Genomic DNA, 57,671 nt, shown 5'->3' on the forward strand with positions numbered 1-57,671 from the left:
GTGGTCATCGAAATTCCCCAGAACGCAGATCCTATTAAGTACGAAGTGGATAAAGACACAGGCGCGCTGTTTGTGGACCGTTTCATGTCTACGCCTATGTTCTACCCGTGCAACTACGGCTACGTGAATAGCACCTTGTCTTTAGACGGTGATCCGGTTGATGTGTTGGTGCACACCCCGTATCCGTTAGAAGCCGGTTCAGTGATCCGCTGCCGTCCAGTGGGCGTGCTTAACATGACCGACGAGTCTGGCGTTGATGCTAAGATTATCGCCGTACCACACAGCAAGCTGAGCAAAGAATACGAGCACATTCAGGACATCAATGATGTATCTGAGCTGCTGAAAGCCCAGATCCAGCACTTCTTCGAGCACTACAAAGAATTAGAAGTGGGTAAGTGGGTGAAGTTAGACGGCTGGGGCGATAAAGCCGCCGCCGAAGCAGAAATCTTAGACTCTGCCGAGCGCTTTAATAAAGCCTAAGTAGCAAAAGCTAAGCTGCATTAAAAAGCCCCCAATTAACTCTGGGGGCTTTTTTTATCCGTGTCACGATAGGCTCCTGCTCTGTTGAGCTGGGCACTTAGTGTTATCTCTATCTCCTCTCGCCTCACGCTTTACCCCTCACCGCCCTACAGTAATTTGACAATTGATTAACATCACTTAGGCTGATTGAGTTAACCCTGATCAAGGAGTTATTTGATGCCGATGAGAATTGGAATGTTACTGGCCTGTTTACCCCTCGCTTACCTGCCGATGGGGGTCTGGGCTCATAATCTGCAACTCAATCAAGCCGCACCAGCGGTGACGGTAACCAATCAAGGCGAATTGATACTTAATAATGAGCAATTGAGTGCGCGTAATTGGCAGTTAAGCAAGGGCGCTGGCAAGGTACGCTTGGTACAACACATTGCAGGGCGTTCCAGCGCTAAGGAGCTAAATGCGCCCTTAGTTCGTGCCATTACCGCGGCCAAGCTGCCACGGGACCGTTATCAAACGGTGACCATTATTAACGTCAAGGATGCAATATTTGGTACGTCGGCTTTTGTACGCAGCAGTGCCGAGAGCAGTAAGCGAGAATTTCCTTGGTCATCGATAGTGGTAGATGAAAATGGAGTCGTGGCACAGACATGGCAATTAAAAGCGAAAAGTTCGAGCGTTGTGCTGCTTGATCAGAAGGGAGTAGTGCTTTTTGCTAAGGAGGGGGCATTAACCAGTGAGCAAATAATGGAGGTCATGATGTTAGTGCGCGGCGCACTTAAAAATTAAAAAGATAAGCCTCATCAAGATCTTACGTTTTGATTAGGCTTATTCTATGATGGCGATAATAGTCGCTAAAATACCCAGACTGGATAAATAGCCCACCACTAACAGTATCTTGGCCACACTGTGTTTGGCCTTTGGATGTTCTTGCATATACATACGCCACTCCATTTATAATTCAGGCGCGAATTTTAACATAGAAACAACATAGTTAACAATAGAAACTGATGACGCGAAAAGCCGCAACACTGGATAATAAACTAAAGAATCGTAAGGCTCTTTTACAGCAGCTCGCCGAGCAAAGAGGCATTGCTGGATTACTGCATGGCGACACCAAAATCAGCTTTGGTGAGCGTTTTAAAATTCGTCATCAGCTCGATGAAGCGGCGCGGCAAAAAAATCTAGAAACCATAGTGGAACTAGCCAGTCTGCAAGATAATGATGAAGTCGGCAATGAGCCAGACCCAGACTGGATCAGTCATTTCCTTGAATTAGCAGAAAATATTCGCCATCCCACCATGCAGCAATTTTGGGCCAATATTCTCTCGCAAGAAGTCCTCAACCCGGGGCATTGTTCGATTCAGGCCTTGAGTCGCTTACAATTGATGACCCAAAAAGATGCGCTGCTATTACAAAGAGCCAGCGCCCTCGCCTGCCACTTTGGCGATGAAAATTTAAGGTTACTGTTTGGTTATCAATATCGCACCTTGTTACAAGGCCAGCGCCAGCAGCGGCTTAATTTAGGCCGTTATCGCCTGCCTTATGCGGGTCTGATGCAATTATTTGAGCTGGGTTTGTTACATCAAGCAGAATTAGAATCCGGCGAGTTATCGCAGACTTCGCCGCTGCGCGTAATATTGAACAATCAGCCCATGACCTTGCAGCCACAGCGCAAAGGCATACGGCTGCTGTACTACCGCTTTACTACCGTCGGTAACGAGTTAGCCGCCTTGATCACAGAAACCACCCCTGCTGATTATCGTAACGAACTACAAGATCTATTAGCCCCGCTGGGACAGTTGAGCCTCAAGATATAGCGCCCAGCACCAAGGGCCTAGCTAAAACCAACCTCCGCTTATGATGATTTGGTGCTCCATCCGACATCACATCATTATCTGATAGATTCCACTTCTTAAGTTAAGCCAACAAAACCTAGGCAAAAAAATACCGGAACAAGTCCGGTATAAAGGTGGTTTACAAATAAGGGGTTATCTTGAGATTTGTTCTCGTTCTAGCTGGGCGCAGGGCGCAGGGCGCTTGATGCTCGGCGCTATGATTTAAGCATATTGCTCTTGAGCTTCGGCCTGTACCGCCTGTGCTTCCGCTTGGGGCTTAAACCAAGCCAGTGAATCTGCTAATGCGGCCACTTCGCCAATTACCATCAAAGATGGGCTGACTACCTGTTCAGCCAGCAACCCTAACTCACTTAAGGTGCCGCGCACTACGCGCTGCTGAGGTGTGGTACCGCGCTCGATTAAGGCCACCGGTGTGCTGGAGGCTAAGCCATTTTCGATTAAGCGCTGTTGAATATGTGCCGAGCGCATTAGCCCCATGTAAATCACCAAGGTCTGGCGGCTTTGCGCCAGTGATGCCCAGTTCGGCTCTTTACCATCTTGTTTGCTGTGGCCGGTAATAAACACCGCACTTTGCGCATGATCGCGATGGGTCAAGGGAATGCCCGCATAGGCGGTGGCACCCGCCGCCGCAGTAATGCCCGGTACCACTTGATAAGGAATACCGGCTTCTTTTAATGTTTCTAATTCTTCTGCACCGCGACCAAACATAAAGGGGTCGCCACCTTTAAGCCGTACCACGCGCTTACCGGTTAATGCCTGATCGACCAATAGCTGATTAATTTGGTCTTGGGGTACGCTGTGATGACCGGCTTTTTTACCCACAGCAATCAGCTCGGCTTCTGGGCGAATTAAGGCCATAATTTCCGGCGATACTAGTTGGTCGTACAACACCACTTCGGCCTTTTGTAATTCATTTAAGGCTTTAATAGTGAGCAGCTCAGGGTCACCTGGGCCTGCGCCCACCAAGATCACTTCACCGGTTTGCGGCTGATTGATCGCCTGCTCTAACCAGCGCTCGGCACTCGCCAACTCACCTTGTTGTAATAGCGTATTAAGCTGGGCGTCATCTTCGGCGCGCGCCCAAAAGCGACGGCGTTCATCGCTGGTGGCAAAGGCCGCCTGCACCTTAGTGCGCAGCTTACCGGCAACGCGGCTCAGCTCACCCCAGTGTTTAGGTAACAGTGCATCTAGGCGAGCACGCAATAAACGCGCCAGCCAAGGGGCGTCACCGCCGGTGCTAAAAGCCACTTGCAGCGGAAAACGCTCTACAATCGAGGGAAAGATCACCGCTGAGCGCTTGCTATCATCAGCCTTATTGACCAATAAACCACGCAAGTTCGCCGCCTGATAGACGTGGGCGTTCACTTCCTTGTTATCGGTGGCCGCCACCACTAAGAATTGCTCATCAAGATAGTGCTCTTCGAACACATCGTTTTGCCAAATAAACTGCGACTGCAGCGCAATCAGTTCAGGGCACAATAATGGTGCCACTATGGTTAAGCGGGCACCGCGCGCCAGCAAGACCCGCGCTTTACGAGCGGCCACTTTGCCTCCCCCCACTACCAAGCAAGGGCGGTGTTTAATTTTAATAAATAGGGGTAGGTGTTCCATGGCAATGTCCACTCATACAATAAAGTAGAAGCATTGTAAGGCAGAGCAAGTAGATCTCAAAAGAATGGATAATGATTTTTTATTCCAAAAAGGAATAAGTGAGAGGCAACGCCGAGCGCCCAGCACCAAGCGCCTAGCTGAAAACCAACCCAACAGAGAAAGATACGGTCGCGAGTCCGATGACAGCAGAGAGCAGAGGGTAGTTTTGTTCTTCTTTAGCTGGGCGCCGGGCGCTCGGCGCTGCTTTTATTTAATCATCTGGCGTAATAAGTCTTTCCACGACACCAAGCCGATTAGCTTTTCTTGCTCAACCACCGGCAAGCAGCCGATGTTGTGTTCAAGCATAATACGGGCGGCACTTTGCAAGGTAGCAGCACCGGTAATGGTGATGACATCTCGGCTCATCACTTGGTGAACGCGCCTTTGTAAGGTGTCTCGATCCCGCTCTACTTCTGCATCTGTGCCCAAATAGGGGCTGAGCGCGCGGCTCATGTCTGCATGGCTAATAATGCCACACAGCTGCTCTTGACCATTCAACACCAATAAATGGCGAAAGGCAGACTGAGTAAAAATATCTTGCACAAACGCCAGTCGATCGTCTTGATGGACAGTGGCAATCCGTCGGGTCATTATTTCCTGAACTCGCATGCGCTCTCCTTATAAAGGTCTATTGACCGGAGAAAGCATACGGTTTAGATACCGCTACCGTCAGCTTCCTGCGAGTCATGAAGACCACATTCACGCTTCATACCAAAGAAGCGCGTATCTGCCTCAGACATGCCCGGTTCCCATTTCGCCGTGGTGTGCACATCGCCCACTGAAACGTAACCTTGCTCCCACAGCGGATGATAAGGCAAATCAAACTGTTGCAGGTAATAATGCACGTCTTTGTTGCTCCAGTCGATGATCGGCAAGAACTTGAAACGTCCGCCTTGTACGCCCAGCACTTCTAACTTATCGCGGCTCTCAGACTGGCTGCGGCGCAAACCAGAAAACCAAGTGCTGGCCTCTAATTCACGCAGCGCCCGCTGCATCGGCTCAACTTTATTCAGCTGGTTGTAACGGCTCAGGCCTTCAGCGCCCTGCTCCCACAAGTTGCCGTAACAGGCTTCTTGCCATGCAGCCGAGCGACTGGCCTGATAAATCTTTAGGTTTAAGCCTAAACGCTCGGTTAATTCGTCGATAAAGCGATAGGTTTCCGGAAATAAATAACCGGTGTCGGTCAAAATCACCGGCACATCGGCTTTTTCTTTGGTGACCAAGTGCAGCATCACCGCCGCCTGAATACCAAAGCTTGAGGACAACACCGGAGCACCCGGTAGGTGCTCCAATGCCCAGCGCACCCGCTCAGGCGCGCTCATGGCCGCTAGCTCTTGATTGAGCGGGGCCAAGGCCGCCGCTCGTTCAACAGCACTCAGGTTAGTCAGCTCAGATAAGCTAAGTAACACACTAGACTGCGGCATAAAAATCCCTCGCCGAGTCGATAACAGGGGCGATGATGCCGGCACGAATAACAAAGTCACCAAAGCCTTCACCGCTGTTGCGTTCCGCGGACCAACGGCCAATCAGCTCATCCAGCTCCGCCATAATTTGGCGGTCGGTGATGTTTTCTTTGTACATACGCGGAATACGCGTGCCTTCGCGGTTGCCGCCTAAGTGCAGGTTATAACGACCGGGCGCCTTACCCACTAGGCCCACTTCCGCCAACATGGCACGACCACAGCCGTTCGGGCAGCCGGTCACACGAAAGATAATATTGTCATCACTAATATTGTGCTTGGCCAAGTAACCTTCTAACTCAGTCACGTACTCTGGCAACACCCGCTCCGACTCCGCCATGGCTAACGGGCAAGTAGGCAATGACACACAGGCCATTGAGCTCTTACGCTGCTCGGAGACTGAATCTTCAATTAAACCGTGCTCGCGCGCTAACTGCTCAATGCGCGCTTTCTCACTGGTCGGCACGCCGGCAATGATCAGATTTTGGTTGGCGGTTAAGCGAAAATCACCTTGGTGAATGTTAGCAATCTCACGCATACCTGTTTTCAGGGTTTTACCTGGGTAATCCAGAATACGGCCGTTTTCGATAAAGAGCGTTAAGTGCTGCTTACCGTCGATACCTTCTACCCAACCAAAGCGATCGCCACGGCTAGTAAATTCATAAGGACGAACCTCAGCAAAGGTGATACCGGCACGCTTTTCTACTTCCGCCTTAAATACCTCTACGCCCACTCGCTCAAGGGTATATTTGGTCTTGGCGTTTTTACGCTCGACTCGGTTACCCATGTCACGCTGCGTGGTCACTACCGCTTCGGCAATGGCAATAGTGTGCGACAGCGGGATAAAACCAAAGTCGGTAGCTTTGCGCGGGAAAGTCGCGGTGTCGCCGTGGGTCATGGCCAAGCCACCGCCCACTAATACGTTAAAGCCAACCAGTTTGCCATCTTCGGCGATGGCCACGAAGCTTAAGTCGTTGGCGTGCAAGTCCACATCGTTATGAGGTGGGATCACCACCGCAGTTTTAAACTTACGGGGCAAATAAGTGGCACCCAAAATGGGCTCTTCATCGGGCGTATCTAAACGCTCACCATCCAACCAAATTTCTAAGTAAGCACGGGTCTTCGGCAACAAGTGCTCGGAGATCTGCTTCGCCCACTCATAGGCTTCTTGGTGCAGCTCTGATTCAACCGGGTTACTGGTGCACAGCACGTTACGGTTTACGTCACCGGCGGTGGCAATGGAGTCGATACCGGTGCTGTTCAAGGTTTGGTGCATATGCTTGATATCGCGCTTTAACACACCGTGAAACTGGAAGGTTTGACGAGTAGTCAGGCGAATACTGCCATAGATGCTGCTTTCTTCCGCGAACTTGTCGATCACCAGCCACTGCTGAGGTTGGATAATGCCGCCGGGTAAGCGAGCGCGCAGCATAACGTTATGCAAAGGCTCCAACTTTTGGGCGGTACGTTCGTTACGAATATCGCGGTCATCTTGCTGATACATGCCGTGCACGCGGATCAGCTGGAAGTTATCGCCGTTAAAACCACCGGTGAGACCATCGCTTAAGTCTTGCTCTATGGTGCCGCGCAGAAAGTTACTTTCGCCCTTCATGCGTTCGTTATCGGACAGCTTTTGTTCGCTCATTAGTATACATCCCTCTGGTAACGCTTGGCTGCGCGCAGCGCATCTACATATTCGGTTGCTTGATCGGTAGTCTGGTTGCCGTGCTCAGCCACTATGTCAATCAGGGCATCGTGCACGTCTTTGGCCATCTTGTTGGCATCGCCACACACATAGAAGTGCGCGCCTTGCTCTAACCAAGCGTAAACCTCGGCGCCTTGCTCACGCAGCTTGTGCTGCACATAGATTTTTTCTTGCTGGTCGCGGCTAAAGGCCAAGGAAATCTTGTTCAATAAACCGGACTTCATATAACGCTGCCATTCCAACTGATACAAGAAGTCTTGGGTAAAGTGCGGATTACCGAAGAACAACCAGTTTTGACCACTGGCATCCCTTGCATCACGCTCTTGCAAGAAGGCGCGAAACGGCGCTATGCCAGTACCCGGGCCGACCATGATCACCGGGGTGTCATCATTGGCGGGCAGGCGGAAGTTATCGTTATGCTCGATGAAAACGCGTACTTGGGCGCCCTCTTCCAGACGGTCCGACAGATAAGCAGAAGCGCCGCCGTTACGGGATTCGCCATCTTGGTCAAAACGCACCACACCTACCGTGAGATGCACTTCGTCTTCTACTTCAGCTTGCGATGAGGCAATGGAGTACAAGCGTGGTGTGAGGCGGCGTAGGCTGGCTTGCAGCTGCTCGGCGGTCAATGCACCTTGTTGTTCACGGGCGATATCTAAAATTTGGTGCTTAGCGCAGTATTCACGCAGTGCCGCTTTATCATCGACCAGTGCACGTAACTTAGGTGCATCGGTTAACTCAGAGTAAGACTGCACAAAACTGGCATAGCCTTGGGTCAGCTCATAACTGTTGATCAGCGCTTCACGTATGGTGACGCTTTGCTCATCCACAATCACTTCGCTTGCCGCATCAACGCCGGTCTGCGCCAACAGCGCATCCACTAATTGTTCGTCGTTGCTAAACCATACGCCGAGCGCATCGCCAGGCTGATAGCTGAGATCTGAGCCTTCTAGTGAAATCTCAAAGTGGCGCACATCTCTATCTGAATCACGACCGACAATCGCTTGATTGGTCAGCAGCTCAGCAGCAAAGGGATGCTTCTTGTTATAGAGGCTAGTGGCACCGGCAGTCAGTGGCACCACAGGGGCCAGATCGTTGGCGGCCTCAGACTTGAGTGCTTCTTTAACCAACGCAACGGCTTCTTGGCTCCAGCTTTGGCACACAGCGTCGTAATCCACGTCTGCATCTAAGCGCGCTAACAATGGCGTGGCACCGGCTTTGCTGAGGTATTCATCAAAGTCTTTACCGGTCTGGCAATAAAACTCGTAAGACGAGTCGCCCAGACCAATCACACCGTATTGCAGGCCGTCTAACTTGCCCGCCTTACCGGCTTTTAATTCTTTATGAAACTCGATAGCATCGTCAGGGGCTTCGCCCTCGCCGTTGGTACTGGCGACGATCAACACATGGGTTTCTTTTTTCAGGTTACGGACTTTGTAGTCTGCGGCATTAAACAGGCTCACTTCCACGCCATTGGCACTGGCGCTGGCTTTAAGCTCTTTGGCCACGCCTTTAGCGTTACCGGTTTGTGAGGCATAAATAATGGTCAACTTACCGGCCGGTTGCGCAACTGCAATCGGGCCAGGGGCGGCAATACCCGCGGTATGTTGGCTAATGCCGTAAAAATAACCGCTTACCCACGCCAGTTGAGTCGCACTTAACTCGGCTGCCACCTGAGTAAGCTTATGGACTTGTTGTTCGTTTAGCGGGCTGGCAGACGCCGCGAGTTCTTTTAACAGCATGACATTCACTTCCACTTTTCCAGATGCATATAGCTTAAACGAGGATGGTCGCAACAAGAAAGAATAAAAGATGATTTTTTATACCTTAAAGGCATAAGAGAGAAAAGCGCCGAGCGCCAAGCCAAAAATCAACATCGATATTGGCATGGTGCAGCAAAGCTATTGCTTTGCGGTAGAAGTCCTTTTAGTCGGCCCGTATCTTAGGTAAAGAGCTACGCAGTAAAACAAGAATCCACAGACAACATCAATGTTAAACACGGCATTGTTTTCGGTGTGTCCTTGTGGATTTGCTGTGATTCGATGGTTTGTGTGGCGCTATGCGCCTCCGGCCAGCTGAAGCGGCCTCTACAACCGAGTAACGCTGTCAACACTGCATGGTCTGTAGGTTTCCTTCTCTTCCCCTTCACTCTTTACGCTTCACTTTTTACGGAATAAAAAAAGGCCCCCTTGCGGGAGCCTTTGTTATCAGCGAGTCGAGATTCGTTACTTGTTACTTATTTGGTCGCGTTCAACAAATTAGCTAGATTCTGTTCGACTTCATCTGCCGATACAGGCACTGCTTGATCTGGATTACGCTTGGCATTGCGCGCCTGATGGTAGGCAAAACCAGTACCCGCAGGTACCAGACGGCCTACAATCACGTTCTCTTTCAGACCGCGCAAGTTATCTACTTTGCCGGACACAGCTGCCTCGGTCAGTACTCGAGTGGTTTCCTGGAAGGACGCCGCTGAGATGAACGATTCAGTGCTTAGCGATGCCTTAGTGATACCCATCAATACATGACGGTATTCCACTGGCTGCTTCTTCGCCGCAATCAACGCACGGTTGGCTTGGCGAATACGCACCACTTCTGCTTGCTCACCGTTAATGAAGTCGGAATCGCCCGCATTCATTATTTCGGCGCGACGCAGCATCTGACGCACGATTGTTTCAATGTGTTTATCGTTGATCTTAACGCCTTGCAAGCGGTAAACCTCTTGCACTTCGTTCACGATATAATTGGCTACTGGGCTAATGCCACGTAGACGCAGGATATCGTGTGCGGATTCTGGACCATCGGCCAGAACTTCGCCTTTTTCAACTTTCTCACCTTCAAACACGTTCACGTGACGCCATTTGTGGATCATCTCCTCAAACGGTTCGCCACCATCTAACGGTGTGATCACCAAGCGGCGCTTGCCTTTGGTCTCTTTACCGAATGCGATGGTGCCCGAAATTTCCGCCAAGATAGCCGGCTCTTTCGGTAGACGCGCTTCAAACAAGTCAGCAACCCGTGGTAGACCACCGGTGATATCTTTAGTACCACTGGATTCCTGTGGAATACGCGCAACCGCGTCACCCACGTTTACCACGGCACCATCTTCTAGGCTGACAATCGAACGGCCTGGTAAGAAGTACAGCGCAGACAAGTCGGTGCCTGGGATAATCACATCATTGTTGTGATCATCAATCAGCTTAACTGTCGGACGCAGCTCTTTACCTGAAGCCGGACGTTCGTTCACATCCATGACTACAATGCTGGACAGACCGGTCAGTTCATCGGTTTGACGGCTGATGGTCACGCCATCAATCATGTCGATAAACTTAACATGACCTGCCACTTCGGTAACGATTGGGTGCGTGTGCGGGTCCCACGTTGCCACTAACTGGCCAAGTTGAACCTGCTCGCCGTCCGCTTTCTCCAACAAAGCACCGTAAGGCAGTTTGTGGTTTTCACGGGTTTGACCCAATTCATCGATAATGGTCAGTTCAGAAGAACGCGACACGATGACCGTCTTACCGTCGTTATTAGTCACGAACTTAGCGTTAACCAGCTTCAAGGTACCTGGGTTTTTCACCTGGATACTGTTTTCTGCTGCCGCTCGTGATGCTGCACCACCGATGTGGAAGGTACGCATCGTTAACTGGGTACCCGGCTCACCGATAGACTGAGCGGCGATAACGCCGACTGCTTCGCCTTGGTTAACCAAGTGGCCACGGGCCAAGTCACGGCCGTAACAGTGTGCACATACGCCATGGTCGTTATCACAAGTAATAACGGAGCGTACTTTAATGCGGTCTACCGAGCTGTCTTCGATCTCATCACACCACTTCTCATCGAGCAGGGTGTTACGAGCCACTAAGATTTCATTCTCGGTACCAGGGCGGATCACGTCTTCGACCACTACTCGGCCCAATACGCGGTCACGCAACTGCTCAACCACATCACCGCCTTCGATAAGCGAGGTGATCCACAGACCGTCGAAGGTGCCACAGTCGTCGGTGGTGATCACCAAGTCTTGCGCCACGTCTACTAGACGACGAGTCAGGTAACCGGAGTTAGCCGTCTTCAATGCGGTATCTGCCAGACCCTTACGGGCACCGTGCGTGGAGTTAAAGTACTGAAGTACGTTCAAACCTTCACGGAAGTTGGCGATGATCGGCGTTTCGATGATGGAACCATCTGGTTTCGCCATCAGACCACGCATACCCGCCAACTGACGGATCTGAGCGGCACTACCACGAGCGCCAGAGTCGGCCATCATGTAAATGCTGTTGAACGAGTCTTGCAGCACTTCGTTACCTTGCGCGTCAATCACCTTGTCTTTCGACAAGTTTTCCATCATCGCTTTAGACACACGCTCGTTGGCGCTGGCCCAAATATCGATAACTTTGTTGTAACGCTCGCCCGCGGTAACCAAACCAGACTGGAACTGCTCCTGGATTTCAGATACTTCGGCTTCGGCTTCTTCGATGATGTACTTTTTCGCATCAGGAATAACCAAGTCGTTGATACCCACAGACACGCCAGACAAAGTGGCGTACTGGAAACCGGTATACATCAATTGGTCAGCAAAGATTACAGACTCTTTCAGGCCCAAACGACGGTAACAAGCGTTCATCAACTTAGAGATCTGCTTCTTGCCCATGGCTTGGTCGATCATGCTGAAAGGCAAGCCTTTAGGCACAACCAAGCTCAGGATGGCACGACCGATAGTGGTATCACGGATAGCCGTGGTTTCCACTTCAGTGCCGTCTTCCATGCGCTCAGAGTCGGTGATGCGGATCTTCACTTTGGCATGCAGCTCTGCATGACCGCCGCGATAAACCTTTTCCGCTTCTTTGGCGCTGGTCAGCAACATGCCTTCGCCTTTGGCGTTGATCTTGTCGCGGGTCATGTAATACAAACCCAGTACTACGTCTTGCGACGGTACTATGATCGGCTCACCGTTAGCAGGTGACAGTATGTTGTTGGTCGACATCATCAAAGCACGCGCTTCAAGCTGTGCTTCTATGGTCAGCGGTACGTGGACCGCCATTTGGTCACCGTCGAAGTCGGCGTTATAGGCCGCACACACTAATGGGTGCAACTGAATCGCTTTACCTTCGATCAACACCGGCTCAAAGGCCTGGATACCCAAACGGTGCAAAGTAGGTGCACGGTTCAGTAATACCGGGTGTTCGCGGATCACATCGTCCAGTACGTCCCATACTACGGCTTCTTCGCGCTCAACCATCTTCTTGGCCGCTTTGATAGTCGTAGCTAGGCCGCGCGCTTCCAATTTGCCATAGATGAAAGGTTTGAACAGCTCGAGTGCCATTTTCTTAGGCAGACCGCACTGGTGCAAACGCAAAGTCGGGCCCACTACGATTACCGAACGACCGGAGTAGTCAACACGCTTACCGAGTAAGTTCTGACGGAAACGACCTTGCTTACCCTTGATCATATCTGCCAAGGACTTCAGCGGGCGCTTGTTAGAACCAGTAATGGCACGACCACGACGGCCGTTATCGAGCAACGCATCCACAGATTCCTGCAGCATACGCTTTTCGTTACGCACGATAATATCGGGCGCAGCTAAGTCTAATAGACGCTTCAAACGGTTGTTACGGTTGATCACGCGACGATATAAATCGTTCAGATCAGAAGTCGCAAAACGACCACCGTCCAATGGTACCAAAGGACGCAAATCCGGTGGCAATACTGGTAACACGGTCAGCACCATCCACTCAGGCTTGTTGCCTGAGCCATGGAAAGCTTCCATCAGTTTGAAACGCTTGGTAATTTTCTTACGCTTGGTTTCAGAGTTGGTTTGACCCAGCTCTTCACGCATCACTTCAATCTCGGCACCGAGATCGATGGCGCGCAGCAAAGACAGTACCGCTTCGGCACCCATCTTGGCGTCAAATTCGTCGCCCCACTCTTCTAGCGCGTCTAAATACTGCTCTTCAGACAGCATTTGACCACGCTCTAAGCTGGTCATGCCGGCTTCGATAACCACGAAGGATTCGAAGTACAACACGCGCTCGATATCACGCAATGTCATGTCCAGCAGCAAACCGATACGGCTTGGCAGGGACTTCAAGAACCAGATGTGAGCAACCGGACTGGCCAGCTCAATGTGGCCCATGCGCTCACGGCGCACTTTGGTCTGGGTAACTTCAACGCCGCATTTTTCGCAGATAACACCGCGATGCTTGAGGCGCTTGTACTTACCACACAGACACTCATAGTCCTTGACCGGACCAAAAATCCGGGCACAGAAAAGACCGTCACGCTCCGGTTTGAAGGTACGGTAGTTGATGGTCTCAGGCTTTTTGACTTCGCCAAAAGACCAAGAGCGGATCATGTCTGGGGATGCCAGACCGATTTTGATCCCGTCAAACTCTTCTGTCTTATTCTGCGCTTTCAAAAACTTAAGTAAGTCTTTCACATTAGTCTCCTGTGAGGAGTTCTACCTAGGCGCCCGCCTTTCAAAAAAAGAGGGCGCCGTTATTTCTCAGGCAGTCTGTCGCCTTAACTTTCGTCCAGCTCGATGTTGATACCGAGAGAGCGAATTTCTTTCAACAATACGTTGAAAGACTCGGGCATGCCCGGCTCCATACGGTGATCACCATCGACGATGTTTTTATACATCTTAGTACGACCGTTAACGTCATCCGACTTGACCGTCAACATTTCTTGCAAGGTATAGGCGGCACCGTATGCTTCCAGTGCCCACACTTCCATCTCACCGAAACGCTGACCACCAAACTGAGCTTTACCACCCAGCGGCTGTTGCGTTACCAGACTGTAAGAACCAGTAGAACGGGCGTGCATCTTGTCGTCCACCAAGTGGTTCAACTTCAGCATGTACATATAGCCCACGGTCACAGCACGCTCAAACGCGTTACCAGTACGACCGTCATACAGCGTGATCTGACCAGATTCTGGCAGATCGGCCAGCAGCAGCATGCGCTTAATTTCGTGCTCATCAGCACCATCAAACGCCGGCGTTGCCATTGGCATGCCGTGGCGCAAGTTATTGGCCAGCGTCTGCACTTCAACGTCGGTGAAGGTAGACAGGTCTACTTTCTGACGGATGCCATCACCCAGGTCGTAAACTTCCTGAATGAATTCGCGCAGACGAGCAATGGCTTGCTGCTCTTTGAGCATACGGTCAATCTTCTCGCCGATGCCCTTGGCCGCTAAGCCTAAGTGCGTCTCGAGGATCTGACCGATGTTCATCCGCGACGGTACACCCAGTGGGTTCAATACCATATCTACCGGTACGCCATGCTCGTCATGCGGCATGTCTTCAACCGGTACTATGATAGAAACCACACCCTTGTTACCGTGACGGCCGGCCATCTTATCGCCAGGCTGAATTTGACGTTTAACCGCCAAGTACACCTTAACGATTTTCAGCACGCCCGGCGCCAGATCATCACCTTGGGTGATCTTGCGACGTTTGTTTTCGAACATCTTATCGAAGTCAGCTTTCAGCTCAGCTTGTTGCTCAGCTAATTGCTCAAGCTCAATTTGCTTGGCTTCGTCATCAATTGACTGTTCCAGTAACTGGTTACGGGCAATCTTAGACACTTGCTCAGCAGACATACCAGAAGCGATTAGCACGTTACGAGCACGAGCGTAAACGCCGTCTTCGAGGATGCTGAACTCTTCAGTTAAGTCTTTCTTCGCCTGCTTCAACTGCATGTGCTCAATGTCTTGGGCACGCTTGTCTTTTTCAATGCCATCACGGGTAAAGACTTGTACGTCTATGACCGTACCAAACACTGAGTTAGGTACACGCAAAGACGAGTCTTTAACGTCGGAGGCTTTTTCACCGAAGATGGCTCGCAGTAGCTTCTCTTCTGGCGTTAGCTGGCTTTCACCCTTAGGAGTTACTTTACCAACTAAGATATCGCCGGGACGCATTTCTGCACCCACGTACACGATACCGGACTCATCAAGCTTGCTCAGCGCAGATTCACCCACGTTCGGGATATCAGCGGTGATTTCTTCTGGGCCCAACTTGGTATCACGAGAGATACAAGTCAGTTCCTGAATATGAATGGTGGTCAGGCGGTCATGCTCTACCAGACGCTCATTCAGCAAGATGGAATCTTCGAAGTTAAACCCGTTCCATGCCATAAAGGCCACGCGCAGGTTCTGACCCAAGGCTAATTCGCCCAAGTCAGTTGAAGGACCGTCGGCCAATACGTCGCCGCCCAGTACCCGCTCACCCGGCATCACACAAGGACGCTGGTTGATACAGGTGTTCTGGTTAGAACGGGTGTACTTGGTCAGGTTATAGATGTCGATACCGGCTTCGCCAGGCAGCATCTCTTCTTCGTTAACTTTTACTACTATGCGTGAAGCATCGGCGTAATCGACGATACCGCCACGCTTGGCCACTACGGTTACACCGGAGTCGACGGCTACTGCACGCTCAATACCAGTACCTACCAGCGGCTTATCGACGCGTAGCGTTGGTACGGCTTGACGTTGCATGTTCGAACCCATCAAGGCTCGGTTAGCATCATCGTGCTCAAGGAAAGGTATCAAAGACGCCGCAACAGAAACGACCTGCTGTGGACTCACGTCCATGTACTGCACCTGATCGGCGTTCATATAGGTGGCTTCACCTTTATGACGGGACGCAACCAGCTCTTCAGTCAGACGGTTGTCGTCATCAGAGGCGGCGTTAGCCTGAGCGATCACGAAGTGACCTTCCTCGATGGCAGACAAGTAGTCTACATCGTCGGTAATTTGGCCATCGACCACTTTACGATACGGGGTCTCAAGGAAACCGTATTCGTTAGTGCGCGAGTAGCAAGCCAGTGAGTTGATCAGGCCGATGTTTGGTCCTTCTGGCGTTTCGATAGGACACAGACGACCGTAGTGGGTGGTGTGTACATCTCGAACTTCAAAGCCAGCACGTTCACGGGTCAAACCACCTGGGCCTAATGCAGAAATACGACGTTTGTGCGTGACTTCTGAAAGCGGGTTGTTTTGGTCCATAAACTGGGACAATTGGCTTGAGCCAAAGAACTCTTTCACCGCCGCCGAAATCGGCTTGGCGTTGATTAAGTCTTGTGGCATCAAAGTATCTAGATCGCCTAATGACAGACGCTCACGTACCGCACGCTCAACGCGCACTAAGCCAACACGGAACTGGTTTTCTGCCATTTCGCCCACAGAGCGAATACGACGGTTACCCAAGTGGTCGATATCGTCCACTTCGTCATTACCGTTACGGATGTCGATCAAGCGCTTCATCACGTCAACGATATCTGACTTAGTCAGAGTACCCGGACCATCAATCTCATCACGGAACAGACGACGGTTAAATTTCATCCGGCCCACGGTGGAGAGGTCATAACGGTCTTCTGAGAAGAATAAGTTCTCAAACAAGGTGTCAGCAGCATCGCGGGTTGGCGGCTCGCCTGGGCGCATCATGCGATACACTTCGACCAAGGCTTCTACGCGGTTGGTTGAAGAGTCAATACGCAAGGTGTCAGACATGTAAGCGCCGTGATCCAGTTCGTTAGTGAACAGGGTCTCAAACTGCTTAATGCCAGCCACAGACAAGTTTGCCAACACTTCTAAGGTCAGCTCGCTATTGGCGCCAATAACCAGTTCGCCGGTGTCGACGTTAACATAGTCTTTAGCAACCACTTTACCGACAGCATATTCCACCGGTACTTCGATTTTTTCGATGCCGGCTTTTTCCAGTTGACGAATATGGCGCGCAGTAATACGACGGCCAATTTCAACCAGAACTTCACCTTCAACCAGAATGTCGAACGAGGCGGTTTCGCCACGCAGACGCTCAGGCTTAAGTTCCATCATCAACTTGCCATTGGTGACTTCGAACGTGGTGGTTTCGAAGAACATTTCCAGAATTTCTTCTGTCGTGAACTCAAGGGCACGTAACATGATGGACGCGGGTAGCTTGCGACGACGGTCGATACGAACAAACAGGTTGTCTTTCGCATCAAACTCAAAATCGAGCCAGGAACCACGGTAAGGGATCACACGCGCGTTATACAAGACTTTACCCGAAGAGTGAGTCTTGCCACGGTCGTGATCGAAAAACACACCCGGGCTGCGGTGCAGCTGGGAGACTATTACCCGCTCGGTACCATTGATAACAAAGGTGCCGTTTACAGTCATGAGCGGGATTTCGCCCATGTAGACTTCTTGCTCTTTAATGTCTTTGACAGTGCCAGGTGCGGCTTCTCTGTCGTACAGCACCATGCGCAATTTAACGCGCAAGGGCGCCGAATAAGTTACACCACGGATTTGACATTCTTTAACGTCAAATACGGGCTCGCCCAAACGGAAACTGACATATTGCAATTCAGCATTGCCAGAATAGCTGGCGATGGGGAAGACGCTGCGAAAAGCCGCTTCCAAACCGTGTTCGCCGCGCGGATCTGCTTCAATAAACTGTTTGAAGGAATCAAGCTGGATTGATAGCAGGTAAGGCGTGTCCAAGACTTGGTCACGTTTACCGAAGTCCTTACGAATGCGCTTTTTCTCTGTGTAAGAGTAAACCATAGGGTTCCTCAGCTCGCTGATAAGTGACCCATCTGTCCAAATGGGACAGCTCTAAATAACATCGTTTTTTCGACACGGACGTCTCGACAACATCCGATGGCTGGTACTACAAGAGGCACAAACGATGTGAAATTCCTCTCATCCTACAGCGCAAAAGGGCCGGTGAATAATATTCACCAGCCCTAGCCTGATTACTCAGGCCGCTAAGCTAAAATTTAGCTTATTTAAGATCAACAGAAGCACCTGCTTCTTCGAGCTCTTTCTTCAATGTCTCAGCTTCGCCTTTGCTCAGTGCTTCTTTAACTGCACATGGAGCGGCTTCAACCAGACCCTTGGCTTCTTTCAGGCCAAGACCGGTAGCAGAACGTACGGCTTTGATTACAGATACTTTATTCGGGCCGATTGCGGTCAGCATAACGTCGAATTCAGTCTGCTCTTCAACAACAGCAGCTTCGCCAGCAGAGGCAACAGCAGCAGCAGCAGAAACGCCGAACTTCTCTTCCATTGCTTCGATCAGTTCAACAACTTGCATTACAGACATTTCTGCAACGGCTTCAATGATTTGGTCTTTAGTGATAGACATGACTCAAATTCCTAATGTTCTGAAGTATTTGGGTTTCAAGCAACAAACGACAGCTTATGCTGAGGCTTCTGCTTGTTTTTGGTCGCGCAGGGCTGCGATAGTACGTACCAGCTTGCCAGCAGAAGCTTCTTTCATAGTCGCCATCAGCTGTGCAATTGCTTCGTTGTACGTCGGCAGTTTTGCGAGACGGTCAATATCTGCTGCGGGGATAAAAGCACCCTCGTAAGCCAGACCTTTAACCTCGAATGCGCTTTGCTCTTTAGCAAAGTCCTTGAACAAACGAGCGGCAGCGCCCGGGTGTTCGTTGGAAAACGCAAGCAGGGTAGGACCAACGAATACCTCATTGAGGCACTCATAGTTGGTCTCTTTAACGGCGATGCGAGCTAACGTGTTACGGACTACCTTAAGGTAAACTCCGTTATCACGCGCTTGCTGGCGCAGTTTGGTCATGGCAGCTACAGTAACGCCACGTGCATCGGCAACTACTGCAGACAGGGCGCCCTTGGCAGCTTCGTTGACTTCAGCAACTATTGCCTTTTTGTCTTCGAGTCTTAATGCCATTGGCTAAACTCCTGGATCCACCTGGGATAAAACCCAGATTAAACACACGCCTCTGTTAAAACAGAGACACCAAGATGACAGATTCCAGAAGAAAAAATATTTTCTAACTGGGTCCCGGCACCATCTACGCTGGATCATTAAGACGATAACGTCTCCAGCGGTCTTGGACGGGAGTCGAAGCCCCCAACCAAATCACAAGGCGCAAAATACTACGTGAGTTGATGCGCCTTGTAAATGCTTATTTCTTTTCGTCTAGGCTTGCTTGATCAATAGTAACGCCGGCACCCATAGTGGTGGACAGGGTTACTTTCTTGATGAAGATACCTTTAGAAGTTGCAGGCTTGGCACGCTTCAGTGCTACCAACAGTGCTTCCAAGTTGCCTTTCAGGTTCTCAACGGTGAAATCAGCCTTACCAATAGTGGTGTGGATGATACCGTTTTTGTCGTTGCGATAACGAACCTGACCAGCTTTAGCATTCTTAACGGCTTCAGCAACGTTAGGAGTTACTGTACCTACTTTAGGGTTAGGCATCAGACCACGTGGGCCCAAGATTTGGCCTAACTGACCAACAACGCGCATGGCATCAGGAGATGCGATAACGACGTCGAAGTTCATTTCACCTTTCTTGATTTGCTCGGCAAGATCTTCCATGCCAACCAATTCAGCGCCGGCTTCTTTAGCGGCTTCAGCGTTAGCGCCTTGAGCAAATACTGCAACGCGTACGTCACGACCAGTACCGTTTGGCAGCACAGTTGCGCCACGTACGTTTTGGTCAGATTTACGAGCGTCGATGCCCAAGTTAACAGCAACGTCTACGCTTTCTACAAACTTGGCAGTAGCCAATTCTTGTAACAGAGCAACGGCTTCATTGATTTCGTAGTTTTTAGTGCTTTCGATGCGGTCACGAATAACACGCATGCGCTTAGTTAATTTAGCCATCGTCTTAACCCTCCACTGCCAGGCCCATGGACCGAGCAGTACCTTCGATTGTACGAACGCGGGCATCAACATCGGCACCGGTCATGTCTTTTTGCTTGATCTCAGCAATTTCTTCTAACTGAGCGCGGTTAACAGTACCCACTTTCTCAGAGTTAGGCTTAGCCGAGCCAGACTTCACGCCAGCTGCCTTCAGCAACAAGAACGCCGCAGGCGGAGTCTTGGTTTCGAAGGTGAAAGAACGGTCGCTGTACACAGTAATGATTACTGGGATTGGCGAGCCTTTCTCTAGGCTTTCTGTACGAGCGTTAAACGCCTTACAGAATTCCATGATGTTAACGCCGTGCTGACCCAGAGCTGGACCAACCGGAGGACTTGGGTTTGCTGCACCGGCTGCAACTTGCAGCTTGATGTAGGCTTGGACTTTCTTAGCCATTGAGATTACCTCGTTATTGGGTGATAGCGCCGCCAAGCTGTGCTTGTAATCGGCTCCCCTGTATTAAAAGGGCGGCAAATTTTAGTACTATTTGCCGCCACTCGCAAGTTCTATGAGCAAACTTTAATCAGGATTTTTCAACCTGACCAAACTCCAGCTCAACTGGGGTAGAACGACCGAAGATCATGACCGACACCTTAATGCGGCTCTTCTCATAATCAACCGATTCCACCACACCGTTAAAGTCGGCGAACGGACCTTCAGAAACACGCACCAGTTCACCCGGTTCAAACAGGGTTTTTGGTTTCGGCTTATCAATCGCATCTTGCAGACGATTCAAGATCAAATCTGCTTCTTTATCAGAGATAGGTGCCGGACGCTCAGGCGTACCACCGATAAAGCCCATCACGCGCGGAATACTGCGCACTAGGTGCCAGCTGGCATCGTTCATCTGCATTTGTACTAAGACGTAGCCGGGGAAGAATTTGCGCTCGCTCTTACGTTTTTGACCAGCGCGCATTTCGACCACTTCTTCAGTTGGCACTAAAATTTCGCCAAACTGCTCTTCCATCTCATTCAGCCGGATATGCTCGATAAGCGATTTCTGAACGCGGCCTTCGTATCCGGAAAACGCTTGGATCACGTACCAACGCATTCTTTGTTCTGGTTCAGACATGGTTAATCCCTATACTCCGGTGACCAGATTGACCAGCCATACCAGCAAGCCATCCAGCATAAATAGAAACAGGCCGACCACAGCAGTGACGGCTAGTACAATCAGGGTAGTTTGGATCGCTTCTTGGCGGTTAGGCCACACCACTTTGCGCATTTCCAGACGAGATTCTTTAGCAAAGGCGACCGTAGTCTTACCTTTATGTGTTTGGTAGGCCAATAATCCAGCCACCCCTAAGGCGACAACAACGGCCGCGGCACGAAGGGCCACCGACAGCTCGCTATAAAGAGAGTTTGCAACCACGGTTGCTACCAAAATAATAAACACTAGTCCCCATAACAGGGAATCTTTGGCCCCGCTTTGGCTCTCAATATTTGCACTCATAAGGCTACCTGTCTAAAACTTGAGTCCATTACGGACGCGAAGACCCCGCTGTCGGCGAGGTATATGGCAGGGGCGGAGGGATTCGAACCCCCATCCGTCGGTTTTGGAGACCGCCGTTCTACCAATTGGAACTACGCCCCTATACACAATAAGGGCCGCATTATAAGGGCTTTCGACTGGGATTGTAAGCGTAATTACCTGCTGATTTTAGTCGCTCCCCTGCCCTTTCGCTACCCTCTACCCGCAAAAAGAGCAATAAGTGCAATGCAGACCGAACGCCAAGATCAACAAAGCGCCAGTCGTGAACAGACTGAGCAAGAAAAAGTGAGCAAGTTGAGAGTACAGAGAAATATAAAGGGGAGAATAACCGGAAGGCATAAGCACTTAAAATGGTGCTGATACCCGGATTCGAACTGGGGACCTCACCCTTACCAAGGGTGCGCTCTACCAACTGAGCTATATCAGCAGCTTTTTGCTCTTAATTATTAATTTGCATTAATAATTGGAGCGGGCAGCGGGAATCGAACCCGCGTCATCAGCTTGGAAGGCTGAGGTAATAGCCATTATACGATGCCCGCAAAACAGGTTATTTAACTTTACTCGAATACGTCAAAGTTTAGTTAAACGAGATAGCGCAGCGTGCGATATCTAAAAGATGGTGGAGGGGACTGGATTCGAACCAGTGAAGGCTGAGCCGTCAGATTTACAGTCTGATCCCTTTAGCCACTCGGGAACCCCTCCAATGTTATGGTGCCGGCACCAAGAGTCGAACTCGGGACCTACTGATTACAAGTCAGTTGCTCTACCAACTGAGCTATGCCGGCACTAGAACGAGGCGAATTCTAGGCCATGGGCATGCCGTTATGCAAGCGCTGAATGCTAAGTTTTTGCCTTAGCGCGCTCAACTGCACAATAAACAAACAACAAAGCCACTTTTCACCTCGTTTAGCCGCCGTTTATGCCACAAATATACAGGCATTAGGCAAAAAATTTTTCTTGAGCGCTCCGCGCAACTTAAGCCCTAGCTGGCTTGTCGGCGCTTAAACCTTGGTGTATCGTCGCTAAGCGACCCACAGCACGGCCTCATGCCACTAACTTATGACCACAGGCTTATGACTACATCCTTATGACGATAGACAACGACTCTCCTTATATTGCCTTTTCTCGCGAAGCTTGGTCTGAGCTGCGTGACACTGTGCATCAACCTTTAAGCGAAGCTGAGTTAACACGGCTGCGTGGCATTAATGACAAGGTCTCACTGGCAGAAGTCAGAGATATCTACTTGCCATTGTCGCGCTTGCTGAATCTCTACATTAAGGCTAAGCAAAGGCGCAGTAAGGTGTTGGATCAGTTTTTAAGAAAAGAGCCCCGTCATCTGCCCTACATTATCAGCATTGCCGGCTCAGTAGCAGTAGGTAAAAGCACCACGGCGCGCATTCTTGCAGCACTCCTAGAACGCTGGCCGCAACATCCCACCGTCGCCTTGGTGACCACGGATGGTTTTCTGTATCCAAATGCGGAGCTAGAAGCGCGCGACTTGATGCATAAGAAAGGATTTCCTGAGTCTTATGACATTCGTCGTTTGGTGCAGTTTGTGTCTGATATAAAATCCGGGAAGCCTCGCGTCACGGCACCTTTGTACTCGCACCTGAGTTACGACATCATTCCGGACGCGGAAGAAGTGGTGGAGCAGGCGGACATTGTCATCATAGAGGGCTTAAACGTACTGCAAAGTGGCATGGACTACCCTCATGAGCCGCATCGGGTATTTGTTTCAGACTTCGTGGACTTCTCGGTTTTTGTCGATGCGGATGAGCAGTTGCTTAAAACTTGGTATGTGGAGCGTTTCTTAACGTTACGCGACGGCGCCTTTGCCGATCCCGATTCTTATTTTCATCACTATGCCCAGTTATCAGAAGCCCAAGCGATGGCCACCGCCAGTCGCATTTGGCAAGACATTAACTACCAAAACCTTAAGCAAAACATCCTGCCCACCAAAGACCGCGCCGAGCTGATCCTGACCAAAGGTCAAGCCCACGGCATAGAGCAGGTATGGCTGAGAAAGTAACCGAACAGCCGTGAAGGGGAAAGTGTAGGAGTGAGGTGGACAAACAAAAAACGCCAGCTTGTTTTACGCTTCACACTTTACCCCTCACACCTCACGCGCGAGGCTCTTCAGCGCGTAACGACACTTCGCCGCCTAAGAAGCGCTTGATTTTGCCATCTGCTAACTCCAATAACAGCGCGCCTTGCTCATCTATGCCACGGGCTGTGCCCTGAATAACTTGCTCACCCATCAATATCCGCACCGGCTTGCCGTTAAAGTAGTCAAGCTGATTCCATTGCTCGCGAAAAGCACGAATGCCCTGAGCTTCAAAAATATCTAACGAGTGCTGCAGATGCTGACTGAGGGCTATCACTAAACCGTTACGATCGTTAATGTCACCTAATTCAGCCAATTCAGCAAAGGGTTGGCTAATGCGCGCTTGCTCGCTGCTCGGCAATAGTAAATTTAAGCCTAAACCAATCACCAACTGACAAGGCCCGCCGGCAGTGCCGGACATTTCCACTAAGATGCCGGCCAGCTTGCGACCATTTACGTATAAATCATTGGGCCATTTAAGTTGTACGCCACTAAAGCCTTGGGCTGCTAATGACTCTACCACGGCAATGCCCACTACTAGGCTCAAGCCCATGGCCGCCGCCATGCCCTGCTCGAGACGCCAATACATGCTCATGATCAGCTGGCCACCAAAAGGCGATACCCAACTGCGGCCCCGTCGGCCTCGGCCCGCTGTTTGGCACTCGGCAACACAGATATCGCCGTTATTGAGCTGATTAAGTTGCGATAGCCAATGCTGATTGGTCGAGCCAATGACTGGAATAAGATCCACCCGTTGTGGCGCCAGCTCACGACTTAACCGATATTGATCCAATAACTGCAAGGGCACCGCCAAGCGATAGCCCTTACCACTCACGCTGTACACCTCGAGCCCCAGCGCCTTAATGGCTTGCACATGTTTACTGACCGCCGCCCGACTCACCGCCAATTGCTCGCCTAATTGTTCGCCAGAGTGAAACTGACCATCACTCAGTAGCGTAAGCAAAGCTTCGCGCAATGGGCTTAGCTCTTGTTTAGGCTCGGGTTTAGGCTCGGATTTTAGTTCAGACACGCCAGCGCCTCATCCAAGTAAGTTTCACCATCCGCCCCTATCATGCGCACCTCTGGCTCAAGGCGCACGCCAAACATCTGCTCTACCCGCTCACGCACTAAGGCCGCCAAGCGCAATACATCCGCCGCCGTGGCACCGCCCAAATTGACCAGCACTAAGGCTTGTTGGGTATGCACACCGGCTCCCCCCACCTGCACGCCTTTTAAGCCCGCTTGTTCAATCAACCAACCGGCAGCCAATTTACTGACTCCCGGCTCGGCGGCAAATACTGGCAACTTGGGCCACGCCAACTTAAGCGCCTCCGCTTGCGCCGTGACCACTTTCGGGTTTTTAAAGAAACTGCCCGCATTACCGAGCACCGCGGGATCTGGCAATTTCGCTTGGCGAGTAGCGCACACCTTTTCAAAGATTTGCGCCGGTGTGGCCGCCTCTCCCAATTCAGCCAGCGGGCCATAGCCAAGCACCGGCTGCCAAGCTTTAGGTAAACGAAAGGTCACGCCGATGATTAAGTGCAGTCGTGCCTCATGCTTAAAGACGCTGTCACGATAACCAAAGCCGCACTCCTCATTAGACCAGGTTTTATACTCGCCGCTTTGCCAGTCGAAGCTTTCTACTTTCTGACAAAATTGCGCCAGCTCCACCCCATAAGCACCGATATTCTGCACCGGTGATGCGCCCACAGTGCCGGGGATCAGGGCCAAGTTTTCCAACCCAGGCATATTCTGTTCTAAACATAGGCACACCAATTGATGCCAGTTTTCTCCGCCTTCCACCGCTACCAACCAAGCATCTTCGGTCTCGGTGACTTTGATGCCTTTCAGTCGATTAACCAGCACCAGCCCAGTAAAGGGAGCAGTAAACAGCAGGTTAGAGCCCTCACCGACTAATAATAACGGCGTCTGTCGATACGCTTGCCATAAACGTTGCAGCTGCTCGCGCGCCGTTAGCTCTACCAATTGCTCGGCAGTGTGTTTAAGACCAAAAGTGTTATAGGGGGCGAGAGAAGCCGAGGTAACTTGCATGATGAGGGTTCCTAAATAAATGCCGGCTCAGTGTACCTGAACTCATAAGTGGAGTGGAACACCGCTATCTACTTTAGGAGTTAGGCTTCGCCGTTTTAGCTCGCCCTTTACGCTTTTTAAAATTTGGCGCTTTACCGCTGCCTTTTAGGCCCTTAAAAGCGTTCACATCCACGGCGGCAATTAACTGTGGCAATGACGTTTCCAGATCCGTCATAAAGGCTTGATAACCGGCTTGCTTGCGACTGATGGCGTCCAGTACCGACTCCCAACGGGCCGTCATATCGGGCGTGGTGGCAGAAGCCGGTAAACTGGCAATCAACTGGGCGCCGGCCTCTGTGGCACGAATTTGCTTACCTTCGCGGCGTAAAAACTGGCGGGTAAATAGCAATTCGATAATCCCTGCTCGCGTGGCCTCAGTGCCTAAGCCATCGGTGTCGCGCAATATTTTTTTCAGCTCGCCGTCCGTTACGTAGCGTGCAATATTGGTCATGGCGGCCAACAAGGTGGCATCGGTAAAATAACGCGGCGGCTGAGTGAGTTTGTCGAGTCGCTCACCGCGTACACAAAACACTGTATCCCCCACCGTTAATGCCGGCAGCTGTGACTGCAGCTCTTCATCCTCAGGCTCTGCTGGGCTGGCTTGGCGAGTTTGGGCAAATAGCTGCTTCCACCCCGGGCTGCCTTGTTGACGGGCGCGAGCCACAAAGCGGCCACCGGCAATCTCCAGCTCCAGTAATTTATCCTCATACTGCCAAGGCGGATAAAACTGCGCCAAATATTGGCGAGCCACTAGTTGATACACCTTTAGCTCGGTACTGGATAATTTGCTGCCATCCATGGCTTTAGCAGTAGGAATAATAGCGTGATGCGCCGCCACTTTTTTATCATCCCATGCTTTACTGCGCCGACTTAAATCAGCACCGCTTAAGGCACCTGCCAGCTCAGTGCAGGTGTTAGCGATCGCTTGCGTCACAGCACCGGCTTGGGAAAAATGCTCACTGGGCAAATAGCGATTATCGGAGCGGGGATAGGTGAGCAATTTATGGCGCTCGTAGAGCGTCTGACAGATATCGAGTACCTGCTTGGCGCTTAAGCCAAAACGGCGCGCGGCATCTATTTGCAAGGAGGATAAATTATAAGGCAAGGGCGGTGGCTGTTGGCGGGATTTAGTTTCAGCTTTAGTCACGCGACCGTTTTGCTGGGTAATACGCTTGACTACGTTATCGGCCAAACTCTGAGATAACACCCGCCCTTCTTCATCCTGCCAAGGCGCACAGGCTGCGCTGGGTTGCCATTTTGCCTTAAATGCTTGGGCTTGCTCTGTGGTGAGGTGCGCTAGCACGTCAAAATAAGTCTTGGCAGTAAAGTCGGCGATCTCTTGGTCGCGGCGCACCACTAAGCCCAGTAGCGGCGTTTGCACGCGCCCCACCGACAGCACGCCTTGATAGCCCATTTTTTGCCCCTGAATGGTGCACAGCCGACTCATATTAATGCCGTACAACCAATCAGCGCGAGAGCGGGCCAATGCCGATACCGACAAGGGCACAAACTCTTTATTGGAGCGCAGGGCCGCCAGCGATTTTTTAACTGCACTGGGGTTAAGATCACTGATTAAACAGCGCTGCACGCGCTCGCGCTTAGCGCTAGACACACCACAAAAGCTGATCACTTGATCTACCAACAACTGACCTTCGCGATCCGGGTCCCCCACGTGCACTATCTCGGTGGCTTGCTTAAGCAGCTTTTTGACCACGGCTAGCTGACTGCGAGTTTTAGGCTTGGCTTCTAACTTCCACTCGCGAGGAATAATCGGCAAGTGCTCTAAGCGCCATTGCTTAAATGCGGGGTCGTAAGCATCGGGCTGGGCCTGTTCAAGCAAATGACCAATACACCAAGTAACCACATCGCCATTACCCAGACGAATAAAGCCCTCATTCTTTTGCTGAGGTTGTGGCAAGGCGGCCGCTAAGGCGCGCCCAAGACTAGGCTTTTCGGCGATATAAAGGATCATGGCTCAACTTAAGATAACTGTATATGGATACAGGTTAGCAGCAATGTTAGCGCAAACTCAATAATCGTCTTCGAGCAAGAAGTCGTCCATGCACTCTACCAAGTAAATCCAGTCGTCTTCTACTACTGGTTCAACTGGGTCTTCGTCACCTTCGCCATACTCTTGCCAATAAAAAGCACGCAGCGCCAGTGGAAAGTCACCGTAGTCTTCGGCCAGTGCCGACAGCGGGCCAAACCACAGCAGGCGCGTTAACCCTACGGTAAGATCGTTAAGGTACTCGGTTAATACCTCCGGCTCTGGATATTGCTCGATTAATAACTCGAAGCGCTCTTTGGCGACCAAGACCTGCTCCGGCTCTAGTTCACCTAATTCAGCCACATAGTTCAGGTAGTCATTCAGCAAGTGTTCAAAGGCATGCTCTTTATCTTCCAGCCACTGGCAGCGGGTTTCTTTGCGGCTGATCACCGACATGGCGACCCCTTCATCCAGAAAACACAGTGCCCAAGCCTGATTATCCATTCGCTACTCCGCCGTTGATTAGTAATACATTAGCTGTTTATTTAAGGCGTCAGTTTAGCTGAATGTGGGCAAACATGAGAGGGAAACCCAGCGCGAGCGACTACGCTAATGAAGAACAGAGAAAAAACGGACCAAGAGCACTGGTTGTTCTTTCAAGGATGGGTGTGGCGAGAAATCGCTACCTGCGCTTAGTGCTGGATGTTTGACGCTTAAATAGGCCTTTGAGTGGGCGCAGCAGCTTGTCACGACGCCACCATAATAAGCTGAGGCTCAGCAGCAGATAAATAAGCGGTTGGATCCAGCCCGACTTCACGGCCCACCAGTAATGAATGGGGATCAAGACTGCCGCCAAATAGACCCAGTTATGCAACCGCTGCCAGTAGCGACCTAGGCGTCGTTGGATTTTTTGTAGGGACGTTAAGCTCAGCAGCAAGAGTATTAACCAAGACAACATGCCAAGGGTGACAAAGCCGCGTTTAATAATCTCGCTACCAATTAGACTCCAGCCCCATTGCAGATCCAACCATAACCACACCAGTAGATGTAAACTGGCATAGGCAAAACTCCACAAGCCGATAAGGCGGCGCACCTTAATCAAGGTCGCACTTTTAAGCGCCTTGGCCAACGGCGAAACACACAAGCTCAGCAATAAGATGCGCAGCGCCCAATCCCCAAAATACTGGATCAGTTCAGGAATAGGGTCGGCACTAAAGCGGCCGACCGAAAACGCCCACGGCAGCCACACTAACGGCAATATAGCCGCAAGATGCAGCAGCACTTTAAGGCCGGTTATCTTCTTCGGGCTTAATTTTATACGCAGCGCTTTCACCTAGTAGAATTTCCGTAAATCCATGCCTTGATAAAGGCTGGCCACTTCATCTTCATAGCCGTTGAACATCAAAGTAGGCTGGCGCCCACTGCCAAATAAGCCGCCTTCGGCGATAACTCGCTCGGTGGCTTGGCTCCAACGAGGGTGGTCAACCTTGGGATTGACGTTGGCATAAAAACCATACTCGTAAGAGGCCAGCTTATTCCAGGTGGTGGGCGGTTGTTTATCGGTCAGGTGAATATTTACGATGGACTTAATGCCCTTAAAGCCATATTTCCAAGGCAGTACTAAACGCACCGGCGCGCCATTTTGCGGCGGCAAGGTTTTACCGTACATGCCCACAGCTAACAGCGCTAAGGGATGCATGGCTTCATCGAGTCGCAAGCCTTCTACATAGGGATACTCAATACCGCCCCCCACAAAGCGCGACGCTTGGCCGCGCATCTGCTTAGGATCATACAAGGTTTCAAAAGCCACATACTTAGCTTTCGAGGTAGGCTTAGCCGCCTTCATGATGCTACTTAAAGGCACGCCCAGCCAAGGGATCACCATAGACCAAGCTTCCACACAGCGATGGCGATAAATACGCTCTTCTAACTGTTGCTTCTCTAGCCAAGCCCAGACATCTATGGTTTGTGGATTCTCCACTTCGCCAGAAATGGTAATGGTCCAAGGCTTAGTCTTAAATTGCTGGGCATAGCGTGCAGGATCGGATTTGTCGGCACCAAACTCGTAGAAGTTATTATAACTGGTGGCGACCCGCTCGGCGGTGGGTGCAACGTTTAGTTGATAAGCTTTAGGTTGGCTAAAAGTGAGTGGCTCAGTGCTGGCTGTCACTTCTCTAGCGCCCTGCTCTTTAGTCTCTTTACTACCGAGAAGAGAATCAAAGAGGCTGGCGCTGGCCGGTGCGCTTAATGCGGCAGCTCCCAGCCCTAAGCCTAATCCTTGCAGGATTTGGCGGCGCTGCAAATACACAGACTCAGGCGTGACTTGGTTTTCGCTTAAGTGTGATTTTTTCTTATTATAAATTAGCATGTGAGTCCCGTAGTGAGTCGAGTGTATTGGCGGCTTATTAAAGGCTTACCTACAAGAGCGACCTCACCGCAAAAAAATTTCACTCCTTACGCTTTTCCTTATAAGCGCCAGCCTCAATCCCATGGCGACTCAGTAGTTTATAAAAGTCGGTGCGATTACGCCCCGCCAAGCCCGCCGCTTGGCTCACGTTACCGTCGGTCATGCGCAAAATTTTATGCAGATAGAGCCGCTCAAACTCAGCCCGCGCCTCATTAAAGGTCGGGAATTGCTCACCGCTATCCGCCAAAATACCTTCCAATAGCTGAGTGCCAATCACAGGCACCGACGCCATGGCCACCGCTTGCTCCACCACATTCAGTAATTGGCGCACATTACCGGGCCAATTGGCCGCGGCCAACATGGATAACGCCTCGGGAGAAAAGCCCGTTACCTGCGTTTGTTGGCGGGTTTTGAGTTGCTCTAGCGCTTGGCGGGCCAGCAAGGGGATATCTTCCGGCCTTTGTTCAAGCGCCGGCAGCTGCAGGTTCATCACATTGAGTCGATAAAACAAGTCTTCGCGAAATGTCCCCTCCTCCATGGCCGTCACCAAGTCACGGCTAGTAGAAGACAGTACCCGCACATCTGTGGTCGCACTTTGACTGGCGCCCAAAGCCCGTACTTGCTGTTGGGCTAACACTTGCAGCAGCTTGCCTTGCAATGCGGGGCTGAGCTCCCCCACATCTTCTAACAGCACAGTGCCGCCGGCGGCGCTAATAAACACCCCAGGATGATCCGAAGTCGCACCACTAAAAGCCCCGTTCACATGGCCAAACAGCTCCGACTCCAACAATTGCTCGGTCATGGCGCCGCAGTTTAGCGAGATAAAAGGATAATCTTGGCGCGGGCTAGCGTCGTGCAACGCCTGAGCCATCAGCGCCTTGCCGGAACCCGATGGTCCCGTCAGTAATACACTGATATCCAAGGGCGCGATGCGCCGCGCCTGCTCGAGTAACGCAATCATAATAGGGCTGCGCGTGGGCACCCTTTGCTGCCAGTCATCCACCACTGCGGGCAATGACACGGCCAAGGCTTGATTGATGGTTTTACGTAATTCTTCTTTATCAATCGGCTTAGTTAAAAAACCAAATACCCCAGAGCGGGTGGCCGTAATGGCATCGGTAATAGAGCCGTGAGCAGTCATGATCACCACCGGCAGCCCTACGTGCTGGCGTTGAATGCGATCAAATAACGCCAAACCGTCCATGCCGTCCATGCGCAGGTCACTCAATACCAAGTCGGGCCGCTCTTGCTCTAACCAAGTTAAGGCTTCGGCACCACTGCCGGCGGTCGTGACCGCAAAGCCTTCACTCTTAAGACGTAATCCCAACAACTTAAGTAAGCTGACATCATCGTCCACTAGTAATATTCTGGCTTTACGTTTCATGGCCGTTACTCTTGAAATTTACGGTCGTTGATCTGCTGTTCGATGTTCGCCAGCTCTTTCAGTTTTTTGGTCAGATTGTTTACTTGCTGTTGACGATCCACTAACTGGCGCTGCATCTGTAAGATTTCTTGATTATAGCTTTGATACACCCTCAGTAACTGTTGTTCTGCGGGTGAGGCTGTGGCTAGGTGTTGCTGAAACAATTGCTGGGCCTGCTGGCGTTGGCTGGTGCTGGCTTTGGGGTGACTCTGCCAGAGCGCGCGCTTTAATTCCGCTTGAGGAGTATTTTGTAACTGACCCAAGGCCTGTTGGCGCTGGCTGTCATTACTGTGCAGTACGGTATCAGACAGCGCTAGCCAAGCATTCAGCTGTTGAGCCTCTGAAGGCTCTTTGACTTCAACCTTAGGCTCGGGCTGTTGTAACAGGGGAAAAGGCAAGGTACAACCAGATAACATCAGCGCTAAAGCAGCGCCAAAGCATGCTTTATTCATCAGTGATTCCTTTATTATTATGGTTAGGCAGGCTAAGTTCAAAACAAACCAGCGCTGTCATTTCTGTATCCAAAATCAAACGTCCGCCCATGCTTAAGGCCGCTTCGCGCGCAATACTCAGACCAATACCCGAGCCTTTTAATACCCCTTTGCGCACCTGATTGCCTTGCACAAATGGCTCAAAAATACGGTCTTTATCCTGTTCCGGAATAGGTTGTCCGGTATTAGCCACGGTTAATACATATTCTGCAGACTCGGCGCTAAGCCGGGATGTTATTTGCAGCACACCGCCTACATCTGCATAGTTCACCGCATTAGAAATCAGGTTATCGAGCACCAGCTTTAAACGGTGACCGTCCGCTAACGGGCACTCATCAATCAGCGCCACACTCACCTGCAGATTTTTGTTTTCGATGGTCAAACGATGCGCGGTCAAGCTTTGCTCTAATAAAGGCAATACCACCACCGACTCTTCATACACTTGCACTTGTTTAATGCGATTGTAATCGAGCAGTTGCTCAATTAGCTCTTGCAGCCGAAAGCTGTTTAGTACTAACAGCTCACAGATTTCTTCTTGTTCGTCAGTCAAAGGCCCCGTGACTTTCTCGAGTAACAAGTCCGCCCCTTCACGCAAACTGGCCAACGGAGTTTTTAACTCATGAGATAAATGTCGTAAGAACTGTAACTTTTGTGCTTCCAGCTCTCGCAAGCGTAAATGCAGCCACTGTAATTTATCGCCCAGCTCAACTAACTCGACAGGCCCGCGGATCGGCTTTGTTTCTGGCTCTACGCCGGCGCCTAAGTTTAAAATTCTTTTTTCTAACTGCCGCACAGGGCGAATAATCAGATAAGTAAACAACAAAGCCAGCAGTAAACTGGCCCCTCCCAGCGCACCGCTGAGCAGCAATAATTGCTGGCGAACTACGATAACATGATCGCGTTCTTGTTGAATACGCGCATCTATTTGCGAGCGGGTCAACTTATCGAGCGCCACAGTAGCACTGCTAAAAGAGTTAAAAATAACCACTCTTTGGCGAATTTCATCGTTACTCGCCTGCGCCAGATCAACCAAATACAGTAATTGATGTTGTAATGAAGCCCCGAGATCTCCGCCATCAATACTCACTAGCAGTTGTTCTAGTTCCAATCGGTAGCGCTCTAACAAACGTAAATAGGATTGGCGTATTTCAGGATTTTCTAATACCACATAACGGCGAATGGCCCGCTCCATTTCCAGTGCCAGATCGTTCATATCTGTGGCCCGACGGGTATCGACCACCGCACTCTCCACGCCTGCTTGAGCAGATAAAATAACCTGCTCCAAGCTACGTCCGTTTTGGATCACCAGTAAAATGAGCGGCAGTAATACTAAGGTAAAGGCAACCAAGACCAAGCGCAGTAGCGAGCGAGGCAAAAATCTTAGCGCAGTATGGGACATCTTACAGACACTCATTTATTTAACGGGCAAGCAGGATAACAAAAATGCACCTAAAGGCGGACAACAGAATATAAAACGGCTACTCAATGAGTAGCCGCTAGGTGTTTATAGCGAATGTTATCAGTCAATAAGCGTGCACTACAGCAAGCTGTGCTTGTCTAATAAACGATATAAGGTGGCGCGTGAGATATTTAGCTGTTTGGCCACACTGCTCACTTTACCTTGGGCTTCATTCAGTGCTCGCGCCAAGGCATCTCGCTCCGCTTCTTCTCTAATGACTTTTAGACAATCGCCCGCCGTGGCTGGGGCCCCTGACGCTATTTCTAAGTCTATTGGTTGAATGTAGCGCCCGCTGGTCATTACCGTTGCCCTTTGTACTCGGTTGAGCAGCTCTCGCACATTGCCCGGCCAGTTATGTTGCAACATAGCAACCTCTGCTGCATCGGAAAAACTCAAACGATTGTAGTTATCTTGCTGGCCAAGAAAATGATGCGCTAACAACAAAACATCGTCTCCACGTTGGCGCAGAGGAGGAATTTTCAAGCGGATCACGTTAAGGCGAAAGTACAAGTCTTGCCGAAACCTTCCCTCTTTTACTGCGGCTTCTAAGTCCACGTGAGTGGCGGCAATAATACGGACATTAAGATGAATGGATTGATGGGAGCCCACCCGCTCTATGGTTTTTTCTTGCAAGAAGCGCAATAAGTTTACTTGCTCTTCTAGAGGTAAATCACCAATTTCATCAAGAAATAAAGAGCCGTTATGCGCGGCTTCTATTTTGCCAATTTTACGCTGGGTAGCGCCGGTAAATGCGCCTTTTTCGTGGCCAAATAATTCAGACTGCACTAACTGAGCCGGTAAGGCGCCACAGTTCACCGCAATAAAAGGCCCCGCTGCACATTCAGACCCCGCATGTAGCTTTTGCGCCACTAGCTCTTTACCCGTGCCACTTTCACCTGTGATCAATACGGGTAGCTGAGACACAGACACTTTCTGCAGCTGCTGCTTAAGGGAAGAAATACTCTGGCTCTGACCGAGTATGGACGACTCTGAGGCTGTAAATGTAACCGCCGGACGCTCTGCGGCACATAACTGGGCCATCCCGAAGGCATGTCCCAACAGGTATTGCAGCCGCGTAAAATCAGGCGGGTTGGTGTGAAAATCGTAAAAATAATTTTTCAGTAAATAACGTACTGCATGGTTATCTAATTCTTCTTTGTTCACCATGGCGACCCAAAAAATAGCCGCATTCGCTCTAATAAAGGTTTCGATAAAATCGAGATTCGTATTTTCACTGATCTCAATGACACCTACCTGTACTCCTTCCATCCGAGAAGAGAGTGGTGGGCTCACGAGATTGCTGACTCTTACTAGATCCCATTGCATCCTATCGATTTCTTGAACAATGTCGCCATCGCTATGGCAGACAAACAATCTTGGATCCTGCTGTTGCCGGTAATTCATTCGCTATTCCCTGCTAGATGATGATGCCGGTGTGCCCTTAAGACTAGTCGATAACCGTACGGGGCAAAAGTTTAGTTATAAGAAATCATAAGTTAATGATATGTAGCATAAGGTCTCAATTGTGATACTCGGAAATTTTTGAGAGAAAATCAATAAACCTTTGATTTTGCTTACTTTATTTTGTTTTAGCATATTCAACAAATCTCACTAGTGAGACACGAAATTGTCACAAATAAACATAACCACATATAAATCAACAACTTAAAAGTTGGCCCCGTTATTGCAATATCTTATACAAGAACCAAGCAATCTCATTACGAGCAGATGCAGGGAGCAAAGCATGAACAAGGACAACATCATGAAAGCAGCCAGCCAAAGTGTGACCTACACCACCGCAGCTTTGTTGTTCGTGTCTCTCAATGTGGCGGCAGCTAACCTGCATCAAGATATCAACCGTATAGAGTCCAACAGCCTCAATAACATCAGCGGTATTATAGGTGTTAACACGGCTGCGGGTGATAATAATATTCAAGCTAATAATAAAAGCATTGCTATAGGGCAACAAGCTCAAGCAATTAGCAAATCAAAAATGTATACCGAAGGTTTAAACCACAATGGAGTAGCCAGCGTACGCATTGAAGCTAACACCTTGCACAATGCGCACGGTTTGATTTCTGTTAACCAAGTTTCTGGCTCACATAATATTCAGCTCAATGATATAAGCATTGCCTTTGGTGAGCATGCCCAAGTGCTATCTGATATGTCATTGAGTACACGCCCGACTAACAGTTTAAATTTAATAGATGAAGACAGCGTCGGGGATAAAACATTTTATTTAGACAATAATTCATTGAAGGGCGCCAGTGGCGCCATTCAAATAAACCAAATTGCTGGTAATGGCAATATAGTAGTAAACCGGGTATCTATGCCCATTCAGTAAGCGATAACATGCATGGTAAGAAATGAATCATGTGCTTATCGTAAACCGTTGCAGTAAATAAAACTAAAATTGCTTTCAAGGAGAGAGACAATGAAAAAATTTATTATAGCCCCAGTTGCAGCCGTAGTTATGCTTGGCTTAAGTGGTACTGCCTTTGCTAGCGCAAGTGAAAATGGGTCGCATGGGACAGGCGTAGATATTTATAAGAATGTCGAAATCACTAATAAAATCGACTACAAAGGCCACGCTCACATTGGTGGTTATGTTGGAATTAATCAGCTTGGTATGGCAGTAATTGATAGTTACCAGAATACTACCGATAACGAAGTAAGAAACACTAGAAATGAGAATAATGCTAGCGTATCCGGTGGCTCAGCCAATAATTTAAAAGGTAATAGTGGCGTTAACGTAGCGGCGGGTGACAATAACGTGCAGGCTAACAACACCGCAATAACTGCGTTAGGTAACCCGTCTCGTTCTTTATGGGGTGATAAAGGCGCCTCCGTTGACGCAGAAATTGGCTCGACACAAGTATCTGCTCTTAATAAAACCTACAATATAGGCAATCATAATAATGCCAGTATTTCTGGTGGTTCGCTCAATGGCTCAGCCGGTAACTTAGGTGCCAACGTGGCTTCGGGTAACGGCAACGTACAAGCCAATAACTTTGCTGTATCCTACGGTAAAGATACTAATTTAGCAGTGTCTACCGTTGATAACAAGCAGTTTACTACCGGTAACTATACCCTAAACGAAACTCAAATGAAAAAGACTGAAGGTAAATCTATAAATATGTCTTTATCAGGTAAGGTTAATGGTACATATAATGGTAATAGCGAACAAAGCAACGACGTTTACCCAGAAATCTGGCAAGGACCAAGTGGACAGGCAGACCAGAATCACCCAGGTGGTCAAGATTACTGGGGCCATGCGGACTTTGACAGAAGCCCAGATGATGCGGGCGTTGAAAGCCACTTTAAGTTTGCCGAGAACGGAGACATTGATTTAGGTACTGTTACTTTGTCTGGCAACTTAGCGGTAGTGAATCACATTGTTGGTCGTACTAACGTCAACAACGCTAGCATTAGCGGTGGCTCATTAAATAACGCGGCCGGTAATATCGGCGTAAACGTGGCATCAGGTACGAATAACCTGCAAAGCAACAGCATGGCATTGAGTGTTGGTAATATGTAACACTTGACTACTGGGCTCCGGAGTAATCCGGAGCCCTTTATTTTTTGTTAAGGGAACAGCAATGAAGTTACTCTTAATTAGCGTGTTACTCTCTTTTTCATATTCAACTATGGCTGCCAATATTAATATGACAGGCATAGTATCAGGCGTAGGCGGTTCCAGTAAAAAAGTAATCAGCCTAGCCGAACGTCGTTTTATTGGCGTAGAACAACAACAAACAGACTTTAGCTGCGGCGCAGCCTCTGTCGCTACTATATTAAAATATTCTTATAACATACCGACTAACGAAAAGTGGGTAATGGATGGCATGCTGGCTATGTCTAATCCTGAGCTGGTAGCTCAATATGGCTTTTCCATGTTAGACATGAAAAACTATGTTGAAATGCTCGGTATGGAAGCAAAAGGTTTTAAAGTTTCCGCAGAAAACATTGATCAATTAACAATCCCTTCTATAGTACTACTCGATCTTAAAGGGTTTCACCACTTTGTGGTACTTAAAAAAATTGATAGTGAAAAAAGAGTTTATTTAGCCGATCCAGCACTGGGCAATAAAATAATTGAAATGGACGAGTTTTTGGCTGGCTGGAATAATATCATACTAGCAATTGTTGGTGAAGGTTATGATAAACACTCTATTTTAGCCAACCCTGCATTACCACTAACCGCACGAGGCCGAGACGGACGTTTTGTACCTGTGTCTGATGCTGCCTTAATGGAGTTTGGTTTTAACTATAAAGATTTATTGTGAGGCAATCATGAAAAAAATTTCAGGTTTATTGGCTCTAATATCCAGTGTCGGTCTAGTGCAAGCATCTGAGATACCCGCTCCTTTCAATAACCACGATATTGGCGTGTTATTAGCTGATGACGTATTAGGTGCACAGCGGGGTAAGTTTGTTGCCGGCCCTAAAGCTCATTACTTTGGCATTGAATTTATTACTTCAGTAGTGGGCCCAAATGGCAGCATAATGACCAGTGGCATGCAATTAAATGTTAATTTCAATCGCAATAATCCCGCTATTAGCATGAGCGGCTATGGCAATGATGTCTCTTTGACATCAGACTCCCATCAAGGCAACGCTGGCACTAACAATCAACTACCTAATGGCAGTGGTTTAGTTCAGGTCGCGCAAATCGCGGGCAACGCCAACACTGGCATCAACGACTTAATGTTTGTACCCGGTCAGATGCAAACGAAAGGCTCATCTCTCAATCAAGGGCATTATCAGCTCAACTTGCCTGATGGCATGGTGCGTTATGACTTCAATAACGGCAGTCTGGGGATGACATACTCTTCTAAAGATGGCAACCTTAGCTCAACACAAATGTTGCGAGGCAGTAACGGTAACCAAGGTTTTGTGCAACAACTTAGTATTGCCGATAATAATAAGTTAATTTCCAATCAGACTAAATTTTATATGGGCGACCAGCTGGGCTCCTATGCTGACTTGGCAGAGACCCTGCGGCAGCAACTACCCATGGGAGCTCGGTAAAAATCACTTAACATGCAGGGATTGCGCATGAAAAAAACGATAATAGCGTTAGCGGTATTGAGTAGTTTTTCAACTTTAGCGATAGCACAAGAAGCCTCTTTGGGAACCGAAGAGGCTTTATTGCAACAGCAACTTGATAATTTACGCCAACAGCTTATCCAACAAAATCAGCAGCTTCATCACTTACAAAACAGCATCAGCACTAGTCAACAGCAGTCAGCTACGCCAGATACCACAGGCCGCGTTAGTGGTGACCGACGAGAGCCAGCACCAAGCCCATCTACTGAAGGCTTAATGATAGAACAGCATAACGTGTTTGATCGTAAATTTAGCCTCGACTTGGGGGTTAGTTACGCCTATTACGATCGAAAACAGCTATTGCTGCGCGGCTTAGTGGTTTATGACGCCATTTTTCTCGGTAAAATTGACACGGATCGCATTCGCTCCCATCAGTGGACCGCAGACGTAACAGGCCGCTATACCTTTAACGATCGCTGGCAGGCGGAATTAAAAATACCTTATATTTATCGTTATATGGACTATAACGCGAGTGACGATAAAACAGGTATCGCCGTTGCTAGCTTACAAGATGGCAATATTGGCGATATCAGTGGCGCCGTTTATTACCGCCTCCTGACCGAAACCAATAGTCGTCCCGATTTAGTCTGGAACTTTAGAGCCACAGCCCCTACTGGGCGCGACCCTTTCGGTATTCCCAATACTCCTAATGCTGCTACAAACCTGAACGATGTTCCTTCTCAGCTTGCTACTGGTACTGGCTTATGGGGGCTATCGACGGGCTTCTCGGCGGTAAAAACAGTAGACCCTGCCATTTTATTTGCCAGTGTCGATTACACGCATTATTTAAAAGGCAGTTTTGACGATATCTCAGCCGGCAAAGGCCAACCTGGTGATGTGCAACTTGGCGACTCTTTGGGTTACGGTTTAGGTATTGCTTTTGCGCTTAGTGAGCGCTTAAGTTTATCCCTCAACTTTAACCAAAGTTTTAACCTTGAAGCTAAACAGACAGATGGCAATAACAACTTGATCAAGGTGCCCGGCACCAACGGCAACTCCGCCACTATGGGCATGGGCGTGACTTGGGCCATAGACGACAATTTATCCATGGTGGTTAATTGGGCAGCGGGTTTAACGCAAGATGCGCCTGACTACGTGGTGGGTGTGCGCTTCCCGTATCGCTTTTAATGCATTAAAAGTACTCACACTGCTAACAAGGCCCTCCTTTGTCAAAAAAGAGGGCCTTGTTGTTTAGTCTGTTGCCTACCTAGGGCACATTGATGCACTACACTAGTAAAGTGCTGGCAGAAGAAACTGTGGCAGTGTTTAAGCCGACTGAAGCGCTAAATTGGCTTACCAAGCGAAGTAATGGCACACTCAGTTTAGGCCATAGAGAAGGAGAAACATTATGGTAGTGGCAACGGTAAGCGAGATCATGCGGCGTAGTATTCCGTTACTCACGGCTGACATGTCGATCACTGAGGCGCTGGATAAATTATTGGCTTCTGACCTAAGTGGCCTGCCTGTAGTGGATACGCAGCGCAAGATCATCGGCTTTCTTTCCGAGCAAGACTGTATCCCTAATTTGGTTAAAGCCAGCTATCACTGCGACAACCGCGTGACGGTCAATGACTTAATGTATAAAGAGCCGCTAACCGTATCACCCGATACTGGTGTATTTGAACTGGCACGCATGATGGGTGGTGCCAAGCCCAAACTGTATCCGGTAATAGAAGACGATAAAGTGATTGGCATAGTCACTCGCCACCAAGTGATGCAATTTCTTAACGAACAGCTACAGAATTGCTCTATTAGTTACTAATACTCGGCTTACTTATAAATAAAAATGACTAGATAAAAACGGGAACCTTTAGGTTCCCGTTTTTATTGGTTGGCTATCTGTAATTAATTATTAAAAACGAATATGCACAATTGTATATAATGCTCAGCGTTATAGGATGCCATCAATTGCATCGTGCAGTTCTGCAGGCCAAACCCCGCACTGCACCTGACCAATGTGCGATAGCTGCAGCAATAACATGGCCAAGCGAGACTGACCAATACCGCCGCCCACTGTCTGTGGCAGATCACCAGCTAACAGCGCTTGATGCCATTCTTGAGTGGCTCTGTCTTCTTGGCCGGTTAGCGCCAGCTGATAACGTAATGCTTCTTTATCTACGCGGATACCCATGGAAGATAACTCGAAGGCATTTTCTAAAATTGGGTTCCAAACTAAGATATCGCCGTTTAAGCCGCATAAGCCATCAACACCCAAGCTCGACCAGTCATCATAATCGGGCGCTCGCACATCATGACTGTCGCCATGGCTTAGCTGACAACCTATGCCAATTAAGAATACCGCACCGAATTCTTTGGCAATGGCGCGCTCACGACCCTTAGCATCTAAATCTGGATAGCGACTCAATAACTCTTCGGCGTGCAAAATATGAATTTGCTCGGGCAAGAAAGGCGTTAAACCGTATTGCTTAGCCGCCGCCATTTCCGTTTGCTTGATGGCGCCATAAATTTTATTGACCACCGTCATCAAGAAATCGACGTTGCGCTCTTGCTCCGACATCACCAGCTCCCAATCCCACTGATCCACATATACGGAGTGGATGGGGCTTAAGCTATCTTCATCTGGGCGCAGGGCTTTCATGTTTGTATAAATGCCCTCACCTGCTTCAAACTCAAAGCGAGCTAAGGTGTGGCGCTTCCACTTAGCCAACGAATGCACCACTTCAAACGTGGAGTGCGGAATGGCCTTAACTTTTACCTGCACCGCTTTTTCTGAACCCGATAGGTTGTCTTGCATGCCATCGCCTAGGCGACTAAGAATAGGAGCTTGCACTTCCAACAGGTTGAGCTGCTGCGCCAATTGATCGGAGAAATACTCTTTCACAAAACGGATCTGGCGTTGGCGTTCAATATAGGATTGCTTCATCTCATTCACCTAGGTTGCTGTTGGTTTTAGTGAATAATCAGCCAAGCTGCCCTTATATTCAACATTAGATAGAAAAAATGCCAAACTTAATCTAAATTAACTAATTAAATCGCCTTTTTTTTGCAGGATCATCAAAATATGGTGGAAAAAAGTGGTGTTCATTATCGAATCGATAATCTGGATAAATCGATCTTGATGGCATTGATGGAAAATGCGCGCGCCCCTTATGCGGAGTTGGCCAAGCGCTTTACGGTAAGCCCTGGCACCATACACGTGCGGGTGGAGAAGATGAAACAAGCCGGCATTATCGAAGGCACCCGAGTGCAAGTGAACTCAAAAAAGCTCGGTTACGATGTGTGCTGTTTTATCGGTATTATTTTAAAAAGTGCCCGCGATTATCCGGCCGCCTTGGCCAAACTAGAACAATTAGAAGAGGTGGTAGAGGCCTACTACACCACGGGGCAATACAATATTTTCATTAAGGTGATGACCCGCTCCATCGATGAGTTACAGCAAGTGTTAGTGCACAGACTGCAAACCATTGATGAAATTCAGTCCACCGAAACCCTGATCTCACTCCAACAACCCATTGACCGAGATGTGACGCCTTAAGCTTCTCGTGAGGCGTGAAGAGTGAGGAAAATAACCTAAACCGGGCAATAAGAAAGCATCTAATGGCTTAGATGCTTTCTTTTTTCGCTACCAGCGTGTGCTTAAGCTATGTTTGGCGCTACAGACTTCCGACTTCCCTCACGCCTTACTCTTCACGGTCGCTTAACTTACTTCTTAGCGGCGGTCAGCTTGTCTTGCATCTGTTTGATGCGCAGTTGCTTGAGCTTGTTATCGGCGCTAATTTTTTCGAGAGTGGCGGCTTTTAGTGCTTTATCGTCTATTTGCTCAGCCTTGTGTTCAGCCATGAGCTTGCGCAGCAACATGCTTTGCTCAGCTGATGCTAATCGTGCTTGATAGCTGGCAATAAATTGCGCCTTTAACTCTGGCGTCTCTAGCTTTTCTAACCGCGTCTCAAGGTATTTATCGAAACGGCCCGCGTCCATCATAACGCCATCCATACCATAATGACGCTGCCCGTGAGCACCGGATTTATGCATACCCTTATAGCCCATTTCACAGCCTGCTTTCATGGGCCCATATTTGCCATGGTGAGCGTTACCTTGTTCGGCTTGCTGCTCGGTGGCAGCGGGCTCAGCCAGTACTAAAGCAGGGGCAGCCAACAGGCTAGTGGCAAGTAACAAAGCGCTATATTTAATTTTCATCATAATGACCTCAACAGGGGTGGACTTGATTGTTATTAAAACAGCTAACTGTCAGCAAACTGTGTCAGATAACACTTATCTTGTCACAAAGTGTGCCGTCACTTATACCGTAACCTATGCCAACAATCGGGCTTGTCATACTTTGACATTCTTTCTGACTGCTTGGTGCTTATACTGGCGCCATATTTATAGGTAGCGGTGATAAGTAGTAGCTATTAAGAGGGGAAAACATGCATACAGGTAAACAATTGCTGGTGGTGGATGATCACGGTGAAATCCGGGACTTGCTAACACGATTTTTAGAGCAGCACGGCTACCGAGTGCAAGCGGTGCCCGATGGTAATGCCATGCGCCAGCATTTAAGCCATCATGCCCCGGACTTAATTATTCTCGACTTAATGCTGCCAGGAGACGATGGCTTAACCCTGTGCCGCGAGCTACGCGGCCAAGGCAATCAAGTGCCCATTATTATGCTAACGGCGGTGGGCGAAGAAACCGACCGCATCGTAGGCTTAGAAATGGGCGCCGATGATTACTTGCCGAAACCCTTTAATCCGCGTGAATTATTAGCCCGTATTAAAGCGGTGCTCAGGCGCCAATCCATGATTGAGAGCCCTACTCACGCCAAGCAAGAATCGGCACACCTGTACTTTGATCGCTGGTGCTTAGACTTAAGTCGGCGTGAGCTGCGCGACGAGCAAGGCACCACCGTCAGCTTAAGTACCGCAGAGTTTGATTTATTGCGGGTGTTTACGCAGCATCCGCATCACGTACTCAGCCGAGATCAACTGTTGGATCTGGCGCGCGGGCGTGAAGCACAAGCGTTTGATCGCGCCATCGATACCTTAGTCAGCCGTTTGCGCCGCAAGCTGGAGTTGGACTCCAAGCAGCCACAGCTGATTAAAACTATTTGGGGCGGCGGCTATATGTTAGTGGCCGATGTCCGCCATGGGGATTAAGCAGCTGCGTTTTTGGCTGAGCAGCCTCAGCGGCCAAGTGATCATGGTGGCGTTACTGATCTTGGTTATCATCCAATTGGTAGGCATCCAGATTTATCGCATGGATCGCGAAGAGACCCTCGGCTTAGTCAACAGTCGCTTTACCCTACAGCGCGTCGTGTCGGCCACTCGTTTACTCAATCAATCCCCGGAAAGCTTACACCCAGAGGTCTTGCGCGCCAGTCGCAGCGAAACGTTACGCCTGCGCTTGGCTGCCCAAGCCTCCACGCCTGAGGTGCGCAACCCGCATTTTGAACGCATAGTGCGCAGCAAGCTGGAATACCCCGATCAACTTGCCATTCAGATCAGTGCCGAGCGACGCCCCATGCCGACCCAGTGGCTGCATGGCCAACCCCAGAGCGACCATCCGCCACCCGATCGCCGTCATCCGCGCAGGCATGCGGATATCCGCTTACAGGGCAGCATTGAGCTGGAAGATGGCCGCTGGCTGGATTTTACTTCGCTGCGCGACAACGAAATCCCCGGCTGGTCGGTTAAAGCCGTGCTGTCTTTTGTGCTATTAGCAGGCTTACTCGCGGGCTTGATGATCTGGCTATTACAACGCACCACTCGGCCCTTAAAGCAGCTGGCTCAGCAAGCCGAGCGACTAGGACGGGGTGATAAGCCCGAGCCCATTAGCGAAAGCGGCCCCCGAGAAATACGTGACACCCTCACCGCCTTTAACCGCATGCAAGATAGGCTAGACCGCTTTGTTTCAGATCGCACTCGCATGCTGGCGGCGATTTCTCATGACTTACGCACCCCTATTACGACTTTACAGCTGCGCTGCGAATTTTTAACCGAGAGCGAAGATAAGCAAAAAATACAGCAAAGCTTGAGTATTATGGAGCAGATGCTCAGCGCCACTTTGCAGTTTGCCCGCGAAGACGGCTTATCCGAACCGATCCGCAACTTAGACTTACCCAGCTTACTGCAAAGCCTGTGTGATGATTTACAAGACAATGGCTTTGATGTCAGCTTAGTGGCACAAACTGCGGTTATTTATCGGGGCCGCCCCACCGCCCTGCGCCGTGCCTTACAAAATTTGCTCGATAATGGCGTTAAATATGGCGGCAAGGTAGAAGCCGAGCTCGACGTTACTCCCACACAGGTACAGATCCGTATTCGCGACTTTGGTCCGGGTATTCCTATCGAGCTGCAAGAAGAAGTGTTTAAGCCGTTTACGCGGCTGGATTCGGCGCGAAATATGGAAGATGGTAGTATCGGGTTAGGCCTCGCCATTGCTCGTACCCTGATCCACCAACATGGCGGGCAGCTGCTGCTAAGCAATCACCCGCAAGGCGGCTTATTGGCGCAAATATTTTTGCCCCGCTAACGGCACTTTACACGCCCAGTTAAAATTTCTACATTGGCTTAATCTCACTCGCACTCATTTCACTAACACAAGGACAGTATTTCATGAAAGACGAAACGCTCGCGGTTCACCATGGCTACACCACAGATCCCACTACTAAATCTGTGGCCGTACCTATCTATCAAACCGTGGCTTACGAGTTTGACAGCGCCCAACACGGTGCCGATTTATTCAACTTAGCGGTGCCTGGTAATATCTATACCCGCATCATGAACCCGACTAACGATGTGATTGAGCAGCGCGTGGCCGCTCTTGAAGGCGGTATCGCCGGTCTTGCGGTATCCGCAGGCAGTGCTGCTATTCATTATGCCTTGATTAACTTGGCCCAAAACGGTGACAACATAGTCACCACGCCCCAGCTGTATGGCGGCACCTATACCTTGTTCGCGCATATGCTGCCGAGCATGGGCATTGAAGTACGTTTTGCCGAAGATGCCAGCCCAGCAGCCATTGCTAAGCTGATCGATGATAGAACCAAGGCGGTATTCTGCGAAAGTATTGGTAACCCAGCCGGCAACGTCACCGACCTACAAGGGTTAGCAGACGCAGCCCACGCCCAAGGCGTGCCGTTAGTAGTCGATAACACAGTAGCTAGCCCCATTCTGTGTAAGCCCATCGAATTTGGTGCCGATATTGTGGTGCACTCGCTGACTAAATACATAGGCGGCCACGGTAACTCGCTGGGCGGCATGATTGTCGACAGCGGCAAGTTTGACTGGGCCAGCCATAAAACCCGTTTCCCACAATTTAATAATCCTGAGCCTGCCTATCATGGCGTGGTATATACCGAATCGTTTGGCGCCGCGGCCTTTATTGCCCGCGCTCGCACCGTGCCACTGCGTAACACCGGCAGTACTTTGTCACCCATGAACACCTTCTTACTGCTGCAAGGCCTAGAAACCCTGCCGCTGCGCATGGAGCGCCATGTGGAGAACACCTTTAAGGTGGCGGAATTCCTACAAGCCCACCCTTTAGTGGACTGGGTAAACTATGCGGGCTTGAAAGGCCATCCTGACTATGAACGGGCCCAGCGCTACATGAAAGGCAAGCCATCGGCTATTTTATCCTTTGGTCTAAAAGGCGGTTATGAAGCGGGCGTGCGTTTTTACGATGCACTTAATCTTATCAAGCGCTTAGTGAATATTGGTGATACGCGCTCTTTGGCCTGTCACCCCGCTTCTACCACCCATCGCCAAATGAGTGAGGCAGAGCAAGCACAAGCTGGCGTGAAAGCAGAGATGATCCGCTTATCAATCGGGATTGAGCATATCGACGATATACTTGCCGATATAGAACAAGCCTTAGCCGCAGAATAACATTAACGCAGAATATTGAAGCGCATAAAAAAGCCCCCGCAACCTTAGGTTGCGGGGGCTTTTTATTCATTAAAATACCGCCAATAACTTACCAGGAGCCGACCACATATCCGAGCCGTTCTGGCAGCCACAATGCGATCCCCGGAAACACCATCACCAGCACCAATGCCGACAGCATGGTTAGCATAAAAAATAGCGCCCAGCCGAAGGTTTTCTCCAGCCGAATACCGGCAATCTGGGTGGTCACCATCAAGTTGATGGCCACCGGCGGGGTAAACTGGCCGATGGCAATGTTCATCGCCATCAGAATGCCAAACCACACCGGGTTCCAACCGAAATGCTGCATTAGGGGTATTAATATTGGTGTGATAATCAGATAAATAGAAATGGCATCCAGCAGCATCCCCGCCAACAACACCAGTACCATGATCAAAATCAGCAGCACCCAACCCTGATCCGATAACGATAACATGGACTCGGCTAAACGATTGAAGGTACCCAAAGTAGTACCTGCCCAGGCGAAAATACCCGCCAGCGAAATGATGATCATCACTACGCCAGAGACCATGCCCGCCTCACCCAATAAGCCCCAGACCTCCTTCAGGCTGAGCTGGCGATAAACAAATATGCCGACGATCAGGCCATAGGTCACCGCCACTACCGCCGCTTCGGTCGGCGTGAACAAACCCGATCTTAAGCCACCCAAAATCAATACTGGTGCAAATAACGCTGGCAAGGCCTTGATAAAGCTTTCTTTCAAGTCGGGTCGCTCGCCCTGGCTCGGATCTTCCCAGCCGTTGCGTTTAGCCAACCACCACACCGGCAACAGCAACGACATACCCGCCAGCAAGCCGGGGAACAAACCAGCAGCAAACAGCGCCCGCAAATCTACTCCCGGCACCACAATTGAATAGAGGATCAGTGCAATTGACGGCGGGATCAAAATGGCGGTAGAGGACGCCGAGGCGATTAAGGCAGCCGAAAAGGGTTTGGGATAACCAGCTTTGGTCATGCTGGGCAGCATCACCATGGCTACGGCGGCGGCATCCGCCGGGCCTGAGCCGCTCATGCCGCCCATGATCAAGCAGACCAGCACCACGACTAGCCCCAAACCGCCGTGGCGTGGGCCAATCAATGCCTGGGCAAAACGCACTAGGCTAGCCGCCACCCCGGCGCGCTCAAAGATAAGCCCGGTGAGAATAAACAAGGGTATTGCGATCAATGGGTACTTGGCGACACTGTTATAAGTATTGGTACCTAAGGTCGCCAGCATATCCGGTGACAATCCCAGCACGATACCCGCGGCGCCACCCAGCCCCAAGGCGAAGGCGACGGGAACACCCAGTAACATAGCGCCGCCAAACACCAGTAGCATCAAGAGATCAGGACTCATGAGTGCCTCCCGCTTGTAGACAGATCTGGCAACGTTCGATCAGGCTTTGGGTCAAACGCCAGACAATGGCAAGGCACAGTAATGGCAACCAAATTAGATAAATCCAGGTGGGATAACCCAAGCCCGGCGACAACGACTCCCAATTATATTCTTCCCAAGCCAGCAAAGCGCCATACCAAACCACTAGGCCCAGTAATAGCACACTGGCCGCCCATTGCAGCACATACAGTGTCGGCCGTAAGCGAATCGGCAACAGCTCTTCTACCAGCTCGATACGAATGTGCACATGGCGGCGCGCGGCCACAGCGGCGCCAGCAAAGGTCAGCACCACCAGTAGAAATACGGAAAATTCTTCGGTAAAAGCAAAGGACGCATCGGTGGTGTAACGCACCACCACATTGCCTAAGCTGATGATACAGATAATCAGCAGGGCAAGGGCCGCCAGCCAGCGCTCGGGGCCGGCATCGGGGGCAGATTTAGACATGGGTACAACTCTCGGCAGGAGGTTTAACGTAAATAATGCGGCCCGGCGTAGCAGCCGGGCCAAATAAAAAAAGTCTTAACGGGCGGCAATGGCCGCTTGAGCTTCAGCAACCAGCTCGGCACCAATGCGCGGCGTCCACTTGGTATATACCTCGGCGGTGGCGTCTACAAACGCCTGATGTTGCTCAGGAGTCAGTTCGGTCACCTCGACGCCTCGCTCCTTAATAGTAACCAGGGTCTCGCTCAACTCGTTACGGGACTTTTCAATTTCCCAGGCGCCTGCATCAATCGCTGCCTGCTGTAGCAATTCACGGTCTGCCTCAGGTAAGGATTTCCATACCTTTTTGTTCACACCAAAAATCAGCGGATCCGCCATGTAATGCCACAGCGTCAGATAGTTCTGCCCTACCTGATCTACTCGCGCGACATCGAATACCGACAACGGATTCTCTTGGCCGTCGATAGCGCCCGTGGTCAACGCAGGCTTAGCATCAGCCCAGCTCATCTGAGTCGGGTTGGCACCCAGCGTGTTGAAGGTATCTAGAAACAGCGGCGAGCCGACTACACGCACCTTAAGACCTTGCACATCTTCTGGGCTATCGATCGGGTGTTTGGAGTTGGATAATTCGCGAAAGCCATTTTCACCCCAAGCCAGCGGCATAACGCCTTTTTTGTCGATGGCGGCAAAGATTTTCTTACCGGTATCACCCTGAGTAATGGCATCGATGGCTGCATCATCCGGCAGCAAAAACGGCAGCGAGAACAGGTTCAGCTCGGGTACCTGAGGCGACCAGTTGATAGTCGAAGCCACGGCCATGTCGATAAGACCGCTGCGCATGGCGGAGAATTCACGGGTCTGATCGCCAGACACCAACTGGGCATTGGGATAAACTTTTAGCGTCAGGCGTCCGTCGGAGCGCTCATTCACCAGCTCGGCCCATTTTTCTGCAGCCTGCCCCCAAGGGAAGGCATCGGACAGTACGGTCGATACCGAAAACTCACGGGTTTCCTGGGCAAAGGTAGGTGCAGCAAGAGTCATGCCAAGAGCGGCGGTCAAGGCGAACGCCAGCGGTTTGATACGCATAAGAAGTCCTTTTTATTAGTGGGATCCTGTTTGTCCGCCTGCAGCGACTGCTGAGCACGAGACGAAAGTCTGCAATAGTGAGATAAAGTAGGTGTACAAGTCAATTAGCAATCCGGATTAGTCCCTTGATCGAGACTTGTTACCTGCTCACTCGTTTTTTGATCTAATAGTAGGAATCAGGTAAAGCGCATTATCTTCCTCCATCGCCGAAGTAGCCAAGCTCCCCAGCGCTGCCTTAAATAACAAAGCCCCCGTAACTTAAGATACGAGGGCTTTGTTTTGTTACCTACTTAACTTAAGCGGGAATCGAAATTTGCGGACACACACCTAAGCTGTGTCAAATCGCATAGGTCAGGTCTGAGCGGTTAAGGGTATAGAAGTGAAAGTCTTTCACCCCTTCTTGGCTTAATACCCGCACCTGATCCATGGCAATACTGTCACCCACTAGGTTGCGAGTATTCTGGTCGTTTTCTAAACCTTGAAAACGCTGATGCATGCAGTTTGGAATACGCACGTTAGAAAAGCCCGCAAACTTAATTAAGGTCTAATAGTTAGACACCGGCAAGATGCCCGGCACTATCTCAGTATCTATGCCAATGGTCACGCAACGGTCACGAAAGCGTAAGTAAGACTCCACATCGAAGAAGAACTGCGTAATCGCTCGGTTAGCACCCGCATCTATTTTGCGCTTTAAGCTCAGTAAATCCGCCTGCGCGCTTTTTGCTTCTGGGTACCTCAGGATACGCTGCCACCGAAGTATCAAAGTCGGCTTCTTCTTTAAGCAGTCTTACTAAATCTTCCGCGTACATATCGTGCTTTTCCAAGCCTTCTGGTAAATCACCGCGCAGTGCCACGATGGAGCGAATACCGCTATTCCAGTAATCTTTGGCAATGTCACGTAACTCGGCACGGCTGGCGTCGATACAGGTCAGGTGTGGTACGGCAATCAGGCCCGTTTTCTCCTGAATGTCTTTGATAACCTTATGTGTTCTGTCTCGTGTGCCAGAGTTTGCACCGTAAGTAACGGAGACAAACTTGGGTGCCAAAGTACTGAGCCACTCGATAGAGCCCCATAAGGTTTTCTCCATTTTTTTCGCTATTCGGCGGAAAAAACTCAAACGAAACATTAATATTGCTACCCAGCTCAGCCATTGTCTGATTCAGCGTATCTACATGACGCGCGCTATGAAAACCCATGTTTATCTCCTGACAACTTAAATTAAAACAATTCCTTTATGCTTTGGCTTGAACATAAGACTTACGCAACTCTAGGTCGCAGCAAACAGGTTCGCTAAGGCGATACGAGTGTCTTCCCAGTTACGCGTCTTCACACCACATTCTGGATTCACCCAGAGGCGCTCTTTTAACAGACACTTAACGGCCTTTTCGATCAATTTCACCATTTCTGCCACAGTCGGCGTATAGGATGAATGAATATCGTACACGCTAAGTCCAATCTCATTGGGATAGACGAAACACGGCGCAAATCCAGTAATGCATGTCAGAGCGTGAGGTTTTGATAGTCATCACGTCTGCATAATTGATTCGATAATTTCGTTGAACTCAGAATAACACTGTGCGTATGGATCTGAGTACTGTCCGCAACGACAGAAGCACTTAAACGGAAAGCAGCTTCGGCTCAGTTTAAATAGGCAGCTTGTGGCGCTTTACACAAAAACATAAGTTCACGGAATGCGGGCTGATCAATCTGAATAACACTCACTCCCGCCGCTTCTAAGTCAGCAACCTCAGGCAAAAACAGCCCCGAACAAGGCTGAGAAATGCAGTGCTCGCAGCGACGACTAAAAAGCTGGATGAACATCAGCCACAACTTAAACCTCTTAGTCACGGGAAATGAGCACAAAAAAGGGCAGACCCTAAGATCTGCCCACTTACTGCTGAGGCTAAATACCTCACAACCCAAATGACTAATTAGTTAGAAGCGATAGCCTAAACCAACCATCAAGCCTACTGGATCTATGCTGGTTTTGTATGTGCCTAACGTTTCAACAGTGACATCGGTATCGATATCCATGTACCAGATAGATGAGTTAACAAACAAATTATCTGTCACTGCCATATCAATACCCGCTTGAGCAGCCCATCCCCAAGAATCTTTGGCGTCTACGTCAAGCGTATTTAGAGCATTTCGGCCCGACTCATCAAAGAAGAAGGTATAGTTAATACCAGCACCCACATAAGGGCGTACCTTGCTTTGGGCATTACCAAAATAATACTGTGCCATCAGGCTAGGGGGTAGGTGTTTCACCTTAGCCACTTCACCGTCATTTAAGGTAACACTATGCGAAAAAGGCGTAGCAGCTAATAATTCCACACCCCAGTTGTCGGTTAACATATAAGAAAATGTCAGACCTAATTGAGTGTTATTCTCTACATCTAAATGGCCAACGCCTGGGATATCGCCACCACTACCATTAGGGCTCACCATTACCGCACCGCCACGAACTAGGAAGTCACCCGCTTGATGAGCAAAGGCAGAAGGAGCCAATAAGGCAGCGGCAACCAGCAGAGAAACTTTTTTCATGCTTTATCCTTAGTTTATTATGGTGTTGTCTAACTCATTGGCATCAGTTTGCCTCAGCTGGTGAGGTCTGTTTTTGATTTAACGCAAGCTTGGTAGTAAAAACTTGATAATTACTGGATTTTTGCTACTAACTAAAAATAGCTGCGATGGCGACTAGCTAAAAGAGGTATCTTAGGGTATATCTTAAGTATCGGGATCAGGCAGCGCTTTTAGCGTTGCCTGCTTTTTTATGGAGGTTTATATGGCCCAGTTGCCACCTATTACTATATCTACCCTAGATCTACTACGGCTAGAAGCCTTGCTAGAGAAACAGCCCGAGTCCGACGCTGTCACACGGCTAGAAAACGAGCTTGATCGCGCCCATGTAGTACCTCCTACCGAGGTGCCAGATAATATAGTGACCATGAACTCCACTATTACGTTTGCCATGACTACCGGTAAAGAAACCTTTACCAAAACGTTGTGTTACCCACGCGATATGGATAACGGCAACGATAAAATTTCGGTATTGGCTCCCATAGGGGCGGCGTTACTGGGTTTAAGCGTTGGCCAAAGCATCGAATGGCCCGCTCCCAATGGTAAAGCGATGCAGGTTAGTATTTCTGCCGTCGACTACCAGCCTGAACGTGCTGGCGATTATAAATCATAAATAGAAAAAGGCGCATATTTGCGCCTTTTTCTATTTATGATTACCTAAAAATTCATATATTATTGTATCTCTTCGCTAGCCCCTTATTGCCATCACGGAACCCACTTGAGTTTATTTATTAATAGTGTTTTATTTGCTCTGTCTATTACGGGTCCTATTTTCCTGCTGTTGTTATTAGGCCTAGCCTTACGCCGCAGTCAGATGATGAACGAAGGCTTTATTGATGGTGCCAGTAAGCTGGTATTTAATATCGCGCTGCCCATGCTGTTATTTACCAGCATAGCGCAAACCGATTTTAGCCAGATGATCAGCCTTAAACTTATTGGGTATGGCATTAGCGCCACACTCATCGCATTTGTGTTACTGGAATGGTTCGCAAGCCGTCTTATCGACAATCGGCGCTTGCGTGGCATAGTGGTGCAAGGCGCTTTTCGCGCTAATATGGCGATTATCGGCCTAGCCTATGTTAACAACGCCTACGGTTCCCAAGGCGTTGCAGCTGCAGCCATGTATGTTGCTTGTCTCACTATTTTATTTAATGTGCTGGCGGTGATCACTCTTAGCCGCAGTCTTAATCATGAACAAACTTTTCCTGTTAGGCAGCTCGCTAAGGGGATAGCAAAAAACCCGCTTATTATTGGCATAGTCGCCGCTTTACCTTTTGCCGCCAGTGATTGGGCGGTGCCCCTGATGCTGATGCAAACTGGGCAATACCTCGCCCAAATGACACTGCCACTCGCGCTGCTTTGTACAGGAGCCAGCCTTAGCTTAAGCGGCCGTAGAGAAGAAACTGGCCTACTACCCACAGTTGCCATATTACGGCTATTAGTGATCCCAACCTTTATTACACTGGGCGGCTACTTAGTGGGCTTTAGGGGTATGGAATTAACCATTCTATTCCTCATTAACGCCGCTCCCACCGCAGCAGCCAGTTATGTAATGGTACGCGCCATGGGCGGTAATGCGGTGCTCGCGGCTAATATCATTGCCGTCACCACCTTGGGGTCTTTGCTAAGTACCAGCCTAGGAGCCGCGTTATTCAAAGGACTAGGCTGGTTGTAGTCGGCACAGAAATAGGCTAACGAGGTGAGCTTCCAAAGCGTGGTAAACGGCGATTTAGCCACACTAATAGTGCGTCATAGATACCGGTGTGCATTAACCAAGCCATGCCAAAGCTGGCAACCGCTAAGCCGCCAACGTAAATGTCCGTCCACCAATGGGCTCCTGCCATAAATCGGGGAGCCGAGAAAATAACCACAAATACACAACCCCATAATCCCGCTTTCCAAGATAGAAAACGCCAGACAAAAGCAGTAAAGATCATCAGCATCAAGCCGTGATCCCCAGGAAAACTATCGCCTGAAGAGTCTTTCGTTTTAAAGCTCGCCAGTTCAGTAAGGCGATAAATATTCTCAAAAGTCAGGGTCGGGCTCGGTCTTTCTACCGGGATCATGCGGCCTAACTGATTCAAGCCTACCGCTGTTAGCAGCATCATAAAGCCAACAATCAATAACTGACGTTTGCGCTCCGCAGTCGCACCACGATAATAGCTGTAATAGACAACACCCATCGCCAGCAATGTCACGCCATCGAAGGCTCGGTTGTTAGCAACCGCAATGCCATTAACCCAAGCTTGGCTGCTGCCAATTTTATGATTAAAATAATAAAAAACCGTCTTGTCGATATCCAACCAAAAGCCATGATTCGGTAACAGATACCAACTCGCAAACACTGCGATTGCCACTAAGTTCCAAAATAGCCATTTATTAAATTGTAGCGACATGGCACCCTCTTATTTTAAGTATCGTTTTGAGGCCAGCATTGTACGGATGTTTATGCTGTTCGCCCACCGTAACTTGCGGACCTCCACAGAATAGCACTCGAGCTGTCTCAACTTGCATACAGCTTCAGCAAAGTAATAAGGCAAGTGCTCCGCGCTCTCCAACTTAGCCGCGATTAACCTCCCCGTCTTGCTTGTGTTAAAATAACTTTATTATTTTTATCCTTAAGACTTTAGGACATTCAATCCTTATGAACTTTAAAGAATTTCAGGTTTCCCTTAAGCAACCAACGCCACCGGCCGATTTATCGGACGCTCTTAAAGCCTTATGGCTGGACGCTAATCAACAATGGGAAGAGGCTCACGAAGTCATTCGTGACAATACCGACCAACCTTCCGCCTGGGTGCATGCCTATTTGCACCACGTAGAAGGCGTGCTATGGAACGCCGATTACTGGTATGGTCGCGCCAAGAAGAAACGTCCTAACTGCAGTACTCAAGATGAATGGCAGCAGATAGTTCAAGCATTGACTGCGTAAAGCGGTGAGTACTCCAGAACGACAAAAGCCCTGCTCAAATGAGCAGGGCTTTTTAATGATGGCGGAGTGAACGGGACTCAACGCCCAGGACTCCTGCTACGACCTTATCCAGTGTGTCCGCGGAGCCATTAAACGAAAAAATCCCTAGCATTTCTGCTAGGGATTTTTAAGATTAATGGCGGAGTGGACGGGACTCGAACCCGCGACCCCCGGCGTGACAGGCCGTGCCAGTCAAATTTGCTTAATTGATAGTAACTGATCTTAAACGTAAGCAATTGATTACAAAGTTTAAAATAAAATACTTTCGAACTAGCGATTAAGAACAATTAAGGTAAATCACGTGGTCACGGTCACAAAAACTGAACTTATAAGAGTTAAGTAATTGATCTCTTTTTGCATACTAAGCACATTAGAGTAGTTCATTTTGCTCTGGAGATACTGTGCCGGCCATCGATCTAGCGAGTTCATCCATTCATTTGGAGTTGCACCCTGCTGCTCGGGCAGCTTACGAATGGTGTACGCATTATCCTAGGTGGATCAATTGGTCTAACCTACCTAAACCCATGGCCACAGAACTCAGCCAAGAACCACTACGCGGCATCATGCTAGACAGCCCGGCTGCACCAAACGGCCCAAAGTCGACTCGAACTTTCCAACTTTTTGCCCCTCTTTGGACCATACAACTCTGGTCTACGGCGCAGCCTCCTGATGGCACCATACTCATCGATTACCGTGCAATAAAAATGACAGATGAGCAGATCGAACATGCCGCTTGGCTATCAGCATTAAGCTCCCTACTAGGCTCTGTTAATCCTCTACAAATCTCGGAAATCCGTGACTCGCTTGCTGCACATATGCCGATTCATACGCACAGAGAAATTCTGCAAACCAAAACACTCAATGATCCTATGCTGTGTCGTTGGACAGGTCTATCTCGCGGTACTCTCTTGCATCAAAGAAGGCAAAAAAAGAGTCGCGAGCAAATAGAGAAGGCCAGCTTGCCAAATTCTATTGATGATGTGCTTGATGCTCTTAAAAAACCTTGGAGTCCCGATGATTGAACGTAAAAAACGCTCCAAACGGCGAAGGGAAATAACTAACGTTATAGCGCCTGAGATGTTGAGTAACTGGCAGCGTAAAATCGTCCTTTCGCGTTTGGCACAACTCTGCGCTCCCATGCTAAAGGGCTATCAAGATGATCTGCCTTTATTGACCGACTCGCTAGAGCAACGTCTGAATGCTACCGCTCAAAATTCGGCACAAACCGCACGAGATATTCAGATTACGTACAGACAGATCCGAAAAAACAAAATGCTTACTGATGCACCATATGCAGCTGCATTATGCGCGCCATGGCTTCGAATTGATGACAATGAAAAATACGCTGAGTGGCTAGGGCTCATCGTCTTATGCTGCTGTCAATTACACATCATTGGACAGCACGATTCAGCGATTGACTCAGCACTACGTGAGATCCGGTTGATCGCGAACGACATCAATCATGCCCCGATTTTTCATAAACTTCCCCGCGTCACACATATCAATTCCTTAGAGAAGCTAGGCGAACAATTGGAAGTGCTTAAGCTGCACTATCCAGAACCAAACTTAGAGTACGCAGGTATAGGTTATCTTTCGGTCGTGATCCGTAATGCGTTCGTTCGGTCACGTGGGATTGTACGCCGCCGCAAAAAACGGGCTCTAACGTTTTCTGAGCCTGAAGTCATCACTGTCATACCGCTAGAACCCGTCGATGACTCAGGACTAGAAGTTGAACGGTTACAAATTCGCCCTGAAATGGAGGATAGCCGAACGGTTGATGAAACAGCGATGTTAGAAACGAGTGTCACTTTCCGCGTTTATGGTATTCACCAGCGAAACAAGAACCTGGCCATAATGGCACAGCAAAGCCAACGCTTTACCGAGCAATTATCTAACCGCAATCAATCTTTACTTTGTTCTTTTGAGCAGCTTACCGACTGGGATATTCATCATCTCATTCAACATTGTATTGCGAACTTGAAGCAACAAGATAGTGTTGCATGCTGGGTGCTGCTAACACTTATAACTGGGCGGGACCCCAGTTGGTTGCATACAAAAGCGAGACAGCACCAATTATTAGATATTGTAAATAGCTCCCCTTATATTCGTATGTATCATCATGTACCAGCAAGCAACCAAGCTGATATATTGAAAGGTATATTGCCCAATATAGCGGAAAAATTCGACCGCCCTCTGCCTCAAGATTTATATCAATGGGTAAAAGAATTTAATGTTAACCTACCTGCACCAACCCTATTAGAAATACGCACTTGGTTATCACCAGTAAATAAAAAACACACAACCCGTCTAACGTTAGGCCGTATTACTCGTTACCTAGAACATTGGTGTCTGAATAATGGATCGGACAGAGCTATTGTTGCATTAATGCGTGGAGAGTCTCATCAATCTCGCCCGGCTTTGGCATACAGCTACGTTAGTCAGGATGCAATCCTTCATGATTATTATCGATATGTTACTGCCATTTTTGCCATGGCTAACATAAACCCACAGCTGCCATCTTACCAACCAGAAGCATCACATCTGGGTAGCCGGCTACATCTACCATCATCAATACTGCACCATATATTTACCGTGTTGGCACAGCCTCTTAAACACAGAAGTAATATTTGGGACTTTCACAATCATTATGTGTGTTACGTGTGGGCATTATTAACCTTCTCTACTGGTCATAGAGACGTAACTGCCCCCATGGGTAAATTGACTGATTACAACCCGCATCAGCGCACATGGTGGATTAGTGATAAAGAACGCCGAAATGTTCCTTCAGCTAGAACACTGGTGATCCCCCCTACAGCGGCAAAACAGGTAGACGACTATTTGCAGCACCTGCACCAACTTAAGAAACACTGTCATTTTCGGGCTCCGAACATCGCCGAACGCTGCCAACAAGCATTGGATGGCAGCGGTAACC

General features: G+C 49.4%; 51 protein-coding genes, 5 tRNA genes and 1 pseudogene (2 of these 57 running past the window's edge). 19 read left to right on the forward strand and 38 right to left on the reverse strand.

From position 1 onward, the window contains the following. The 3 genes from ppa to R0134_RS13975 all read left to right on the forward strand — a co-directional run. Positions 1–480, forward strand: partial view of an inorganic diphosphatase gene (gene ppa / locus R0134_RS13965; RefSeq protein ID WP_319782570.1) — the 3' portion only. The gene continues 51 nt to the left of window position 1, outside the view; 480 of the gene's 531 nt are visible here — the last part of the coding sequence; the start codon falls outside the window, past its left edge; it ends in the stop codon at positions 478–480. Between the two features lie 216 nt (positions 481–696). Then, on the forward strand, positions 697–1,263 hold the full coding sequence (locus R0134_RS13970; RefSeq protein WP_319782571.1) for a YtfJ family protein: 567 nt from the start codon (positions 697–699) through the stop codon (positions 1,261–1,263). A gap of 221 nt (positions 1,264–1,484) precedes the next feature. Continuing rightward, positions 1,485–2,294 (forward strand): TIGR03899 family protein, encoded by an 810-nt coding sequence (locus R0134_RS13975; RefSeq protein WP_319782572.1) that lies wholly within the window; start codon positions 1,485–1,487, stop codon positions 2,292–2,294. A 240-nt stretch (positions 2,295–2,534) separates the two neighbouring features. Here R0134_RS13975 and cysG read toward each other — a convergent pair whose 3' ends face one another. From cysG to R0134_RS14065, 18 genes are all read right to left on the reverse strand, one after another. Further along, the gene (cysG, locus tag R0134_RS13980) at positions 2,535–3,944 is read right to left on the reverse strand and encodes a siroheme synthase CysG (RefSeq protein ID WP_319782573.1); all 1,410 of its coding nucleotides are present in this window, start codon (positions 3,942–3,944) and stop codon (positions 2,535–2,537) included. Positions 3,945–4,190: 246 nt separating this feature from the next. Further along, positions 4,191–4,592, reverse strand: a complete 402-nt coding sequence (locus tag R0134_RS13985; RefSeq protein WP_087035411.1) for a CBS domain-containing protein — start codon at positions 4,590–4,592, stop codon at positions 4,191–4,193. 44 nt (positions 4,593–4,636) lie between these two features. Further along, a complete protein-coding gene (locus tag R0134_RS13990; RefSeq protein ID WP_319782574.1) occupies positions 4,637–5,407 on the reverse strand; it encodes a phosphoadenylyl-sulfate reductase in 771 nt (256 codons plus the stop codon). Beyond that, positions 5,394–7,088 carry an assimilatory sulfite reductase (NADPH) hemoprotein subunit gene (gene cysI, locus R0134_RS13995; protein ID WP_319782575.1) on the reverse strand — a complete coding sequence of 565 codons (1,695 nt, stop codon included), beginning with the start codon at positions 7,086–7,088 and terminating at the stop codon, positions 5,394–5,396. The genes R0134_RS13990 and cysI overlap by 14 nt, the downstream gene beginning before the upstream one ends. Further along, entirely contained in the window at positions 7,088–8,890 is a 1,803-nt protein-coding gene (locus R0134_RS14000; RefSeq protein ID WP_319782576.1) for an assimilatory sulfite reductase (NADPH) flavoprotein subunit, read from the reverse strand. Before R0134_RS14000 ends, cysI begins: the two co-directional genes overlap by 1 nt. A gap of 494 nt (positions 8,891–9,384) precedes the next feature. Beyond that, positions 9,385–13,584, reverse strand: coding sequence for a DNA-directed RNA polymerase subunit beta' (gene rpoC, locus R0134_RS14005; RefSeq protein WP_319782577.1), 4,200 nt, complete (start codon positions 13,582–13,584; stop codon positions 9,385–9,387). Between the two features lie 83 nt (positions 13,585–13,667). Then, a complete protein-coding gene (gene rpoB / locus R0134_RS14010) occupies positions 13,668–17,696 on the reverse strand; it encodes a DNA-directed RNA polymerase subunit beta (RefSeq protein WP_319782578.1) in 4,029 nt (1,342 codons plus the stop codon). A gap of 220 nt (positions 17,697–17,916) precedes the next feature. Continuing rightward, positions 17,917–18,279, reverse strand: coding sequence for a 50S ribosomal protein L7/L12 (gene rplL, locus R0134_RS14015; RefSeq protein WP_319782579.1), 363 nt, complete (start codon positions 18,277–18,279; stop codon positions 17,917–17,919). A 54-nt stretch (positions 18,280–18,333) separates the two neighbouring features. Continuing rightward, positions 18,334–18,840 carry a 50S ribosomal protein L10 gene (rplJ, locus tag R0134_RS14020; RefSeq protein WP_319782580.1) on the reverse strand — a complete coding sequence of 169 codons (507 nt, stop codon included), beginning with the start codon at positions 18,838–18,840 and terminating at the stop codon, positions 18,334–18,336. A 238-nt stretch (positions 18,841–19,078) separates the two neighbouring features. Continuing rightward, positions 19,079–19,780: a 50S ribosomal protein L1 gene (gene rplA / locus R0134_RS14025; protein WP_319782581.1), complete on the reverse strand. Its 702-nt coding sequence runs from the start codon at positions 19,778–19,780 to the stop codon at positions 19,079–19,081. Between the two features lie 4 nt (positions 19,781–19,784). Continuing rightward, positions 19,785–20,213: a 50S ribosomal protein L11 gene (rplK, locus tag R0134_RS14030; RefSeq protein ID WP_319782582.1), complete on the reverse strand. Its 429-nt coding sequence runs from the start codon at positions 20,211–20,213 to the stop codon at positions 19,785–19,787. Between the two features lie 127 nt (positions 20,214–20,340). Beyond that, complete coding sequence (gene nusG / locus R0134_RS14035; RefSeq protein WP_407668791.1) at positions 20,341–20,868, reverse strand: transcription termination/antitermination protein NusG; 528 nt, start codon at positions 20,866–20,868, stop codon at positions 20,341–20,343. 30 nt (positions 20,869–20,898) lie between these two features. Beyond that, the gene (gene secE, locus R0134_RS14040; RefSeq protein ID WP_319782583.1) at positions 20,899–21,270 is read right to left on the reverse strand and encodes a preprotein translocase subunit SecE; all 372 of its coding nucleotides are present in this window, start codon (positions 21,268–21,270) and stop codon (positions 20,899–20,901) included. Positions 21,271–21,334: 64 nt separating this feature from the next. Next, positions 21,335–21,411, reverse strand: a tRNA-Trp gene (locus R0134_RS14045). Positions 21,412–21,660: 249 nt separating this feature from the next. After that, positions 21,661–21,736, reverse strand: a tRNA-Thr gene (locus R0134_RS14050). A 37-nt stretch (positions 21,737–21,773) separates the two neighbouring features. Next, positions 21,774–21,848, reverse strand: a tRNA-Gly gene (locus R0134_RS14055). Positions 21,849–21,926: 78 nt separating this feature from the next. Then, a tRNA-Tyr gene (locus R0134_RS14060) sits at positions 21,927–22,011 on the reverse strand. A 7-nt stretch (positions 22,012–22,018) separates the two neighbouring features. Next, a tRNA-Thr gene (locus tag R0134_RS14065) sits at positions 22,019–22,094 on the reverse strand. A gap of 302 nt (positions 22,095–22,396) precedes the next feature. Here R0134_RS14065 and coaA point away from each other — a divergent pair. Continuing rightward, positions 22,397–23,338 (forward strand): type I pantothenate kinase, encoded by a 942-nt coding sequence (gene coaA / locus R0134_RS14070; protein ID WP_319782584.1) that lies wholly within the window; start codon positions 22,397–22,399, stop codon positions 23,336–23,338. Positions 23,339–23,429: 91 nt separating this feature from the next. On the opposite strand, the gene birA is transcribed toward coaA, so the two are convergent. The 10 genes from birA to R0134_RS14120 all read right to left on the reverse strand — a co-directional run bounded on the left by birA (position 23,430) and on the right by R0134_RS14120 (position 34,675). Further along, on the reverse strand, positions 23,430–24,443 hold the full coding sequence (gene birA / locus R0134_RS14075) for a bifunctional biotin--[acetyl-CoA-carboxylase] ligase/biotin operon repressor BirA (RefSeq protein ID WP_319782586.1): 1,014 nt from the start codon (positions 24,441–24,443) through the stop codon (positions 23,430–23,432). Beyond that, positions 24,431–25,465 carry a UDP-N-acetylmuramate dehydrogenase gene (murB, locus tag R0134_RS14080; RefSeq protein ID WP_319782588.1) on the reverse strand — a complete coding sequence of 345 codons (1,035 nt, stop codon included), beginning with the start codon at positions 25,463–25,465 and terminating at the stop codon, positions 24,431–24,433. The genes birA and murB overlap by 13 nt, the downstream gene beginning before the upstream one ends. Positions 25,466–25,538: 73 nt before the next feature. Next, positions 25,539–27,476, reverse strand: a complete 1,938-nt coding sequence (locus tag R0134_RS14085; RefSeq protein ID WP_319782589.1) for a DNA topoisomerase III — start codon at positions 27,474–27,476, stop codon at positions 25,539–25,541. Between the two features lie 57 nt (positions 27,477–27,533). Next, positions 27,534–27,995, reverse strand: a complete 462-nt coding sequence (locus tag R0134_RS14090) for a hypothetical protein (protein ID WP_319782590.1) — start codon at positions 27,993–27,995, stop codon at positions 27,534–27,536. A 178-nt stretch (positions 27,996–28,173) separates the two neighbouring features. Beyond that, positions 28,174–28,815 (reverse strand): protein-methionine-sulfoxide reductase heme-binding subunit MsrQ, encoded by a 642-nt coding sequence (locus tag R0134_RS14095; RefSeq protein WP_319784378.1) that lies wholly within the window; start codon positions 28,813–28,815, stop codon positions 28,174–28,176. Positions 28,816–28,824: 9 nt separating this feature from the next. Then, positions 28,825–29,859: a protein-methionine-sulfoxide reductase catalytic subunit MsrP gene (gene msrP / locus R0134_RS14100; RefSeq protein WP_319782592.1), complete on the reverse strand. Its 1,035-nt coding sequence runs from the start codon at positions 29,857–29,859 to the stop codon at positions 28,825–28,827. Between the two features lie 79 nt (positions 29,860–29,938). Next, positions 29,939–31,282, reverse strand: coding sequence for a sigma 54-interacting transcriptional regulator (locus tag R0134_RS14105; protein WP_319782593.1), 1,344 nt, complete (start codon positions 31,280–31,282; stop codon positions 29,939–29,941). A gap of 5 nt (positions 31,283–31,287) precedes the next feature. Further along, positions 31,288–31,773: a hypothetical protein gene (locus R0134_RS14110; protein WP_319782594.1), complete on the reverse strand. Its 486-nt coding sequence runs from the start codon at positions 31,771–31,773 to the stop codon at positions 31,288–31,290. After that, on the reverse strand, positions 31,766–33,211 hold the full coding sequence (locus tag R0134_RS14115) for a HAMP domain-containing sensor histidine kinase (protein WP_319782595.1): 1,446 nt from the start codon (positions 33,209–33,211) through the stop codon (positions 31,766–31,768). Before R0134_RS14115 ends, R0134_RS14110 begins: the two co-directional genes overlap by 8 nt. A 138-nt stretch (positions 33,212–33,349) precedes the next feature. Further along, positions 33,350–34,675, reverse strand: coding sequence for a sigma-54 dependent transcriptional regulator (locus R0134_RS14120; RefSeq protein ID WP_319782596.1), 1,326 nt, complete (start codon positions 34,673–34,675; stop codon positions 33,350–33,352). Positions 34,676–35,015: 340 nt separating this feature from the next. Here R0134_RS14120 and R0134_RS14125 point away from each other — a divergent pair, with 340 nt between their 5' ends. The 6 genes from R0134_RS14125 (at position 35,016) to R0134_RS14150 (ending at position 40,142) form a co-directional block, all read left to right on the forward strand. Then, positions 35,016–35,615: a hypothetical protein gene (locus tag R0134_RS14125; RefSeq protein ID WP_319782597.1), complete on the forward strand. Its 600-nt coding sequence runs from the start codon at positions 35,016–35,018 to the stop codon at positions 35,613–35,615. A gap of 90 nt (positions 35,616–35,705) precedes the next feature. Beyond that, positions 35,706–36,809, forward strand: coding sequence for a hypothetical protein (locus R0134_RS14130; protein ID WP_319782598.1), 1,104 nt, complete (start codon positions 35,706–35,708; stop codon positions 36,807–36,809). 61 nt (positions 36,810–36,870) lie between these two features. Next, positions 36,871–37,557 carry a C39 family peptidase gene (locus R0134_RS14135; protein WP_319782599.1) on the forward strand — a complete coding sequence of 229 codons (687 nt, stop codon included), beginning with the start codon at positions 36,871–36,873 and terminating at the stop codon, positions 37,555–37,557. 7 nt (positions 37,558–37,564) lie between these two features. Continuing rightward, entirely contained in the window at positions 37,565–38,302 is a 738-nt protein-coding gene (locus R0134_RS14140) for a hypothetical protein (RefSeq protein WP_319782600.1), read from the forward strand. A 27-nt stretch (positions 38,303–38,329) separates the two neighbouring features. After that, positions 38,330–39,508 carry a transporter gene (locus R0134_RS14145; RefSeq protein WP_319782601.1) on the forward strand — a complete coding sequence of 393 codons (1,179 nt, stop codon included), beginning with the start codon at positions 38,330–38,332 and terminating at the stop codon, positions 39,506–39,508. Between the two features lie 226 nt (positions 39,509–39,734). Next, positions 39,735–40,142, forward strand: coding sequence for a CBS domain-containing protein (locus R0134_RS14150; protein ID WP_413641466.1), 408 nt, complete (start codon positions 39,735–39,737; stop codon positions 40,140–40,142). 129 nt (positions 40,143–40,271) lie between these two features. On the opposite strand, the gene asnA is transcribed toward R0134_RS14150, so the two are convergent. Further along, on the reverse strand, positions 40,272–41,264 hold the full coding sequence (gene asnA / locus R0134_RS14155; protein WP_319782603.1) for an aspartate--ammonia ligase: 993 nt from the start codon (positions 41,262–41,264) through the stop codon (positions 40,272–40,274). A gap of 138 nt (positions 41,265–41,402) precedes the next feature. Here asnA and asnC point away from each other — a divergent pair, with 138 nt between their 5' ends. Continuing rightward, positions 41,403–41,876: a transcriptional regulator AsnC gene (asnC, locus tag R0134_RS14160; RefSeq protein WP_319782604.1), complete on the forward strand. Its 474-nt coding sequence runs from the start codon at positions 41,403–41,405 to the stop codon at positions 41,874–41,876. Between the two features lie 167 nt (positions 41,877–42,043). Here asnC and R0134_RS14165 read toward each other — a convergent pair whose 3' ends face one another. Next, positions 42,044–42,541 carry a hypothetical protein gene (locus R0134_RS14165; protein ID WP_319782605.1) on the reverse strand — a complete coding sequence of 166 codons (498 nt, stop codon included), beginning with the start codon at positions 42,539–42,541 and terminating at the stop codon, positions 42,044–42,046. Between the two features lie 227 nt (positions 42,542–42,768). Between R0134_RS14165 and R0134_RS14170 the strand changes: the two genes are divergently transcribed. The 3 genes from R0134_RS14170 (at position 42,769) to R0134_RS14180 (ending at position 46,227) form a co-directional block, all read left to right on the forward strand. Then, positions 42,769–43,497 (forward strand): response regulator, encoded by a 729-nt coding sequence (locus R0134_RS14170; protein WP_319782606.1) that lies wholly within the window; start codon positions 42,769–42,771, stop codon positions 43,495–43,497. Continuing rightward, positions 43,487–44,872: an ATP-binding protein gene (locus tag R0134_RS14175; RefSeq protein WP_319782607.1), complete on the forward strand. Its 1,386-nt coding sequence runs from the start codon at positions 43,487–43,489 to the stop codon at positions 44,870–44,872. The genes R0134_RS14170 and R0134_RS14175 overlap by 11 nt, the downstream gene beginning before the upstream one ends. Positions 44,873–44,955: 83 nt before the next feature. Beyond that, entirely contained in the window at positions 44,956–46,227 is a 1,272-nt protein-coding gene (locus R0134_RS14180) for an O-acetylhomoserine aminocarboxypropyltransferase/cysteine synthase (protein WP_319782608.1), read from the forward strand. 88 nt (positions 46,228–46,315) lie between these two features. Here the strand turns inward: R0134_RS14180 and R0134_RS14185 are convergent, their stop codons facing one another. The 7 genes and pseudogenes from R0134_RS14185 to R0134_RS14215 form a co-directional block, all read right to left on the reverse strand. Then, entirely contained in the window at positions 46,316–47,620 is a 1,305-nt protein-coding gene (locus R0134_RS14185) for a TRAP transporter large permease subunit (protein ID WP_319782609.1), read from the reverse strand. Next, complete coding sequence (locus tag R0134_RS14190; RefSeq protein WP_319782610.1) at positions 47,610–48,104, reverse strand: TRAP transporter small permease; 495 nt, start codon at positions 48,102–48,104, stop codon at positions 47,610–47,612. The genes R0134_RS14185 and R0134_RS14190 overlap by 11 nt, the downstream gene beginning before the upstream one ends. Before the next feature lie 75 nt (positions 48,105–48,179). Continuing rightward, positions 48,180–49,187: a DctP family TRAP transporter solute-binding subunit gene (locus tag R0134_RS14195; protein WP_319782611.1), complete on the reverse strand. Its 1,008-nt coding sequence runs from the start codon at positions 49,185–49,187 to the stop codon at positions 48,180–48,182. Between the two features lie 337 nt (positions 49,188–49,524). Beyond that, a pseudogene (gene metF / locus R0134_RS14200) lies at positions 49,525–50,384 on the reverse strand (methylenetetrahydrofolate reductase). Positions 50,385–50,455: 71 nt separating this feature from the next. Beyond that, positions 50,456–50,632, reverse strand: coding sequence for a hypothetical protein (locus tag R0134_RS14205; protein ID WP_319782613.1), 177 nt, complete (start codon positions 50,630–50,632; stop codon positions 50,456–50,458). A gap of 194 nt (positions 50,633–50,826) precedes the next feature. Continuing rightward, on the reverse strand, positions 50,827–51,009 hold the full coding sequence (locus R0134_RS14210; RefSeq protein ID WP_319782614.1) for a hypothetical protein: 183 nt from the start codon (positions 51,007–51,009) through the stop codon (positions 50,827–50,829). Between the two features lie 114 nt (positions 51,010–51,123). Beyond that, positions 51,124–51,732 (reverse strand): OmpW family outer membrane protein, encoded by a 609-nt coding sequence (locus R0134_RS14215; protein ID WP_319782615.1) that lies wholly within the window; start codon positions 51,730–51,732, stop codon positions 51,124–51,126. A 241-nt stretch (positions 51,733–51,973) separates the two neighbouring features. On the opposite strand from R0134_RS14215, the gene rnk reads away from it, so the two are divergent. Beyond that, on the forward strand, positions 51,974–52,381 hold the full coding sequence (gene rnk / locus R0134_RS14220) for a nucleoside diphosphate kinase regulator (RefSeq protein ID WP_319782617.1): 408 nt from the start codon (positions 51,974–51,976) through the stop codon (positions 52,379–52,381). Positions 52,382–52,486: 105 nt separating this feature from the next. After that, positions 52,487–53,443 carry an AEC family transporter gene (locus R0134_RS14225; protein ID WP_319782618.1) on the forward strand — a complete coding sequence of 319 codons (957 nt, stop codon included), beginning with the start codon at positions 52,487–52,489 and terminating at the stop codon, positions 53,441–53,443. A 16-nt stretch (positions 53,444–53,459) separates the two neighbouring features. On the opposite strand, the gene R0134_RS14230 is transcribed toward R0134_RS14225, so the two are convergent. Continuing rightward, positions 53,460–54,164, reverse strand: coding sequence for a phosphatase PAP2 family protein (locus R0134_RS14230; RefSeq protein ID WP_319782619.1), 705 nt, complete (start codon positions 54,162–54,164; stop codon positions 53,460–53,462). Between the two features lie 248 nt (positions 54,165–54,412). Here R0134_RS14230 and R0134_RS14235 point away from each other — a divergent pair, with 248 nt between their 5' ends. The 3 genes from R0134_RS14235 to R0134_RS14245 all read left to right on the forward strand — a co-directional run. Then, positions 54,413–54,700, forward strand: coding sequence for a hypothetical protein (locus R0134_RS14235; RefSeq protein ID WP_319782620.1), 288 nt, complete (start codon positions 54,413–54,415; stop codon positions 54,698–54,700). A gap of 440 nt (positions 54,701–55,140) precedes the next feature. Continuing rightward, positions 55,141–55,761 carry a hypothetical protein gene (locus tag R0134_RS14240; RefSeq protein ID WP_319782621.1) on the forward strand — a complete coding sequence of 207 codons (621 nt, stop codon included), beginning with the start codon at positions 55,141–55,143 and terminating at the stop codon, positions 55,759–55,761. Further along, positions 55,754–57,671 carry the 5' portion of a hypothetical protein gene (locus tag R0134_RS14245; RefSeq protein ID WP_319782622.1) on the forward strand. Its footprint extends 77 nt past the window's final position, so only the first 1,918 of its 1,995 coding nucleotides appear in the window; the start codon lies at positions 55,754–55,756; its stop codon lies off the right edge, out of view. Before R0134_RS14240 ends, R0134_RS14245 begins: the two co-directional genes overlap by 8 nt.

The sequence above is a fragment of the Oceanisphaera sp. IT1-181 genome, assembly GCF_033807535.1.
In the GTDB taxonomy this organism is placed as follows: domain Bacteria; phylum Pseudomonadota; class Gammaproteobacteria; order Enterobacterales; family Aeromonadaceae; genus Oceanimonas.

Bases quoted from the DNA above. Each gene is read 5' to 3' on its own strand.
- R0134_RS14135 (WP_319782599.1), top strand. From the start codon at position 36,871: ATGAAGTTACTCTTAATTAGCGTGTTACTCTCTTTTTCATATTCAACT.
- coaA (WP_319782584.1), top strand. From the start codon at position 22,397: ATGACGATAGACAACGACTCTCCTTATATTGCCTTTTCTCGCGAAGCT.
- cysG (WP_319782573.1), bottom strand. From the start codon at position 3,944: ATGGAACACCTACCCCTATTTATTAAAATTAAACACCGCCCTTGCTTG.
- R0134_RS14210 (WP_319782614.1), bottom strand. From the start codon at position 51,009: ATGTTCATCCAGCTTTTTAGTCGTCGCTGCGAGCACTGCATTTCTCAG.
- R0134_RS13975 (WP_319782572.1), top strand. From the start codon at position 1,485: ATGACGCGAAAAGCCGCAACACTGGATAATAAACTAAAGAATCGTAAG.
- R0134_RS14110 (WP_319782594.1), bottom strand. From the start codon at position 31,773: ATGAATAAAGCATGCTTTGGCGCTGCTTTAGCGCTGATGTTATCTGGT.
- rpoB (WP_319782578.1), bottom strand. From the start codon at position 17,696: ATGGTTTACTCTTACACAGAGAAAAAGCGCATTCGTAAGGACTTCGGT.
- R0134_RS14170 (WP_319782606.1), top strand. From the start codon at position 42,769: ATGCATACAGGTAAACAATTGCTGGTGGTGGATGATCACGGTGAAATC.
- R0134_RS14115 (WP_319782595.1), bottom strand. From the start codon at position 33,211: ATGTCCCATACTGCGCTAAGATTTTTGCCTCGCTCGCTACTGCGCTTG.
- R0134_RS14130 (WP_319782598.1), top strand. From the start codon at position 35,706: ATGAAAAAATTTATTATAGCCCCAGTTGCAGCCGTAGTTATGCTTGGC.
- msrP (WP_319782592.1), bottom strand. From the start codon at position 29,859: ATGCTAATTTATAATAAGAAAAAATCACACTTAAGCGAAAACCAAGTC.
- asnC (WP_319782604.1), top strand. From the start codon at position 41,403: ATGGTGGAAAAAAGTGGTGTTCATTATCGAATCGATAATCTGGATAAA.
- R0134_RS13985 (WP_087035411.1), bottom strand. From the start codon at position 4,592: ATGCGAGTTCAGGAAATAATGACCCGACGGATTGCCACTGTCCATCAA.
- rplK (WP_319782582.1), bottom strand. From the start codon at position 20,213: ATGGCTAAGAAAGTCCAAGCCTACATCAAGCTGCAAGTTGCAGCCGGT.
- R0134_RS14185 (WP_319782609.1), bottom strand. From the start codon at position 47,620: ATGAGTCCTGATCTCTTGATGCTACTGGTGTTTGGCGGCGCTATGTTA.
- rplL (WP_319782579.1), bottom strand. From the start codon at position 18,279: ATGTCTATCACTAAAGACCAAATCATTGAAGCCGTTGCAGAAATGTCT.
- cysI (WP_319782575.1), bottom strand. From the start codon at position 7,088: ATGAGCGAACAAAAGCTGTCCGATAACGAACGCATGAAGGGCGAAAGT.
- asnA (WP_319782603.1), bottom strand. From the start codon at position 41,264: ATGAAGCAATCCTATATTGAACGCCAACGCCAGATCCGTTTTGTGAAA.
- R0134_RS14235 (WP_319782620.1), top strand. From the start codon at position 54,413: ATGAACTTTAAAGAATTTCAGGTTTCCCTTAAGCAACCAACGCCACCG.
- rnk (WP_319782617.1), top strand. From the start codon at position 51,974: ATGGCCCAGTTGCCACCTATTACTATATCTACCCTAGATCTACTACGG.
- R0134_RS13990 (WP_319782574.1), bottom strand. From the start codon at position 5,407: ATGCCGCAGTCTAGTGTGTTACTTAGCTTATCTGAGCTGACTAACCTG.
- murB (WP_319782588.1), bottom strand. From the start codon at position 25,465: ATGCAAGTTACCTCGGCTTCTCTCGCCCCCTATAACACTTTTGGTCTT.
- R0134_RS14215 (WP_319782615.1), bottom strand. From the start codon at position 51,732: ATGAAAAAAGTTTCTCTGCTGGTTGCCGCTGCCTTATTGGCTCCTTCT.
- secE (WP_319782583.1), bottom strand. From the start codon at position 21,270: ATGAGTGCAAATATTGAGAGCCAAAGCGGGGCCAAAGATTCCCTGTTA.
- R0134_RS14105 (WP_319782593.1), bottom strand. From the start codon at position 31,282: ATGAAACGTAAAGCCAGAATATTACTAGTGGACGATGATGTCAGCTTA.
- R0134_RS14140 (WP_319782600.1), top strand. From the start codon at position 37,565: ATGAAAAAAATTTCAGGTTTATTGGCTCTAATATCCAGTGTCGGTCTA.
- R0134_RS14085 (WP_319782589.1), bottom strand. From the start codon at position 27,476: ATGATCCTTTATATCGCCGAAAAGCCTAGTCTTGGGCGCGCCTTAGCG.
- rplJ (WP_319782580.1), bottom strand. From the start codon at position 18,840: ATGGCATTAAGACTCGAAGACAAAAAGGCAATAGTTGCTGAAGTCAAC.
- R0134_RS14125 (WP_319782597.1), top strand. From the start codon at position 35,016: ATGAACAAGGACAACATCATGAAAGCAGCCAGCCAAAGTGTGACCTAC.
- nusG (WP_407668791.1), bottom strand. From the start codon at position 20,868: ATGCGTTGGTACGTGATCCAAGCGTTTTCCGGATACGAAGGCCGCGTT.
- R0134_RS14190 (WP_319782610.1), bottom strand. From the start codon at position 48,104: ATGTCTAAATCTGCCCCCGATGCCGGCCCCGAGCGCTGGCTGGCGGCC.
- R0134_RS14165 (WP_319782605.1), bottom strand. From the start codon at position 42,541: ATGATGAAAATTAAATATAGCGCTTTGTTACTTGCCACTAGCCTGTTG.
- rplA (WP_319782581.1), bottom strand. From the start codon at position 19,780: ATGGCTAAATTAACTAAGCGCATGCGTGTTATTCGTGACCGCATCGAA.
- R0134_RS14000 (WP_319782576.1), bottom strand. From the start codon at position 8,890: ATGCTGTTAAAAGAACTCGCGGCGTCTGCCAGCCCGCTAAACGAACAA.
- R0134_RS14120 (WP_319782596.1), bottom strand. From the start codon at position 34,675: ATGAATTACCGGCAACAGCAGGATCCAAGATTGTTTGTCTGCCATAGC.
- R0134_RS14175 (WP_319782607.1), top strand. From the start codon at position 43,487: ATGGGGATTAAGCAGCTGCGTTTTTGGCTGAGCAGCCTCAGCGGCCAA.
- R0134_RS14230 (WP_319782619.1), bottom strand. From the start codon at position 54,164: ATGTCGCTACAATTTAATAAATGGCTATTTTGGAACTTAGTGGCAATC.
- R0134_RS14145 (WP_319782601.1), top strand. From the start codon at position 38,330: ATGAAAAAAACGATAATAGCGTTAGCGGTATTGAGTAGTTTTTCAACT.
- R0134_RS14090 (WP_319782590.1), bottom strand. From the start codon at position 27,995: ATGGATAATCAGGCTTGGGCACTGTGTTTTCTGGATGAAGGGGTCGCC.
- R0134_RS14195 (WP_319782611.1), bottom strand. From the start codon at position 49,187: ATGCGTATCAAACCGCTGGCGTTCGCCTTGACCGCCGCTCTTGGCATG.
- R0134_RS13970 (WP_319782571.1), top strand. From the start codon at position 697: ATGCCGATGAGAATTGGAATGTTACTGGCCTGTTTACCCCTCGCTTAC.
- R0134_RS14180 (WP_319782608.1), top strand. From the start codon at position 44,956: ATGAAAGACGAAACGCTCGCGGTTCACCATGGCTACACCACAGATCCC.